At 56.6% G+C, this 57,671-nt stretch carries 48 protein-coding genes and 1 riboswitch (2 of these 49 only partly in view); of the genes, 17 read left to right on the top strand and 31 right to left on the bottom strand.

Annotation, left to right across the window (positions count from 1 at the left end; genetic code table 11):
* From ACNT1W_RS20340 to ACNT1W_RS20325, 4 genes are all read left to right on the top strand, one after another.
* Nucleotides 1-674, top strand: the 3' portion of a protein-coding gene (locus ACNT1W_RS20340; RefSeq protein WP_126501805.1) for an MFS transporter. Its footprint begins 562 nt before the window's first position; the window shows 674 of its 1,236 coding nt (coding positions 563-1,236); its start codon lies off the left edge, out of view; its stop codon occupies nt 672-674.
* Between the two features lie 115 nt (nt 675-789).
* Nucleotides 790-1,497 (top strand): GntR family transcriptional regulator, encoded by a 708-nt coding sequence (locus ACNT1W_RS20335; RefSeq protein ID WP_419246071.1) that lies wholly within the window; start codon nt 790-792, stop codon nt 1,495-1,497.
* 9 nt (nt 1,498-1,506) lie between these two features.
* Nucleotides 1,507-2,484 carry a sugar phosphate isomerase/epimerase family protein gene (locus ACNT1W_RS20330; protein ID WP_419246070.1) on the top strand — a complete coding sequence of 326 codons (978 nt, stop codon included), beginning with the start codon at nt 1,507-1,509 and terminating at the stop codon, nt 2,482-2,484.
* A 107-nt stretch (nt 2,485-2,591) separates the two neighbouring features.
* Complete coding sequence (locus tag ACNT1W_RS20325) at nt 2,592-3,857, top strand: MFS transporter (RefSeq protein ID WP_419246069.1); 1,266 nt, start codon at nt 2,592-2,594, stop codon at nt 3,855-3,857.
* A gap of 41 nt (nt 3,858-3,898) precedes the next feature.
* On the opposite strand, the gene ACNT1W_RS20320 is transcribed toward ACNT1W_RS20325, so the two are convergent.
* Complete coding sequence (locus ACNT1W_RS20320; protein WP_419246068.1) at nt 3,899-4,324, bottom strand: GNAT family N-acetyltransferase; 426 nt, start codon at nt 4,322-4,324, stop codon at nt 3,899-3,901.
* A gap of 67 nt (nt 4,325-4,391) precedes the next feature.
* Nucleotides 4,392-4,483, top strand: a riboswitch (TPP riboswitch).
* 36 nt (nt 4,484-4,519) lie between these two features.
* Between ACNT1W_RS20320 and thiM the strand changes: the two genes are divergently transcribed.
* The 3 genes from thiM to ACNT1W_RS20305 all read left to right on the top strand — a co-directional run bounded on the left by thiM (nt 4,520) and on the right by ACNT1W_RS20305 (nt 6,656).
* Nucleotides 4,520-5,314: a hydroxyethylthiazole kinase gene (thiM, locus tag ACNT1W_RS20315; protein ID WP_419246067.1), complete on the top strand. Its 795-nt coding sequence runs from the start codon at nt 4,520-4,522 to the stop codon at nt 5,312-5,314.
* Nucleotides 5,311-6,111, top strand: a complete 801-nt coding sequence (gene thiD / locus ACNT1W_RS20310) for a bifunctional hydroxymethylpyrimidine kinase/phosphomethylpyrimidine kinase (RefSeq protein ID WP_112364030.1) — start codon at nt 5,311-5,313, stop codon at nt 6,109-6,111. The genes thiM and thiD overlap by 4 nt, the downstream gene beginning before the upstream one ends.
* A gap of 86 nt (nt 6,112-6,197) precedes the next feature.
* Nucleotides 6,198-6,656 (top strand): inhibitor of vertebrate lysozyme family protein, encoded by a 459-nt coding sequence (locus ACNT1W_RS20305; RefSeq protein ID WP_012146284.1) that lies wholly within the window; start codon nt 6,198-6,200, stop codon nt 6,654-6,656.
* 60 nt (nt 6,657-6,716) lie between these two features.
* On the opposite strand, the gene gutQ is transcribed toward ACNT1W_RS20305, so the two are convergent.
* The 16 genes from gutQ to ACNT1W_RS20225 all read right to left on the bottom strand — a co-directional run bounded on the left by gutQ (nt 6,717) and on the right by ACNT1W_RS20225 (nt 22,619).
* On the bottom strand, nt 6,717-7,688 hold the full coding sequence (gutQ, locus tag ACNT1W_RS20300; protein WP_017893658.1) for an arabinose-5-phosphate isomerase GutQ: 972 nt from the start codon (nt 7,686-7,688) through the stop codon (nt 6,717-6,719).
* On the bottom strand, nt 7,681-8,454 hold the full coding sequence (srlR, locus tag ACNT1W_RS20295; RefSeq protein WP_012146282.1) for a glucitol operon DNA-binding transcriptional repressor SrlR: 774 nt from the start codon (nt 8,452-8,454) through the stop codon (nt 7,681-7,683). Before srlR ends, gutQ begins: the two co-directional genes overlap by 8 nt.
* 83 nt (nt 8,455-8,537) lie before the next feature.
* Nucleotides 8,538-8,894: a transcriptional regulator GutM gene (gutM, locus tag ACNT1W_RS20290; protein WP_071593037.1), complete on the bottom strand. Its 357-nt coding sequence runs from the start codon at nt 8,892-8,894 to the stop codon at nt 8,538-8,540.
* Between the two features lie 51 nt (nt 8,895-8,945).
* Entirely contained in the window at nt 8,946-9,725 is a 780-nt protein-coding gene (gene srlD, locus ACNT1W_RS20285; protein ID WP_017893656.1) for a sorbitol-6-phosphate dehydrogenase, read from the bottom strand.
* 10 nt (nt 9,726-9,735) lie between these two features.
* Nucleotides 9,736-10,098: a PTS glucitol/sorbitol transporter subunit IIA gene (gene srlB, locus ACNT1W_RS20280; protein WP_012146279.1), complete on the bottom strand. Its 363-nt coding sequence runs from the start codon at nt 10,096-10,098 to the stop codon at nt 9,736-9,738.
* Between the two features lie 22 nt (nt 10,099-10,120).
* Nucleotides 10,121-11,101 carry a PTS glucitol/sorbitol transporter subunit IIB gene (locus ACNT1W_RS20275; protein WP_419246066.1) on the bottom strand — a complete coding sequence of 327 codons (981 nt, stop codon included), beginning with the start codon at nt 11,099-11,101 and terminating at the stop codon, nt 10,121-10,123.
* A gap of 15 nt (nt 11,102-11,116) precedes the next feature.
* A complete protein-coding gene (locus ACNT1W_RS20270; RefSeq protein WP_004941528.1) occupies nt 11,117-11,665 on the bottom strand; it encodes a PTS glucitol/sorbitol transporter subunit IIC in 549 nt (182 codons plus the stop codon).
* A gap of 266 nt (nt 11,666-11,931) precedes the next feature.
* Nucleotides 11,932-12,981 carry a class I fructose-bisphosphate aldolase gene (gene fbaB / locus ACNT1W_RS20265; protein ID WP_012146277.1) on the bottom strand — a complete coding sequence of 350 codons (1,050 nt, stop codon included), beginning with the start codon at nt 12,979-12,981 and terminating at the stop codon, nt 11,932-11,934.
* A gap of 214 nt (nt 12,982-13,195) precedes the next feature.
* Nucleotides 13,196-13,882, bottom strand: coding sequence for a GntR family transcriptional regulator (locus ACNT1W_RS20260; RefSeq protein ID WP_012146276.1), 687 nt, complete (start codon nt 13,880-13,882; stop codon nt 13,196-13,198).
* A 127-nt stretch (nt 13,883-14,009) separates the two neighbouring features.
* A complete protein-coding gene (locus ACNT1W_RS20255; protein ID WP_419246065.1) occupies nt 14,010-15,482 on the bottom strand; it encodes a mannitol dehydrogenase family protein in 1,473 nt (490 codons plus the stop codon).
* A 58-nt stretch (nt 15,483-15,540) separates the two neighbouring features.
* Nucleotides 15,541-16,830 carry an MFS transporter gene (locus tag ACNT1W_RS20250; protein ID WP_012146274.1) on the bottom strand — a complete coding sequence of 430 codons (1,290 nt, stop codon included), beginning with the start codon at nt 16,828-16,830 and terminating at the stop codon, nt 15,541-15,543.
* A gap of 88 nt (nt 16,831-16,918) precedes the next feature.
* The gene (locus ACNT1W_RS20245; RefSeq protein ID WP_218217470.1) at nt 16,919-17,935 is read right to left on the bottom strand and encodes a Zn-dependent oxidoreductase; all 1,017 of its coding nucleotides are present in this window, start codon (nt 17,933-17,935) and stop codon (nt 16,919-16,921) included.
* Between the two features lie 14 nt (nt 17,936-17,949).
* Entirely contained in the window at nt 17,950-19,164 is a 1,215-nt protein-coding gene (manD, locus tag ACNT1W_RS20240; protein WP_419246064.1) for a D-mannonate dehydratase ManD, read from the bottom strand.
* A gap of 181 nt (nt 19,165-19,345) precedes the next feature.
* A complete protein-coding gene (yegS, locus tag ACNT1W_RS20235; RefSeq protein WP_115184043.1) occupies nt 19,346-20,263 on the bottom strand; it encodes a lipid kinase YegS in 918 nt (305 codons plus the stop codon).
* 486 nt (nt 20,264-20,749) lie between these two features.
* Nucleotides 20,750-22,102: a tRNA 5-hydroxyuridine modification protein YegQ gene (gene yegQ, locus ACNT1W_RS20230; protein WP_112364037.1), complete on the bottom strand. Its 1,353-nt coding sequence runs from the start codon at nt 22,100-22,102 to the stop codon at nt 20,750-20,752.
* A gap of 178 nt (nt 22,103-22,280) precedes the next feature.
* Nucleotides 22,281-22,619: a YegP family protein gene (locus tag ACNT1W_RS20225; protein WP_012146269.1), complete on the bottom strand. Its 339-nt coding sequence runs from the start codon at nt 22,617-22,619 to the stop codon at nt 22,281-22,283.
* A 352-nt stretch (nt 22,620-22,971) separates the two neighbouring features.
* Between ACNT1W_RS20225 and ACNT1W_RS20220 the strand changes: the two genes are divergently transcribed.
* On the top strand, nt 22,972-23,235 hold the full coding sequence (locus ACNT1W_RS20220) for an antitoxin (RefSeq protein WP_012146268.1): 264 nt from the start codon (nt 22,972-22,974) through the stop codon (nt 23,233-23,235).
* Nucleotides 23,236-23,237: 2 nt separating this feature from the next.
* Nucleotides 23,238-23,624, top strand: coding sequence for a type II toxin-antitoxin system VapC family toxin (locus ACNT1W_RS20215; protein WP_012146267.1), 387 nt, complete (start codon nt 23,238-23,240; stop codon nt 23,622-23,624).
* Here the strand turns inward: ACNT1W_RS20215 and baeR are convergent.
* From baeR to ACNT1W_RS20185, 6 genes are read right to left on the bottom strand one after another with little or no spacing between them, the layout of a single operon-like run.
* Nucleotides 23,621-24,337 carry a two-component system response regulator BaeR gene (baeR, locus tag ACNT1W_RS20210; RefSeq protein WP_041418654.1) on the bottom strand — a complete coding sequence of 239 codons (717 nt, stop codon included), beginning with the start codon at nt 24,335-24,337 and terminating at the stop codon, nt 23,621-23,623. The two genes, ACNT1W_RS20215 and baeR, sit on opposite strands and share 4 nt — an antisense overlap.
* Entirely contained in the window at nt 24,337-25,719 is a 1,383-nt protein-coding gene (gene baeS, locus ACNT1W_RS20205; protein WP_419246063.1) for a two-component system sensor histidine kinase BaeS, read from the bottom strand. Before baeS ends, baeR begins: the two co-directional genes overlap by 1 nt.
* Complete coding sequence (locus ACNT1W_RS20200; RefSeq protein ID WP_368453783.1) at nt 25,716-27,149, bottom strand: MFS transporter; 1,434 nt, start codon at nt 27,147-27,149, stop codon at nt 25,716-25,718. Before ACNT1W_RS20200 ends, baeS begins: the two co-directional genes overlap by 4 nt.
* Nucleotides 27,150-27,159: 10 nt before the next feature.
* Nucleotides 27,160-30,240, bottom strand: coding sequence for a multidrug efflux RND transporter permease subunit MdtC (gene mdtC, locus ACNT1W_RS20195; RefSeq protein ID WP_419246062.1), 3,081 nt, complete (start codon nt 30,238-30,240; stop codon nt 27,160-27,162).
* Nucleotides 30,237-33,356, bottom strand: coding sequence for an MdtB/MuxB family multidrug efflux RND transporter permease subunit (locus ACNT1W_RS20190; RefSeq protein ID WP_012146262.1), 3,120 nt, complete (start codon nt 33,354-33,356; stop codon nt 30,237-30,239). The genes mdtC and ACNT1W_RS20190 overlap by 4 nt, the downstream gene beginning before the upstream one ends.
* A complete protein-coding gene (locus ACNT1W_RS20185) occupies nt 33,356-34,597 on the bottom strand; it encodes an MdtA/MuxA family multidrug efflux RND transporter periplasmic adaptor subunit (RefSeq protein ID WP_261131470.1) in 1,242 nt (413 codons plus the stop codon). Before ACNT1W_RS20185 ends, ACNT1W_RS20190 begins: the two co-directional genes overlap by 1 nt.
* A 382-nt stretch (nt 34,598-34,979) precedes the next feature.
* Between ACNT1W_RS20185 and ACNT1W_RS20180 the strand changes: the two genes are divergently transcribed.
* Nucleotides 34,980-35,933, top strand: a complete 954-nt coding sequence (locus ACNT1W_RS20180; protein ID WP_012146260.1) for an aldo/keto reductase — start codon at nt 34,980-34,982, stop codon at nt 35,931-35,933.
* 5 nt (nt 35,934-35,938) lie between these two features.
* On the opposite strand, the gene ACNT1W_RS20175 is transcribed toward ACNT1W_RS20180, so the two are convergent.
* Genes ACNT1W_RS20175 through yegD form a run of 3 tightly spaced genes read right to left on the bottom strand, consistent with a single transcriptional unit; the run spans nt 35,939 to nt 38,406 of the window.
* Nucleotides 35,939-36,448 carry an AAA family ATPase gene (locus tag ACNT1W_RS20175; protein ID WP_017893640.1) on the bottom strand — a complete coding sequence of 170 codons (510 nt, stop codon included), beginning with the start codon at nt 36,446-36,448 and terminating at the stop codon, nt 35,939-35,941.
* A complete protein-coding gene (locus tag ACNT1W_RS20170; protein WP_419246061.1) occupies nt 36,442-37,005 on the bottom strand; it encodes a GNAT family N-acetyltransferase in 564 nt (187 codons plus the stop codon). The genes ACNT1W_RS20175 and ACNT1W_RS20170 overlap by 7 nt, the downstream gene beginning before the upstream one ends.
* Before the next feature lie 48 nt (nt 37,006-37,053).
* A complete protein-coding gene (gene yegD, locus ACNT1W_RS20165; protein WP_012146257.1) occupies nt 37,054-38,406 on the bottom strand; it encodes a molecular chaperone in 1,353 nt (450 codons plus the stop codon).
* 166 nt (nt 38,407-38,572) lie between these two features.
* On the opposite strand from yegD, the gene alkA reads away from it, so the two are divergent.
* A complete protein-coding gene (gene alkA, locus ACNT1W_RS20160; RefSeq protein ID WP_419246060.1) occupies nt 38,573-40,069 on the top strand; it encodes a DNA-3-methyladenine glycosylase 2 in 1,497 nt (498 codons plus the stop codon).
* Nucleotides 40,070-40,074: 5 nt separating this feature from the next.
* Here alkA and ACNT1W_RS20155 read toward each other — a convergent pair whose 3' ends face one another.
* The 3 genes from ACNT1W_RS20155 to ACNT1W_RS20145 all read right to left on the bottom strand — a co-directional run bounded on the left by ACNT1W_RS20155 (nt 40,075) and on the right by ACNT1W_RS20145 (nt 42,494).
* A complete protein-coding gene (locus ACNT1W_RS20155; protein ID WP_261422367.1) occupies nt 40,075-40,425 on the bottom strand; it encodes a DNA-binding protein in 351 nt (116 codons plus the stop codon).
* 265 nt (nt 40,426-40,690) lie between these two features.
* On the bottom strand, nt 40,691-42,124 hold the full coding sequence (gene mgtE, locus ACNT1W_RS20150; protein ID WP_012146254.1) for a magnesium transporter: 1,434 nt from the start codon (nt 42,122-42,124) through the stop codon (nt 40,691-40,693).
* A 190-nt stretch (nt 42,125-42,314) separates the two neighbouring features.
* The gene (locus tag ACNT1W_RS20145) at nt 42,315-42,494 is read right to left on the bottom strand and encodes a YfgG family protein (protein WP_012146253.1); all 180 of its coding nucleotides are present in this window, start codon (nt 42,492-42,494) and stop codon (nt 42,315-42,317) included.
* A 398-nt stretch (nt 42,495-42,892) separates the two neighbouring features.
* Here ACNT1W_RS20145 and ACNT1W_RS20140 point away from each other — a divergent pair, with 398 nt between their 5' ends.
* On the top strand, nt 42,893-45,112 hold the full coding sequence (locus ACNT1W_RS20140) for a GGDEF domain-containing phosphodiesterase (protein ID WP_232020732.1): 2,220 nt from the start codon (nt 42,893-42,895) through the stop codon (nt 45,110-45,112).
* 32 nt (nt 45,113-45,144) lie between these two features.
* Here the strand turns inward: ACNT1W_RS20140 and ppx are convergent, their stop codons facing one another.
* Nucleotides 45,145-46,695, bottom strand: coding sequence for an exopolyphosphatase (ppx, locus tag ACNT1W_RS20135; RefSeq protein ID WP_012146251.1), 1,551 nt, complete (start codon nt 46,693-46,695; stop codon nt 45,145-45,147).
* A 10-nt stretch (nt 46,696-46,705) separates the two neighbouring features.
* Entirely contained in the window at nt 46,706-48,769 is a 2,064-nt protein-coding gene (ppk1, locus tag ACNT1W_RS20130; protein ID WP_012146250.1) for a polyphosphate kinase 1, read from the bottom strand.
* A gap of 394 nt (nt 48,770-49,163) precedes the next feature.
* On the opposite strand from ppk1, the gene ACNT1W_RS20125 reads away from it, so the two are divergent.
* The 5 genes from ACNT1W_RS20125 to ACNT1W_RS20105 all read left to right on the top strand — a co-directional run.
* The gene (locus ACNT1W_RS20125) at nt 49,164-51,338 is read left to right on the top strand and encodes an ABC transporter permease subunit (protein ID WP_419246059.1); all 2,175 of its coding nucleotides are present in this window, start codon (nt 49,164-49,166) and stop codon (nt 51,336-51,338) included.
* Nucleotides 51,335-52,987 (top strand): phosphate ABC transporter permease PstA, encoded by a 1,653-nt coding sequence (pstA, locus tag ACNT1W_RS20120; protein WP_419246058.1) that lies wholly within the window; start codon nt 51,335-51,337, stop codon nt 52,985-52,987. The genes ACNT1W_RS20125 and pstA overlap by 4 nt, the downstream gene beginning before the upstream one ends.
* A 28-nt stretch (nt 52,988-53,015) precedes the next feature.
* Complete coding sequence (gene pstB, locus ACNT1W_RS20115) at nt 53,016-53,828, top strand: phosphate ABC transporter ATP-binding protein PstB (protein ID WP_419246057.1); 813 nt, start codon at nt 53,016-53,018, stop codon at nt 53,826-53,828.
* A gap of 229 nt (nt 53,829-54,057) precedes the next feature.
* A complete protein-coding gene (locus tag ACNT1W_RS20110) occupies nt 54,058-55,707 on the top strand; it encodes a ShlB/FhaC/HecB family hemolysin secretion/activation protein (protein ID WP_261408584.1) in 1,650 nt (549 codons plus the stop codon).
* A 65-nt stretch (nt 55,708-55,772) separates the two neighbouring features.
* Nucleotides 55,773-57,671: the beginning of a DUF637 domain-containing protein gene (locus ACNT1W_RS20105; protein WP_419246056.1), read on the top strand. It continues 3,438 nt past the right edge of the window; only the first 1,899 of its 5,337 coding nucleotides appear in the window; its start codon is at nt 55,773-55,775; the stop codon falls past the right edge of the window.

Raw genomic sequence — 57,671 nt, 5'->3', positions numbered from 1 at the left:
TGCTCCTGTTGCCGGTGCTCGCGCGTCTGTTGCCCGTCCCGCACACAGCGCCTTCAACACTCAGTTATCCGGCGCTGTTGCGATCAATGCTGACGTTGCTGTGGCGCGATCGCACGCTGCAGATCCGCGGCATGCTGGCACTGCTGATGTTTGCGGCATTCAGCATTTTCTGGAGTGCCCTGGTTCTGCCACTCAGTCAGGCGCCGTTTAATTTTTCACATTCGGTGATTGGTGCCTTTGGTCTGGTGGGGGCGGTGGGTGCGCTGGCGGCGGTTCGTGCCGGACATCTGGCCGATCGCGGTCTGGGGCAGTTGGCAACCGGTATCTGTCTGTTGCTGTTGGTGCTGGCCTGGTTGCCGCTCGGCCTGCTGAGTTACGGGCTGGGATGGTTGATTATGGGCATTGTGCTGCTCGATCTGGCCGGACAGGCCATTCACGTGTTGAATCAGAGTCTGATTTTCAGCGCCCATCCGCAGGCTCATAGCCGGTTAGTCGGCTGCTACATGCTGTTCTACGCGGTGGGTAGCGGGCTGGGTGCCTTTGCCAGTACCCACGTATTCGCTCTGGCGGGCTGGTACGGCGTGTGTTGGCTGGGGGCGAGCGTCAGCCTGGCGGCCTTGTTGTTCTGGGGGCTGACGCTGCGTGCCATGCCAGCCTCAGATGCGGCGCATTAGCGGCATCCTTTCGGTTCTGGGACAGGAGTCACATATAAAATTCAGTACCCCCATTGTTTGTCATAATTCACCGCGATACTGTTATGCAATCTGGTTTAAACCAATAAAGTGAGCTATGGAAAACAACTCTACCGTTGAACTGGCCAAGCAAAGGCTTAATGACTGGCTGAGTCAGGGCGCAATAGCCCCCGGCGACAAGCTTCCTTCGGAGCGAGAGCTGGGGGAATTGCTGAACATTAAACGCATGACGCTGCGTCAGGCACTGCTGTTCCTGGAAAGTGAGTCGAGGATATTCCGTAAGGATCGTCGGGGTTGGTTTGCAGCATTGCCACGCTTTAACTACAACCCCAATTCGTCTACCAGCTTCAAACAGGCGGCCATTGAGCAGGGCCGTTCTCCCTCTTGGGGTTATATGACCAAGGAGCGGGTTTTGACGGCACCGGCGGCCATTTGCGATTTACTGCAGCTTAGTGAAGGGGCAGCGATCTACAAAATCTGTGGCTGGGGAGCGCTGGACAATCACATCGTGTTTTATCACGAAACCTTTATCAGTCCGCTGGTGGCACCCGACTTCATCGAACGCCTGGGTGAGAACTCGTTTGCCGATGTATGGGAAAACGCCTACGGAACCGCGACTCGCACCCATCATTTGGCTTTTAAACCGACCCGATTGTCCGGTGATGCCTGCAAGGTGATGGGCGGCAACGCCAGCACGCCGTCGATACTGGTAGAGAAGCATCGTGCCGATGCCCAGCGCCGTATCGTGCAGGTGGATATCGAATACTGGCGTTTCGAGTCGGTGGATTTTTTCATTAACTTATAGGTGAACACCATGGATCGCTTAACGGCGGAGAAAGTTCTTCTGCGGGCGCAGAATTTGCCGCTTTATCTGCATGCCTACGCCTTTCATCTCAATATGCGCATGGAGAAAATCCTGCCTGAGGATCTGCTGACCATTGCTCATCAGCAGCAACTGCGCGGCGTGAAAGTGCATGTATTGGATGGGGAAAGTCAGGCGCTTTGCTACGCCGATGATGCCCGCCTTCGCAACTTTGGTGAGCAGGCACAGCGCTATGGGTTGGATATCCATATCGAAACCAGCGCTTCCGACTCGCAGACCATCGATCAGGCGGTGAACATTGCCCTTAAATCCGGTGCCAGTTCGGTGCGCTTCTATCCGCGCTATCAGGGGGTATTGCAGCAAGTGTTGGCGCGCATTGCCGAAGATATTCAGTACATCAAGCAGCGTTATCAGCACAGCGGTCTGAGCTTTACTTTGGAGCAGCACGAGGATCTTAAAAGTCATGAACTGGTTAGCCTGGTTCGGGCGGCAGATTTCCCGCAGCTTTCCCTGTTATTTGATTTCGCCAACATGATCAACGCCAATGAAGAGCCGCTGACGGCATTGGCGGTAATGGCTGAAGATATTACCCAGGTACATATCAAGGACGCACTGATCGTGCGTGAAGATCAGGGAATGGGGCACCGGGCCTGTATTTCCGGGCAGGGGGATTTGCCCTTCCGGGAATTGTTGCTGGGGCTAATTTGCCTGGGCGAAGAGCGGCCGCAGGTTACTGCTTATGGGCTGGAAGAAGAGGTGGATTATTACGCGCCGCCATTTCGTTTTAACGGAGAGGGTGATAACCCGCATATTCCATGGCGGGAGATGAGTGAAACCGCGTTACCGGAACATGGGCTGGAGGAACGGCTTAAAAAAGAGGTTCAGGATGCATTAAATCAAATTCACCATGTTCGCACCATTACTGACAGTTTGATAAAGCAAGCCCGGGAGCTGCTAACCCCGGCATAATATAATAAATAAATTTATAAATAACACATTCTCAATGATGTGGAGAAACACTCGTCCCGTCACTGAGGTAACAACACCGCTTATTATCTAATGGCTGTGAGGGGATTATGCTGACTAAAAAAAGATGGGCACTATTTAGCTTGTTGGTCTTATGTGGCGGGACAATATATAAATTACCCTCCCTTAAGGATGCGTTTTATGTGCCGATGCAAGAATACTTTCACCTGAGTAACGGGGAAATTGGTAACGCCATGTCGGTCAACTCGATTGTGACCACCATTGGCTTCTTCTTGTCGATTTATTTCTCCGACCGTCTGCCGCGCCGCTTTACCATGTCGTTTTCACTGATCGCCACCGGCTTGCTCGGTATTTATCTGTCCAGCATGCCGGGCTACTGGGGCATTCTGTTTGTCTGGGCGTTGTTTGGGGTCACCTGTGACATGCTGAACTGGCCGGTGCTGCTCAAATCGGTGAGTATGCTGGGGAACAGCACTCAACAGGGGCGGCTGTTCGGCTTTTTCGAAACCGGACGCGGCGTGGTGGATACCGTTGTGGCGTTTTCTGCGTTAGCACTGTTTACCGCGTTTGGCAGCGGTTATCTTGGCTTCAAGGTTGGGATACTGTTTTATTCGGCGATCGCGATTATCGTAGGGATTATTATTCTGTTGGTAATGAAAGAAAGCCCGGAGGAAAAAACAGCCTCTAAGAGCGAAGCGCCGGCCGATAAAAAACCGGGGATGAGCAGCGTATTAAAAAATAAAACGGTTTGGCTGATTGCCTTCAGCGTTTTCTGTGTATATGCCGTCTATTGCGGGCTGACGTTCTTTATTCCTTTCCTGAGCCATGTCTATGCATTGCCGATTGCGCTGGTGGGTGCCTATGGGATTATTAATCAGTATTGCCTAAAGATGGTGGGTGGGCCGATTGGCGGTTTGATCGCGGATAAAGTATTAAAATCCCCGAGCAAGTATTTATTCTACACCTTTATTATCAGCGCCATTGCGCTGGCATTATTGATTCTGTTGCCACATGAGCAAATGCCGGTGTATTTGGGCATGGCCTGTACGCTGGGATTTGGGGCGGTGGTCTTTACCCAACGCGCGGTGTTCTTCGCCCCGATCGGTGAGGCGGGGATTGATGAGGAACATACCGGTGCGGCGATGGCGTTGGGTAGTTTTATCGGCTATGCCCCGGCGATGTTTTGCTTCAGCCTGTACGGCCACATTCTCGATGCCTTCCCAGGGTTAACCGGCTACAAGATTGTCTTTGGCCTGATGGGCATGTTTGCCTGTGCCGGGATCATCGTGTCGGGGCTACTGGTTAGAAATATCCGCGCACGCGGCAAATTGACCCCGGCGGTTTCTGCCGTCTGACCAGGGGTTCATGAAAGGGGGCGCCACAGCACGGCGCCCCTTTACTTTGTCGGCGAGTGCATCAGGTAATAGTCTTCCGCGCCGTCATTGCCGGTAGCGATCGTCCGCCAACCGTGTTTGTGGTAAAAGGCCAGCGCCTTCTCATTCTTCACCAGGCATTTCAGCGAGCCGGTGGCAGTGAAGGTTTGCTCCGCCGCCTGCAGCAGGGCGCTACCGACGCCAAGAGGCGGTAGCTGAGGGTCGACATACAGATTGTGAATAAAGTTATCCTGACGATAAATCGAGACGAACCCCAGCCGCTTGCCCTTTTCTTCCGCCACCCAAATGTCCTCACCCAGCGTTGAGCGATCGAAATCTTCCAGTCGGTAATCTTCGGTATCACGCCAGGGAAACGCCGCCTTGCGCGATGCCAGATACAGGGTGCGCAGGAAGGGACGATCGGCCTCTTGGTATTTTCTTATTCGCATGGCGGCTCCTTTTTATTTTTTGTCACTATAGCGCGATTGACCTCACCGACGGCAACCCCAATAATGGCCGTCTGACTCGGGGTGCCTCTAGGGGCTGAGATTTTACCCGTATTACCTGATCTGGATTATGCCAGCGTAGGGAAGTCTCGGTGCCCCAACCGGTACCCGCCTTCTTGAACGCCGGTTGGGAGGAATATGCTCGCTCGACCTGATGTTTTACCCGGCGCCCGCGCCGCGGCCTGTTTAACCCAATTTAAACGCCAATCCCCATTGATTCACTGCCTGACCAACGAAGTGGTGCAGGAGCTGACGGCTAACGTGTTGCTGGCGCTCGGTGCTTCCCCGGCGATGGTGGTTGAGCCGACCGAAGCGGCACAGTTCAGCCGGCTGGCGGATGCCTTGCTGGTCAATATCGGCACTCTCAATGCATCACGCGCCGAATCCATGCTGGCGGCGATAGAAGTTGCCAATGCGGCAGGCACACCCTGGACGCTGGATCCGGTCGCCGTCGGTGGGCTGGCGTATCGCACCGCCTTTGCCCAACGTTTACTGGGCGAAAAGCCGGCGGCAATCCGCGGCAATGCTTCTGAAATCATGGCGCTGAGTGGCCTGCAGGCGAGTGGGCGCGGCGTCGACAGCGCTGACGATTCACTGGCGGCGTTACCGGCGGCGCGCGAATTGGCACGAAACAGTGGGGCCGTGGTGGCGGTGACCGGCGTGGTGGATTACATCACCGACGGCCAGTGTGACTGGGCGGTCGCCGGGGGCGACGTGCTGATGACGCGAGTGGTGGGTACCGGTTGCGCACTTTCGGCCGTGGTGGCGGCATTTTGCAGCCTGCCGGGCGATCGGTTGGACAACGTGGCGACTGCCTGCCGGGTGATGTCACTTTGCGGTGAGATGGCCACGCGCCGCGCCGCCGGGCCGGGCAGTTTTACCCCGGCATTCCTCGACGCTCTGTACCAACTGCGTCCGGAGGATCTGCAATGAAACGGATTAACGCGTTGACCATCGCCGGCACCGATCCGAGCGGGGGGGCCGGCATCCAGGCCGACCTGAAAGCCTTCTCCGCGCTGGGGGCCTACGGTGCCTCGGTAATCACCGCGCTGGTGGCGCAAAATACCCGCGGCGTGCAGTCGGTGTATAACATCGAACCGGCTTTTGTCGCTGCCCAGCTTGATTCCGTGTTCAGCGACCTGCGTATCGACAGCACCAAAATTGGCATGTTGGCCAACGCCGATATTGTGCAGGCGGTCGCGGAGCGTTTACGTCACTATCAGCCGTCGTTTGTGGTACTGGATACGGTGATGCTGGCGAAAAGCGGCGATCCTCTGCTGGCGCCGGAGGCGGTGGAATCGATTCGCTGCGAGCTGTTGCCGCTGGTGTCGATCATCACGCCGAACCTGCCGGAAGCGGCGGCTCTGCTGGAATGCGCCCCGGCGGAAAATGAACGCCAGATGCGTGAGCAGGGGCGAGCACTGTTGGCGATGGGTTGCCAGGCGGTATTGATGAAGGGCGGCCATCTTAGCGAAAGTGAAAGCCCGGACTGGCTGTTCAGTGCGGGACTGGAGCAACGCTTTACTGCACCGCGCGTAGCGACCCGCCATACGCATGGCACCGGCTGCACGCTGTCTGCCGCATTGGCCGCCCTGCGTCCGCGTCACGACGACTGGGCAGGCACGGTGGCTGCCGCCAAGGATTATCTGCAAAAAGCCTTGCAGCAGGCCGATACGCTGGAAGTGGGGCACGGTATCGGGCCGGTGCATCATTTTCACGCCTGGTGGTGAGCCAACTTTTTGCTACCCTTGTGGTCTGACTAGATCCAGGCCCGGTATTGGCCGGGTGCGATTAAATTTTATCAAGGGAGAAGGCCATGACAGGACAAAACGCACTTCGCGGCGCCATCTTCGGCGCGTTGCTCAGCTTCAGCGTGGGGGGCTTTGCCCAGCAGATCGTCACGACTTCTGATGTGATCCAGCAGCCTGGCTATCAGAGCAGTTGGCAGAATATGGTGAAGGGGCAGGCCCGCTTGCCTGGTTGGGCACGCAAAGGGGTGGGGACTTCGACCCCGGCGCAAAGCCTGAGCTGGAAGGGGCAAAACTATCTGGTGGGTAATATCTGTAAACCCCACGACTGCGCCAACAACTTTATGATGGTGGCGTTTAAAGAAGACAAGTCGCAGGCCTGGGCGGTACGCGTCGAGGTGGCGAATAAGCCGGAAGCGATTGATCATCCGAAGAAATACGCTAAATATCAGTGGTTGGGTAAACCGAACGACGATATGAAGGCGCTGTTGAAGCAACAGTTCGAGAATAATCCGGACTGGAAATAAGCGGATTAGAAGCCCCTCTCCCAAAGGAGAGGGGACAAACGGGCAGCATTAGTTAATGGGTCAGCCGATACCGGCCTGATGCAGGTCGTGCAGGTTGATGGCACCCACCAACACCCCCTCAAGATTGACCACCGGCGCAGCGCTGATGTGTTGTTCGTGCAACGCTTCCAGTGCTTCTCCGGCGCGCCATTGTTCCGGTAAACGGTAGCCGGGGCGGGTGATCGCCGGGCTTAACGCATCCTGCAGGCTATTGCCTTTCACCAACCAGCGACGCAGGTCGCCGTCGGTAAACACCCCCACCACTTTTTGCTGTGCGTCGCACACTGGCACCAGCCCCAACCCGGTACGGCTCAGTTCCAGCATCGCTTCCATTACGTTGGCGCTTTCGCTGACCTGCGGCAGGCGATCGCCGGTGCGCATCAGGTGATGTACCCGGTTCAGCAGGCGTGCGCCCAGGCTGCCGCCCGGATGCGAACGAGCAAAGTCTTCGGCGTTGAAACCGCGTTGACGCATCAGCGCCATTGCCAGTGCGTCACCCATCATCAGCGTATTGACCGCGCTGGAGGTTGGCGCCAGCCCCATCGGGCAAGCCTCACGCTCTACGCTGATGTCCAGCATGCAGGCCGCCGCCTGGGCCAGCGGTGACTCTTTGCCGCCGGTAATGGCGATCACCGGGATGTTATTTTCCGCCAGCAGCGGCAGGATCAGATCCAGCTCTTTGGCACGGCCAGAGTAGGAGATGAACACCACCACGTCGTCGGCACCGATCATGCCGAGATCGCCGTGCAGCGCTTCCGCCGGGTGCACGAAGAATGACGGGGTGCCGGTACTGGCCAGCGAGGCGGCAATTTTTTTACCGATATGGCCGGATTTACCGATGCCGGAAATCACCGCCTTGCCGCGGCAGTTCAGCAGCAGTTCGCAGGCACAGACGAAATTGTCGTCCAGTCGTGCCAGCAGGCGTTGTGCTTCGGCCAGCTCAATTTCCAGCGTTTCGCGGGCAAAGGCCAGCAGGGCGGCACTATTACTCATCAGAATCTCCTACCAGAAGGATATTGATGCCTTTCGCTTGCAGCGCGGCGAGATAATCCGGGTTGATGTTTTTATCGGTGATCAGCGTATCGACGGCGCTCAGATCGCAAACCACATTGGGGCTTTTGCGGCCGAATTTTGACGAGTCCACCAGCAGGATAATGCGGCTGGCGGCTTCGCACATCGCCTTGCTGACGTTATGCACTTCGTTAAAGGTGGTGACACCGGCATTGAGATCCACGCCGTCTGCGCCGATAAACAGCTTATCAAAGCTGAACTGCTGGAAAGCCGACTCCGCCAGACTGCCGTGGAAGGACGCCGATTTTTTGCGATAAGTGCCGCCGGGCATCAGGATGGTCTGGTCGTTATCCAGCTCCACCAGCGCATTGACGATGTGCAGGCTGTTGGTCATTACCGTGATGTTATTGAACTGCGCCAGATGCGGGACCATTTGCAGTACCGTACTGCCGGCATCGAATATCAGTGAATCACCGTCGTTGATCAACTTGATGGCGGCGTAGGCGATCTGGCGTTTCTTTTCGGTATTGATATGCGTTTTCCGGTCGATGGGCTGGTCGCCATCGTCGCGGCTGAGCACTACGCCGCCGTAGGTGCGGATCACCTCACCTTCGTCTTCCAAGAGGGTGAGATCTTTACGAATGGTGGTGCCGGTGGTGGCGAAATGTACCGCCAGGGCATCCACTGCCGTTTTGCCATGTCGCTGCAGATATTCAAGGATAGCGGCCTGTCGCTGCTTTGGTTTCATAGCCCGTCCTGTTCACAAGAGTTGAGCATTTCCCTTTAATGAATAATTCAATATGAAAGGTAATGTCTTTTAATGTGAAAATATCATGATTTAGGGGCAATCGCTAACGATAGTGCTGTCTGGCATGCGCGATCCTCGGGAAAGATCACATCCGGGCTCAGGTCTCTCTGGTGCAGACCATGCAACCGGGCGATTGGCCGCGGTTGGGCAAAAATGGTCAGGCCACGCATCAACATGCTGCCGCAAACTCGTTGTTCCGTATCGAAGGCCAGTGCCAGCACCACCCGTGGCCGAAAGCGCCCACCGGAACGTCCGACACCGACGCTGCCCAATTGGCACAGGCCGTCGAAGGCTCGGTTGAAACGCTGGAGCTGCCACCAACCGAGCGCGATTTGCAGCAGCCAGGCCAGTACGGCGAAGATGATTAATGCCTGGGTCATAGTGTCTCCTGTTTATCTTCCCTCCCCGGACGGAGAGGGAAGTATCGCTAATCAGAACATTACCTGACCGCCGGTAATGTTGATCGACTGCCCCGTGCAATAAGACGCCTTGTCGCTGGCGTAAAACAGCAGGGTATTCAGCACGTCCTGGTAGTCGCAACCGCGTTTTAGCGGCACCTTGTCGGTGTAGTATTTTTCAACTTCATCCGGCGCGATCCCCAGTTTTTGTGCGTATTGCGGCAGTAGCGACTGGAACATTGGCGACTTCAGCAGGTTGCCGAGCATCAGCGAATGCACGGTAATACCGTATTCCGCCAGATCGAGCGCCAGTGACTGGGTCAGCCCGACCCCGCCGAACTTGGCGGCGCTGTAGCCCGAGTTGTGTTTGCTGCCGACCTTGCCGGACTTGGAGTTGATCTGAATGATGCGTCCGGCAAGGCCGTCACGGATCATCAGGCGGGAAAATTCGCGGGCACAGAGAAAATATCCCACCAGATTGACCTGCAGCGAGCGATCAAAATCCCCTAATGGAAAATCGGTGATCGGTGCGGCCTTGGCGATACCTGCGCTGTACACCAACAGATTGGCCTGGCCAAATTTGCTATCCACCGCAGCCGCCAGGGCAATGACGCTTTGTTCATCGGTGGCATCGGCCTGGAAACCCTGCGCGATGCCGGCGCCGTATTGGTGGTTAATCTGCTGCGCCACCTGGTGGGCGTTATCCGCGTTTAAATCGGCTACCGCCACGCGGTAACCCGCCTGCGCCAGTCCCAGGCACAAAAATGCACCTAATGTTTGGCCTCCGCCAATCACTACAGCTACTTCAGACATGGTCTACTCCTTATGCGATAAATTTCAGCGTACTGCCTAACGGGATATCAACCGGCGTGGTACCGGCCACGTGGATAGAACCGGGAAATTCGGCCTGACTTTCTCCGTCGAAACGCACGGTAAGGTGGCCCAGTTCACGCAGGTTTTGGCTGGCGACGTCGCCAACGGCGGTAATGGGATAACGCTGCTCCGCCAACTCCATCCAGCCGCCTGCCTGCAGTTCGCCGAGGGTATTGCCGTGCCGATGGATGAAGCAAAACTCTTCGATGTCTGCCGGTGCGCCTTCACGGAAGGTGATCAGCATGTCGTCCAGCAGCGCCTCGCGAGCACTGTCGCCAATCTGGGTGATGGTGGTTTGGAAAATGGTGTTCATAGCTAGCCCCTGGCAGTAAAAGTTATTGGTAGATGAAGGCCGAGGCGGCCCAGGCGATCAGCACCGTAGGTGCGCCGGTCAGGAAACGTCCGACCAGAACCGAAGGCACGCCGACCCGCACCGTGTCCTGTTTGGCTTCCGCCAGAGATAGGCCCACCGGGATAAAGTCGCAGGCGGCCTGCGCGTTAATCGCGAATAGCGCGGGCAGCGCCAACTGGGGTGGAATATGACCCAGGCCAATCTGAACCCCGACCAGTACGCCGATCACCTGAGCGATCACCGCGCCAGGGCCGAGGAACGGCGACAGCAGCGGGAAGGAACAAATCAGCGCCAGCGTTACCAGGCCAATCGGGCTGCTGGCCAATGGCGTCAGGCCGTGGGCAATAAAATCCCCCAGGCCGGAGGCCATGATGATGCCGATCAGCGCCGAGACGAACGCCATAAACGGCAGAATGGTTTTCAGTACCGTGTCGATGGTGTCGCGGCCAGACTGGAAGAACACCGCCACCACCGAACCCATGCCCATGCCGACTTTCGCCAACAGGCCGTCGCTCTGTTCAGTGATTTTTTTGCTGGTGTCATAATCCCGTCCCTTGGGTTGCGGGGCGGGGGCCGCTTGCGCCGTCTCTGTTGCCGATTCAACCCGGCTGATGTTGCTGTCGCGTACCCCGGAGACGTAAATATCCTCGAGGATAAATTTCGCCAGCGGGCCGGATTGACCGGTAGCGTGGATATTGACCGTCGGAATACGGCGTTTGGGGTACAGACCGCAGCGCAGGGTGCCGCCACAGTCAATGACCATCACGCCAATCTCTTCCGCCGGTGGTTCGCCTTCCTTAAAGCCATCGACGGCCAGCCAGCCGGTCAGTTCGCTAAGCCGGTCGACGATCGACGGGCGAGTACCGGCAGTGATGTACACCACTTTTTTCCCCGGCTCGATCGGTAACTGCAACGGGCCACCCCAGCCGCTATCGCCTTTCTCAATACGGATAAAAGCACTCATGCTGAACTCCACGGATTAAAGTTGTACCTGACGGTCCAGGCGGATGCCCATCTTGCGTTCGAACAGGCTGGTGGTGAGATCGGTTACCCAACCGCGGAAAAAGTTGGTAAACAGGCCAACCAGAAAATAACTCACCGCCAGCGGCCCCAGCGGCAGGCCGAGGGTAGTCAGCCCGCTGGCGATACCGAGGTAAACGAACAGTTCGCCGGGGTTGATATGCGGGAACAGGCCATTCATCGAGTGACAGCTATAGGACGCCGCCGCGTAGTAGCTGGGTTTGTATTTCTCTGGCATAAAACGGCCGAGGCTGAGAGTCATCGGGTTGCAAAACACAAAGGTGCCGATCAGCGGCAGCAGCAGATAGCGTGAAACCGGGTTCCCCGCGCAGCGCTGCGCCAAGCGTTCGATACGTTCCTGGCCAACAAATTTGATCAGCGCGTTCATAATGACCAACAGGCTGATTAACAAAGGTAAAATGCCGGTCACCATGCCGACAAACACTTCACCACCTTTCTGAAACAGGCCGATAAACCATTCGGCGCCGTGGGTGATTAGCTCAATCATTATTGTTCTCCTGAGATGGAAGGTATGGCCTGGAGCGAACGGTGGCTCTGTCGCCATGGGCCTTACACTAATCACTTTATGGATTTATTTGTTTTAAATAGATCACAGTTTGAAAGATAAATATTTTATTGTGAAAGTTAATTATGAAAGAAAAATAAGGTAAAAGCGAGGTGGCCATCAGGCTAAGCGGAGGGGAGGAGCAGATTAAGGGCATAAAAAAGCCCGGCGAACCGGGCTGGGGGTAACAGGTTTTGCTAGTGACGGGATCAGGCGATGGTAACTTTCTTATCCAGATAGGTGTCTTGAACGGCGTTGATCAGCGCGACACCTTCTTTCATTGATTTCTTGAACGCTTTACGCCCCAGAATCAGCCCCATACCGCCTGCACGCTTGTTGATGACCGCGGTGCGCACCGATTCCTGCAGATCGTTTTCACCGGCGGCTCCGCCAGAGTTGATCAACCCGGCGCGGCCCATATAGCAGTTGGCCAGCTGGTAACGAACCAGATCGATCGGGTGGTCGGTGGTCAGTTTGCTGTAGACGCGATCGTCGGTGTAGCCGAATTTCACCGCGCGGTAACCGCCGTTGTTTTCCGCCATTTTCTGCTTAACGATATCGGCACCGATGGTGGCGGCAATATGGTTGGCCTGGCCGGTGAGATCGGCACTGGAATGGTAATCGACCCCGTCTTTGTTAAATGCCGGGTTACGCAGATAGGCCCACAGCACGGTAACCATGCCCAGTTCGTGGGCGCGCTCGAAGGCGCTTGAGATTTCCTCAATTTGGCGGCGTGACTGCTCGGAACCAAAGTAAATGGTAGCGCCGACCGCGACCGCGCCCATATTGAAGGCCTGCTCGACGCTGGCATACAGGGTTTGGTCATATTGGGTCGGATAGCTCAGGGTTTCGTTATGGTTCAGTTTGACCAGAAACGGGATTTTGTGAGCATAGCGGCGTGATACCGAAGCCAGCACGCCGTAAGTGGAGGCGACGCAGTTACAGCCGGCTTCAATGGCCAGTTCGACGATATTTTTCGGATCAAAGTACAGCGGGTTAGCGGCGAAAGATGCGCCGGCGGAGTGCTCAATCCCCTGGTCAACCGGCAGAATCGACAGGTAACCGGTGCCGGCCAGACGGCCGTGGTTAAGCAGGCTTTGCATCGAACGCAGGACAGTGTTGGGTCGGTTGTTATCGATCATGATCCGGTCGACAAAGTCGGCGCCCGGCAGGTACAGATTTTCAGCAGGGATGGTGGTACAGCGGTGTTGCAACAGGTCTTCCGCTTCCTTTCCTAACAACTGCGCAATATCAGTCATGATTAACTCCTGATTAGCTTCCTAATACACCGGCAGCAAAAAACAGTAGGGTATGAATGGTTGCCCGCGTAGTAAAAAGCAGTGATTGAAGCTGTAAAAACGATAGTAATGAAATCCTGATGGCAAGGAGAAACAATAGATGCGATTGAGAGGAAATGCCATTTGCAAAGCCAAATAGCGGGGGACGATCGCCCCCTGGAAGGTCGGTGCTTGACTATTCGGCGTCGAACCACTCGGTATTTTGCAAAGATATGGGGGTAATGGAGTAGATCATCTCTTGCAGGTGCTCATGGATGGCACGCTCGGCGGCATCGGCATCCTGCGCTTTCAGCGCGGCAAAAATGCGGTAATGCTGCTGCAGCAGGCTTTCCGGCGGTGATACTTCGCTCAGGCTGAGAAAACGCACCCGGTCCATGGTGGCCTTGATGGTTTCTATGGTTTCCCAGGCTAACGGGCATTCGGCAAACTGGGTGAGCAACTGATGAAATTCATCGTCCAACACCAGGAATTCACGCGTCTGCTTGTTCTGCGCCGCCAGCTCCTGACGGTGCAAATTATGCTCCAGCGTCATCAGCTGTTCCTGGGTGATGCGTTCTGCCGCACGGCGCACAATTGCGCATTCTACCGCCTGACGGATAAAGCGTCCGTCGGCCACCCGTTTGGCGGAAATCTTCATCACGAAAGTCCCGCGCTGCGGCAAGATCTGCACCAATCCGGCCTCCGCCAGCTTGATAAAGGCTTCGCGCACCGGTTGGCGAGAAACGCTAAAGCGGGTGGAGATCTCTTTCTCTGACAACAGCGTGCCGGGGGGAATGGTGCAGTCGACGATATCCTTACGCAGGAAACGGTAGATCTGCTGATTAACCGGGAGGCTATTAGTGAGATTGTAGGATTCAGACATGGTGACGATCGGTCATTTGGCTTGGATTTGGATGCCACCATACTAGCAGATTATCTTGCTGCCGCGGCGGATAATTCCTAATGCAGCAACCTAACGCTGAGTGGATTCACCCAGCGTTTTATACAGATCAAACTGGCAGTAATCTGGCCACACTCTCTTTGGCACCCTGCGCCAGCAGCGCCAGATAGGCATCAGTTACGGCACTGACGAATCGTGGGTTATCAGGAAGATCGTGGCCAAACACCGTATCAAGCTGCAGCAGCGCCAGCACCCGCTGCGGGCCTTCGTGGCTGTTGCCGACCAAATCGGCGAGGCGTTCACTTAAGGGATCGCTGATCTCAATCGTCCGGCCCTGTTCATCCTTGCCACCGACGTAGCGCATCCAACCGGCGACGCCTAAAGCCAGACAGCTGAAATCGCTGCCGTGCGCCAGATGCCAGCGAATGGCGTCCAGCATGCGCTGCGGCAGTTTCTGCGTGCCGTCCATGGCGATCTGCCAGGTTCGGTGCTTTAGCGCGGCATTGCGGTAACGGGCCAGGAGTGAGTCTGCGTATTGCGACAAATCCAGGTCGTGGACCTGCAGCGTCGGTGCCTGCTCTGCCAGCATCAGGTGCCGTGCGGCATTAACGAAACCTTCGTCCTGCATGCAGTCGCTGATATGCGTATAGCCGGCCAGATAACCCAGATAAGCGAGAAACGAATGGCTGCCGTTGAGCATCCGCAGCTTCATTTCTTCGTAGGGCAGCACGTCGCTGACCAGTTCGGCACCGGTCTTTTCCCATGCCGGACGTCCCTGCGGAAAGTTATCTTCGATCACCCATTGGCGGAAGGGCTCACAGGCGACGGCAACCGGATCGGCGATGCCACCGAGTAAAGCCTCGATGTGTTGCCGTGTTTCCGCCGTGACAGCCGGGACAATGCGGTCAACCATGGTTGATGGAAACGCGACCTGTTGTTCGACCCAGGTGGCCAGTTCCGCATCCTGCCGCTGAGCCAACTGGCTGAGCACGTTGCGGGTCACCTGACCGTTGGCCGGCATGTTGTCGCAGGACATCACGGCAAACGCCGGCAGCCCTCGTTGCCTACGCCTCCGCAGTGCGGCCAGGATCAGACCAGGGGCAGATTGCGGGTGCAGCGGGTGGGCGATGTCATGCTGGATATCAGGATGTTCCGCCAGTAACTGGCCGCTGGCAGGCTGGTAACAGTAGCCTTTTTCACTGATGGTCAGCGAAACGATGGCAACCTCCGGCTGCGCCATGGCCTCGAGCACGGCTTCCAGTCCATCAACCTGCAGGTGTAACGCCTGCCTGACAACGCCGATCACCTGGCCGTGCCAGCCGTCGTTGTCCATTTCGGCGACCGTATACAACAAATTCTGCTGCTGCAGGTCGGCGATTTTTTGCCGGCCGTTGTGCATGCTGATTACGCAGTAACCCCAGTCGCTGGCGTGCTCGTTAGCCAGTTTTTCGGCGTAAACCGCCTGATGCGCACGAAAAAACGCGCCAAAGCCAAGGTGCACGATGCGCGGTTTAATCCTTTCGCGTGAGTAACCCGGTTGCGCAACTGCCGTCGGCAGCAGGCTGTTGCTGGAAAGTGTCATGCTGGAGTTCCTGAAAGTGGGGGCAGAAAACGGGGCGACATTTGCCACCCCGGATGCGTTAGGGTTTTGAGATTTGCGGTTGCACGCTATTGCGTGGCGCTTTGATCACCAGCAGTACCAGCACCGCCCCGAGCGCGGCCACGCCACCCGCCAGCATAAAGGCGCTGTCGAACTTGCCGGTGTTTTGCACAATGTAGCCGGTCACCACCGGGCCAATGATGCCGGAAACGCTGCCGACCAGGTGGATAAAGCCGCTGGCGCCACCGACCCGGGATTTATGCACCACGTCCTGGATTATCGCCCAGTAAATCGCGCCGGTGATGTACAGGAAGAAGATCGACACCGACATCAGCATCACCGCCGGTACCACGCTGCTGACGGTACCTGCCAGCGCCACGCAGACAGCCGCCGCCAGCAGGCTGGTGACCAGCACAATCTTGCGTGACAGCAACAGCTTGCCGGTGATATTGAAAATCTTGTCGGAGATATAGCCACCGAGCGCCAACCCGACAAAGCCGACAATCCACGGGATCATGGTGGTGAGGCTCATTTCCTTGATGTTCAGGTTATGCGCCTGCACCAGGTAAGACGGGAACCAGCTCAGGAAGAAGAACAGAATATAGTTGTAGCAGAAGAAGGCGAACGCGGTGACCAGGATGATGGGTTGTTTCAGGTAGTAGCCCAGGCCGTGTGCGGCGTTGCTCAGCTCTTCTTCGGCGCTGTGGGTCTCTTCCTTCATCTGGTTAATCAGCGCCAGTTCCTTATCGCTGACGCGTTTGCTTTTCGCCGGGTTATCCGCCACCACGAAGAACCACACCAGCATCCAGACGATGCCGATCGAGCAGATGATCATAAACGCCGGCCGCCAGCCGAACGCCAACGCCAGGTAGCCGACGATCGGCCCGGCCACGGCACCACCCAAAGGGGAACCGGCACTGAGCAGGCCCATCGCGGTCGCCGCCTGTTTCTTCGGGAACCAGCCGTTGATCATTTTATTGGCGGAGGCGCAGATCGGCCCTTCGGCCATGCCGAACAGCACGCGCAGGATCAGCATGGAATAGAAGCCGGTGGCTAATGCCGTCATGCCACAGAAGATAGACCACAGACCGACGGCGATGCCGAGTACCAACGTCGGGCCGAACTTGTCTACCGCCAGCCCGCCGATAAAGTTAAAGATGGCGTAACCGAAGAAGAAGCTGCCAAAGATGATGCCGAACTGCTCGGCATTCAACATCAGATCCTTTTCGATCATAGGTACGGTGATCGACAGCGCGACGCGGTCGAGGTAGTTGATCATGTAAACCATAAACAGCAGGAATACGATGGTCCAACGCAGGTTTTTAAACATAAATGCACTCCACTTAATGTTGTTTTAATCGCGAAGTTTCATGGTTGTAGAGGGCGCTTTCCTGCCGCCCTCAGCCCTGGTAAATCAATCAGTCAAATTGCAGCAACACCTTGCAGCAGGTGCGCTGATCTTTTTCGAACATCAGCATCGCCTGTTCAACCTCGTTGGCTGGCACGCAGTGAGTAATGAGTTTCTGCGGGTCGATTTTCCCGCTGGCCATCCAATCGATAACCTGCGGGAAGCGTGCACTGTTAAGACGTGAGGAGAAAATCGACAGCTCTTTACTGGTGATGCTTTGTTGGGTAATGGTGCAGGCATCGCCGGAGAACCCCATGATGCCGATGCGCGCTGCTGGAGAGGCAAGATTGATCGCCTCTTGCAAAATGGCCGGATGGCAGGCGGCGTCGACGATCAACGTCGGGCGAATACCGCGCCGTTCCAGCTCGGCAGGCAATGACGCTTCGGCATTATTGAATGTCCAGTCGGCGCCGTTTTCCTGTGCCATCACCAGTCGTTCATGGATGCGATCGGTGACGATCACCTGTTTCACGCCGTAGACGCCTTTCAGCGTTTGGATCACCGTTAATCCCATCGGCCCGGCCCCGTAGATCAACGCGATATCATCGGCGTTGGGCTGCAGATGGGCGGTGATATTGGCGGCAATGGTGAAGGGTTCGACCATGGCGGCGTGGCGATCGCTGATGCTGTCCGGAATAGGGTAGGCATTGCGCGCTGGGGCACAGGCGTAGTCACTGAAGCCGCCGTCGCGATGCACACCGATCACCTGCAGCTCCGTGCAGACGTTGGGACGACCGATAGAGCAAGGATAGCAATGGCCGCAACTGACAACCGGATCGACCGAGACGCGTTCACCGAGCCGCTGTGGGCTGACATCGCTGCCGACCTGATCAATCACGCCAAAAAACTCGTGGCCGATCACTCGTGGGTAGCGGGCGAACGGGTTATGCCCATGGTAAATATGCACATCAGAACCACAGATACCGGCAAATTTAACCTTTACCCGCACTTCGTTGGCCGCCGGTTGCGGCAGGGGGCGCTGCTGGATAGCCAGCAGGCCGGGCTGTTCAATGACCACGCTTTGCATGGCGCTTTCTCCTGTTACCAGTTCCATAGGGTGCCATCCTCCAGGCGCGCGACCGGCAGATAAGCCGGTTCGTACGGATAACGGGCGGCCAGTTTTTCGTCGAACTCAATGCCCAGCCCCGGTTTGTTGCCAGGGTGCATATAGCCGTCGTTAAAGCTCCAGCTATGTGGGAACACTTCAAGCATTTGTTCGGAGTAACCCATGTATTCCTGGACACCGAAGTTCGGCACCCACAGATCAAAGTGCAGCGCCGCAGCCATGCAGATTGGCGACAGATCGGATGGCCCATGTGACCCGGTGCGCACCTGATACAGCGAAGCAAAATCGGCGATACGGCGCATGCCGGTAATGCCGCCGGCATGGGTGAGGGTGGTACGGATATAGTCGATCAGTTGTTCTTCAATCAGCTGTTTGCAGTCCCAGATGCTGTTGAACACTTCGCCGACGGCGATCGGCGTGACGGTGTGCTGGCGGATCAGGCGGAAACATTCCTGATTCTCCGCAGGCGTTGGGTCTTCCATCCAGAACAGGCGGTACTGCTCAATGCTTTTACCGAAGCGCGCCGCCTCGATGGGCGTCAGGCGGTGGTGCATGTCGTGCAGCAAGTGCTCATCAAAACCAAAGCGGTTGCGCACCGCTTCGAACAGTTTGGGGGTGAAATCGAGGTATTTCTCCGTTGACCACAGCTGTTCTTCCGGCCAGTTGCCCTTGGTGGCAGGCTCGTAAGCCAGCCCTGTACCTTTGGCCATGCCGTAGGTGGTTTTCATGCCCGGCACGCCGCACTGGGCGCGAATGGCTTTAAAACCCAACTCTTTATGCTTGGCGTAGTCGTCGAGCACTTCGTCGATGGAATGGCCGGTGGTGTGGCAGTAAACCATTACACCGGTGCGCGATGCGCCGCCGAGTAACTGATACAGCGGCATGTTGGCGGCCTTGCCCTTGATGTCCCATAGCGCCATGTCTACGGCGGAGATGGCAGACATGGTGACCGGCCCGCGCCGCCAGTAAGCGCCTTTATAGAAGAACTGCCAGATGTCTTCGATCTGATGGGCATCACGGCCAATCAACTGCGGGCAGACGTGATCTTTCAGATAGGACGCCACCGGCAGCTCGCGGCCGTTCAGGGTGGCGTCGCCGATGCCGGTAATTCCTTCGTCAGTGGTAATCTTCAGCGTGACAAAATTCCTGCCAGGGCAGGTCACAAAAACCTCTGCGTTGATAATCTTCATACGTCTAATCCTGTTCCCATGGGGCATCATAATGGACGAAAAATACGCCATGAACTAACTACCATACAAGTATGATTTAGTGAATTTGCCGGAGAAGATCACATTTTGTCGCGGAAAAAGAGGGGCAGAACAGAAGACCAACAGGGGGCTCAGCGCACAGGCTGAGCCCTATATTCAGCGGTTATTGGGAAGACTGGGTTTGCCCAAGCAGCTCGCAGTTGGGGGGCAGACGGCATTCGATGGCGTTCGGCAGCACTTCAATGCGGAAATGCCTGCCTTTGAGCGGTTCGCCGTCGAGATTAAAGGTCATTTCATGGGGCGCATCGATTTCCAGCCACGGCAGGGCAGCACCGATCACGTTTTTGTTTTCTTCATCGTTAAACAGGCTGGCGATCAGTGTCGGTAACAGTTCGTCAGCAGTCAGCAGCCGCAGTTGCAGCAGGCCATCGTTGATCAGGGCATCCGGGCATAATTGCTGCCCGCCACCGGCCTGCTTACCATTACCGATACCAATCACCAAAGCGTCACCGGACCAATGGAAATCCGGACCGCGGATCTCGCAGCGATCGGCTTTGAGCGTGTCCATGCGGAGCAAGCCGTGGATAAAGTAGGACACGCCGCCCAACGCGGCCTTCAGTTTTTCCGGCGTTTCGGTCGTGATTCGGGTACCAAAACCGCCGGTCGCCATATTGATGAAATAGCGTTGATCGTTAACTTTTGCCAGATCTATCGGGACGGCGCGGCCTTTGACCGCCAACCGCAGCGCCTGTTCCGGCATCAGCGGGATATTGCAGGCCATGGCGAAGTCGTTGGCAGTGCCCAACGGCAGAATGCCCAATACCGGCCGTCCTTTAGCCGGTAACGCGGCCAATGCTGCAGCCACCTCATTGATGGTGCCATCGCCACCACCGGCAATCAGTGTGGCCACCCCAAGTTGACAGGCCTCCTGCACATAGCGCGCGGCGTCACCCTGTTCCCAGGTGACGCGAACGTGCAGGGTTTGGTTCTCATCCCGCAATTTCTGTACCGCCAGGCGAACTTCTTCGTTGCCGGCGCCTTTGCCGTTGATGATAAGCAGCGCTGGTGCTGGTGGATGCATTCCCAATATCTCCCGGCTGTAAACAGATAGTGGGCAACGATAAACTACCCATCAGTGGCAATCCATCAGAATATTCAGTTAATTCTGGCTGGTTGCCGTCTGGCAGAGATTATTCCTGCATAATTGACTTAATTTGAGATATGCGAGCTAGATAAGTTAGCGATTATTGTTAATGAAATAAGTAATCGCTGTAGCATTATATTTATATCGCTACGGGGGAAGGTTTTATAAAAATAGATAAAATAACGCTTTGAAAATAGGTGGGTTATATTGGCGGCGCTATAGCGGATATTGGGTTGAAACCAAAGAAAAAGCCAGTCCAAGGGAGATTGGACCGGCTAAGGAGGTGGTTCCTAGTATTGCTATGCAAATATTTTTCGTTCTTAGTTTTAAGCAGCCTGATGTTAACCAAGCTGCGCACTAATTGATGTGATCTAATTCTAATATTTGCCAAAAACCAGCATTAAAAGATAGCGGGCGGAATTTTTACACCGCAGGACTATTGGTCTCCGGCAAATTTCGGATCAGCAATGCGTAATTGAGATCGATATCTGACGGAATGGGTAAATAAACGATATGCCCGTTGCCCGGTGCCACGTCGATCGCTTCACCTTTCTTATTTTGCATGCTCTCCAGGGTAAACAATACGTTACCGCCGGGAGTCATCATCTCGACACTATCGCCGACCATGAACTTGTTTTTCACATCCACTTCTGCCCAACCGTCACGGCGGACGCCGGTGAATTCACCGACAAACTGCTGGCGTTCAGACAGTGAGGAACCGTAATCGTAGTTTTGCTGGGCTTCGTGCACATGGCGACGCAGGAAACCTTCGGTGTAACCCCGGTGGGCCAGACCTTCCAGCGTGGTGAGCAGGGTGGGATCGAATGGTTTGCCCGCGACGGCGTCGTCGATGGCGCGGCGATAGACTTGTGCGGTGCGTGCGCAGTAGTAGAAGGATTTGGTGCGGCCTTCGATTTTCAGCGAATGCACGCCGAGCTGAGTCAGGCGTTCCACATGCTGGATGGCACGTAAATCCTTCGAGTTCATGATGTAGGTGCCGTGTTCATCCTCAAAGGCGCTCATGTACTCATCCGGTTTTTGCGCTTCGGACAGCATAAACACTTTATCGGTCGGCGCACCGATGCCCAACGTCGGCTCTACGGTTTGTACCGGGATCGGCTCATGCATATGAACTATGTTACCGGTCTCGTCCTCTTTGCCTTCTTCCGCTTTGTACTGCCAGCGGCAGGCGTTGGTGCAGGTGCCCTGATTGGGGTCGCGTTTGTTGATATAACCGGACAACAGGCAGCGGCCGGAGTAGGCCATGCACAGGGCACCGTGGACGAAGATTTCCAGCTCCATTTCCGGTACCTGAGTGCGGATCTCGGCGATCTCCTCCAGCGACAGCTCACGCGACAGGATCACTCGCGTCAGCCCCATTTGCTGCCAGAATTTCACCGTCGCCCAGTTAACCGCGTTCGCCTGTACCGACAAATGAATGTCCATCTGCGGGAAGGCTTCGCGCACCATCATGATCAGGCCTGGATCGGACATGATCAGCGCGTCCGGGCCCATGTCGATCACCGGTTTAAGATCGCGCAGGAAGGTTTTCAGCTTGGCGTTGTGCGGGGCGATATTCACCACCACGTAGAATCTTTTGCCCAGCGCGTGGGCTTCGTTAATCCCCTGTGCCAGATTCTCGTGATTGAATTCGTTATTGCGCACCCGCAGGCTGTAACGCGGTTGGCCGGCATAAACGGCGTCCGCACCATAGGCAAAGGCGTAACGCATGTTTTTCAGCGTCCCCGCCGGGGAGAGGAGTTCCGGTGTAAACATAATGAGTCTCGGTCTGATTTCAGGTCAGTACCGCACCACCAAATGGCGCAGTAAAAGCGGGGGATTGTAGCGACAGAGCGGCAAGAAATCAGCAGGTAACCGGATTTATTACAGGGAGATTGATCCTGGTCATAAGAAAAACGCGCGATGGCGACCATCGCGCGTCGCTCAGATGATGTTATGCGCTCAAATCGCGCACGTCGGTGTTCGGGCCGTTTTTGATTACCGACTGAATGCCGTTTTTTGCAGCAGTTTCAGAGCTGTACATTTCGCTGACGCCGATCACCTGATGGTTTTTGGCTTTCAGCACAAAGTAAGGCTGATTGCTGGTGCTGTGCTTGATTTCATATTGCGCTTCGTGGGGAGAATTGGTTTGCACCGAGGCAATGCCATTCTCCGCCGAGGCCTTGCTGGCGTACATCTCACTGGCCAGAATGATTTCGCCATTACTGGCTTTCAGGTTGAAGTGGTACTGTCCATTCTTTGCTTTTTTCAGCTCATAGTGACCGATTGCCATGGTTCCTCTCCTGTGGGTTCCGATAAGTGATGTAAGTGTAGCCAATAGCTTGAAATTGGGCGGCTAATAAACCTGACTTGCGCACCATAGCGCAAAAAACAGGCGATTTTTTTGCGCTGGCGTTGAGTTTCAGCCAGCGAAAAGTGCTGTAGCACGAGAAGCTAATGGCGGATTGTGATGCTGAAAGTTTGCGCAGCTGGCCGCATTATTGCCAAGGCAGTATTTCGCCGGCGGCGATGACGCGCTAAGGTTGGCCCGCTGTGCAAGTGGTGGTTAAAAAATGATCGCAGCATCTTGGCATCGAAGCTCAACAGGCATATGCTTAGGCCTATGCCTGTCAGAGGAGATGAAAATGGAAAGAGTCGCGAAGCTGTTTAAAAACGGCAGAAATCAGGCGGTGAGATTACCCGTGGAATTCGAATTCGATACAGATCGCGTGTATATCCGCCGCGATCGGGAGGGAAACGTGATTTTATCGAAATATCCGGCGAAACCTGATAGTTGGGCTCCGCTGCTGCAAATGATCGCACAAACGCAGGTACCGCAGGACTTCCTGACCGCGGAGGATCGTCAGCAGGGGATGGCCACCCGCGATCCCTTTGCCGGGGAAGAATAAGCATGTATATGTTTGATACCAATACGGTCAGCCAGCTCTTTCGCAGGCACCCTCGTCTGCTCGGTTTAATGGAAAAGATCCCGCCTTCTGCGGTCTGCATTTCCAGTATTACCGAGGCTGAATTGCTCTATGGTGTCGCCAAACGGCAGAGTCTGACGCTGAAAGCGACGGTTGCGGCATTCCTTGATTCTGTGACGGTCTATGCCTGGGACAGTGAAGCCGCGCATTGCTATGGCGCTATGCGGGCGGAGATGACAAAAAACGGGCGGGTGATGGGGGCTTTGGATCAGCTTATTGCCGCACACGCCCAGAGCCGCGGTGCGACGATTGTGACTAACGATAAGGCGTTCGCCATGGTGCCAGGCCTGGCAGTGGAAGACTGGACTTAAAGCCCATTCACCAGCCGGCAAGGCTCGGCTTCCCAGCGATAGCCCACGCCGTACACCGAACGGATAAAGGACTTCTCGCCGTCGATCAGTTCCAGCTTGCGCCGCAGGTTTTTGATATGGCTGTCGATGGTACGGTCGGTGACGACCCGGTAGTCGTCATACAGATTATTCAGCAGTTGCTCACGTGAGAACACGTTGCCCGGCTGGCTGGCCAGCGTTTTCAGCAGGCGAAACTCTGCCGGGGTGAGATCCAGCATTTGGCCCTGATAGCTGGCCTGAAAGCGCGGTTCATCAATGTGAAGCTGGGTTTCTTCCTGCGTATTATCTAACGGGCGGTAACAACGGCGCAGAATGGTTTTCACCCTGGCGACCACTTCACGCGGGCTGTAAGGTTTACAGATGTAATCATCTGCGCCGATCTCCAGCCCCAGCAGGCGATCGATCTCCTCGATTTTCGCCGTCACCATCACCACCGGAATATCGGTAAAGCGGCGCAACTCGCGGCAAACCGTTAACCCGTCGCTGCCCGGCAGCATCAAATCCAGCAGGATCAAGGCAGGGGAATGGGCATGTACCGCCGGCACCACCTCACTGCCATTGGTCAGCCAGTGCGTGGCGTATCCCGCAGCCTGCAGGTAGTCCACCAGCAGTTGGCCGAGCTTGGGTTCATCTTCAACAATCATAATTTGCAACGGCTGGTTCTGGGTTTCCATCATGACGCCTTATTCATTACCGGGGTGGCGAATTCTACAGTAATCCGCACGCCGCCCAAAGGCGAGTGCTGTGCGTAGATCTTCCCGTTGTGTGCTTCCACTATGTTTTGACAGATCGATAGCCCCAGTCCGGAACCGCCGCTGGCGCGATTACGCGAACCTTCGGTACGGTAGAAGCGTTCAAAAATGAGTGCCAGCTGCTCGTCATTGACGCCCGGTGCGCTGTCCTGCCAATAGATTAGCAGGCGGCCCGGCAACGATTCTGCACCGATCTCCAGCTTACCCTCGGCGTCGGTATAACGCAGGCTGTTTTCCAGCAGGTTATTAAACAGTTGGTTAAGCCTGTCGGGATCGCCAAACAGCGGTGCCTGCTCTGGTAGCAGTGTCACGATCTCCAGCCCTTTAGCGTGGAACCGGTCGCGGAAGCTGGCGACCGCAACTTGCAGCAGGTGCACACAGTCGAGCGGTGATTTACGGTAGGCGAGCGCGCCGAGATCGGATAACGACAGTTGATGCAGGTCATCGACCAGCTTGGTCAGGGTGGCGACTTCCGCCAGCAGTGAGCTGAGTGAGGCCGGGGTGGGCTGACGCACGCCATCTTGCAAGGCTTCGAGTTCGCCGCGCAACACCGCCAGCGGGGTGCGTAATTCGTGCGAGACGTCGGCCATCACGGCGCGTCGCATCTGCTCATTTTTTTCCAGTGAGGTGGCAAGCTGGTTAAAGTCCAGCGCCAGTCGCCCCAGTTCATCCTGGCTGCTGACCGCCACGCGGGTGCTGAAATCTCCCGCCGCCAGCCGATGGGTACCCGCTACCAGGCGTTTGACCGGCGCCAGTAATCCGCGCGACATCAGCCAGGTCACCGCCGCAGCCAACAGGGTGGAGAGGGCGACAATCATCCAACTGGTGCGTCTTTGCTGTAGGTCGAAGTTGATGTCGGTATTGCGCGTCAGCCTCTCTACCGGGGTGGTGAGCACCCAGCCGACAATTTCATTGTTGTAGCGGATGGGATGACGCGGGCCTTCCTTTGGCAGCGGGCCGGAATGCCCCACCAGCCGGTTAAACTGGCTGTCCACCACCCAGAACTGGGTACGCCAGCCCTTGGGCGGCAGATTGTGGCTGCTGTCGCTGTTTTGTTCGAACGAACGCATGATCTGGTAAACCACCTGATCGTTATTGCGCAGAAAGACCCAGTTACCGTGGTGACTGTATTGTTCTTCCAGCGCTTCACTCAGCATGTTGATGCGCTGCTCGTTACTGTTCTTGATGTAGTCGATAAACCCGCGTTCGAAGCTGACACGCACACCCCAGTGCATGGTGATTAACACCAGCATGCAGGTGGCGAAAATCGCCATGAACAGTTTACCGGTAATGCCTATTTTCATTGTTGCAACCTCGTGGAGCCTGTGCCCGGCTCTTTGGTCAGCGTACGGTTAGTGGTGGTATCAGCCGGGACGCGGGCGAAGGCCAACGCGGGCAGGGCGATGATTAATGCCATGCAGCAGTAGCTGTAAATAAACGCGCTGTGGATAGCCGGGCTGTCGGTGACCACCTGATGATGGGCGAAGCTGCCGATCAGAATACCGGCGATACTGACGCCAAGGCTCATCGACAGTTGCATCACCATCGACAGCAGGCTGTTGCCGCTGCTGGCCAACCGGTCCGGTAAATCTTTCAGCGTCAGGGTATTCATCGCCGAGAAACGCAGTGAGTTAACCATGCCCTGGAAGAACAGCACCACCGGCAGCAGCCAGATCCAGCCGAGCATGGCCACCAGCGGGAAACTCAGGCTGATCAGCGCCAGCATCAGCGTCGCGGCTACCAGCACGTTGCGGTACCCAAAACGGTTAACCACTCGTACCACTATGCGTTTCATCCCCATGCTGCCGATGATCATCGGGATCATCATCAGCCCTGCGTGGAACGGGGAAAAGCCCATCCCGACCTGCATAAACAGCGGCGTCATAAACGGCAGCATGCCGCTGCCGATACGGCCCAGCAGGCTGGCTGTCAGCCCGACCTTATAGGTCCGGGTTTTGAACAGCCGCAGCGAGAACAGGGCCCGGCTGTTGCCGTGTGCATGCCACCAGTATCCCGCTAGCGCCGCTATGCCAGCCACCACCAGCCCGGCGATGGCGGTAGCGGACAGCCCCATGCCTTTGTGGCCGTCAAGCGCCAGCGTCAGCGTCGCCATCCCGACTGCCAGCAGTATAAAGCCGCTGATGTCGAAGCGCCGGGTCTGCATGCGGTAGTTGGGCATCAGCAGCAGCGTGGCGATGGCCCCGGCGATCCCCACCGGAATATTGATCAGGAAAATCCAGTGCCAGCTGGCGTACTGCACCAAAAAACCACCCAGCGCCGGCCCCATCAGCGGGCCGATTTGGCCGGGCAGGGTGACGAAGGTCATCGCCGCCATATACTGTTCGCGCGGGACGATTTTCATCACTGTCAACCGACCGACCGGCACCATCATTGCTCCCCCGATGCCCTGAACCACGCGTGAGGCGATCAATTCGTTCAGCGTTTCTGAACGGGCACACAGAATCGACCCCAGCGTGAACAGCACGATGGCGCTGAAGAACACTCGCTGGACGCCAACCCGATCCGCCAGCCAGCCGCTGGCAGGCAACATTACTGCCACCGTCAGCACATAGGAGACGATCACCGACTGCATGCGCAGCGGGTTCTCTCCCAGGCTGACGGCCATCGACGGCAGGGCGGTGTTGACGATGGTGGTGTCCAGCGTCTGCATAAAAAAGCCGAATGCCACAATCCAGAGTTGCCACTGTACCGAGGCGGTGTGTTTTATAAGCATCAATCAGCCATTATTGGGGCAAAGGATCCAGTTTCTTGCCGCGACGGAACTTCATCTGCAGCCGGTCAAAATACAGGTAAACCACCGGGGTGGTGTAGAGCGTCAGCAATTGGCTGACGATCAGGCCACCCACGATGGTGATACCGAGCGGTTGACGTAACTCTGCGCCGTCGCCGTGGGTCAACACCAATGGCAGTGCGCCAAAAAGCGCCGCCAGTGTGGTCATCATGATCGGCCTGAAACGCAGCAGGCAAGCCTGGAAAATCGCGTCATGTGCGCTGATACCGCCGTTGCGTTGTGCATCCAGGGCAAAGTCGACCATCATGATGGCATTTTTCTTCACAATGCCGATCAGCAGCATAATGCCAATCAATGCGATCAGGCTGAACGGCGCGCCGAACAACTCCAGCGCCAGCAGTGCGCCGACCCCGGCAGAAGGCAGGGTGGACAGAATGGTCAGCGGGTGAATATAGCTTTCGTAGAGGATGCCGAGCACGATATACACCGTGGCGATGGCGGCGGCGATCAGCAGCAACTGGGATTTCAACGTTTCCTGGAATACCTGCGCGGTACCGGCAAAGGCCCCTCGCACGGTTGCGGGCACGCCGAGTGCGGTCATGGTGCGTTCTATACCGGCGGTGGCGTCCGACAGGCTACTGCCATCCGGCAGGTTAAACGAGATGGTCGAGGCGGCGGACAGCCCCTGATGGTTGACCGACAGCGGTGCATTGGCCGGTCGCCAACTGGCGAAGTAGGACAGTGGGATCGCCTTGCCGTCGCTGTTGATCACGAACATCTTGTCCAGCGAACTGACGTCCTGGGTATAGGGCGGTGCGACTTCCATCACCACCTTGTACTGATTGAGCGGCTGATAGATGGTCGAAATCTGGCGCTGGCCGAAGGCGTTATTCAGCAGGTTATTGGCATCGGAGACCGAAATCCCCAAACGGGCCATGGTTTCGCGATCGTAAACCAGGTCCATTTCCGAGCCTTTGTCCTGCTGATCGGAGTTGACGTCCGCCAGCTCCGGCAGCGCGGCCAGCGCGGTGCGGATCTTCGGTTCCCATTCGCGCAGCGCAGCGAGGTCATCCGCCATCAAAGTGTACTGATAGCTGGCGTTAGCCTGTCGGCCGCCGACGCGAATATCCTGCACTGCCATCAGGAACAGGCTGGCACCCGGCTCTTTGGCCAATTTGGCGCGCAGGCGGGCGATCACTTTCTGTGCATCATCGCTGCGCACCGACAGGGGTTTCAACGAGATAAACATCGAGCCGCTATTGGTGCGTGAGCCACCGGTGAAACCGGTGACGTTTTCCACATCCGGATCTTCACGCACGATTTTCATGAAATCTTCCAGCTTAACGCGCATAGCCTGGAAGGAAATGCTCTGATCGGCCTGGATAAAGCCCATCAGCCGGCCGGTATCCTGTTCCGGGAAAAAGGTTTTTGGAATACTGACGTACAGCCACACGTTGAGCGCGATGGTGGCCAGAAACACCGCCAGCACCCAGCGCGAGTGGCCAAGCACCCAACTCAGCGAACGGCCATAACCCTTTTGCAACGCCAACAGCATTTTACCGAAGCCGCGAATGCGCCGCTGCGAGCGCGGCGGCTGGTGGCGCAGCAGGTAGGCGCACATCATCGGCGTCAGCGTCAGCGAGATAATCAGCGACAGCCCGATCGACACCGACAGGGTGACGGCGAACTCGCGGAACAGGCGGCCAGGCAGGCCTTCCATCAGCAGCAGCGGAATAAACACTGCCACCAGCGACACGCTCATCGACAGCACGGTGAAGCCCACTTCACGCACCCCGACCAGCGCCGCATTAATGGGTTTCATGCCGGCCTCGATGTGGCGGGAAATATTCTCCAGCACCACGATAGCGTCGTCGACCACGAAGCCGGTAGCGATGGTCAGTGCCATCAGCGACAGGTTATTCAGACTGAAGCCGCACAGATACATGGCGGTGAAGGAGCCGATCAGCGAGACCGGCACTGCTACCGCCGGGATCAGCGTAGCGCGGCCGGAACGCAGGAAGATGAACACCACCAGGATCACCAGCCCAATGGCGATCACCAGCGACTGTTCGACCTCGGCCAGTGAGGCGCGGATGGTCGGTGAGCGATCCTGGGCGATATTCAATTGGATCGACGCCGGAATATTGTTTTGCAGCGTGGGCAGTTCGGCGCGAATGCGATCGACGGTTTCAATGATATTGGCGTCCGGCGCCCGGCTGATGGCCAGAATAATCGCCGGTTTGGCGTTGGTCATCCCGGCGTTGCGGACATCCTGCACCGAATCGTTAACCTTGGCCACGTCGCTCAGGCGCACCGCCGAACCGTTGTTGTAGTGGATAATCAGCGGCCGATAGGCCTCGGCGGTTTTCAGCTCGTCATTGGCCTGGAGCTGCCAGCGCTGCTGTTGATTTTCCACCGACCCTTGTGGCCTGCGTACGTTGGCATTGCTGATGGTCTGGCGCACCGCATCGAGCGATATGCCCTGATTGAACAGGGCGCTTGGGTTGAGTTCGACCCGCACCGCAGGCAGCGAGCTGCCGCCGACCGAAACGTCACCCACCCCTTCGGTCTGGGCGATTTTTTGCGCCAATTGGGTAGAGGCAAAATCGTAGAGTTGGCCCTGGTTGTAGGTATCCGAGGTTAGCGTGAGGATCATGATCGGCGCGTCGGACGGGTTGACCTTACGGTAGCTGGGGCGGCTTGGCATGCCGGTGGGCAACAGGCTTTGTGCGGCGTTAATCGCTGCCTGCACGTCACGCGCGGCGCCGTTGATATCACGATCGAGATCGAACTGCAGAATCACCCGGGTGCTGCCCAGGGAACTCATCGAGGTCATCTCATTGACCCCGGCAATGCGGCCCAGCGCCCGTTCCAGCGGCGTCGCCACCGACGAGGCCATGGTCTCTGGATCGGCACCCGGCAGCGAAGCGCTGATCGAAATCACCGGGTAGTCGACCTGCGGCAGCGGCGAGACTGGCAGCAGGCTGAAGCTGATCACGCCGCTGATGGCGATAGCCAATGTCAGCAGAGTGGTGGCGACCGGCCGATAGATAAACAGGGCGAAGAATTTCACGGCAGCTCCTGCGCATCCGGCTGACGGCGGGTATTGCGCGCCAGCTTGTCAAACAGCAGGTAGATCACCGGCGTGGTGAACAACGTCAGGATCTGGCTCATCACCAGCCCGCCGACCATACAGACTCCGAGTGGGTGGCGCAGCTCCGCGCCGACGCCGGTGCTGAGCATCAGCGGCAGTGCGCCCAGTAACGCGGCCAGCGTGGTCATCAGGATTGGCCTAAAACGCAGCAGGCAGGCCTGATAAATTGCGTCATACGGCGTCATTCCCTGTTCCCGCTCGGCGGCCAGGGCAAAGTCGATCATCATAATGGCGTTTTTCTTCACGATGCCGATCAGCAGGATGATGCCGATAATGGCAATCACGTCCAGTTCGCTGCCGGCCATCATCAACGCCAGTAAGGCACCGACCCCGGCGGTGGGCAGGGTGGACAAAATGGTCACCGGGTGAATAAAGCTCTCATACAGCACGCCCAGCACGATATACATCGCGACTACTGCCGCGAGGATCAGCCATAAGGTGCCGCCCAGCGCTGCCTGGAACGCCAGCGTCGCGCCCTGGAATTGGGTGGTGATGTCTTTCGGCAGGTTGAGGTTTTTTTCTGCCAGAGTGATGGCGTCAACCGCTTCACCGAGGGAATAATTTCCTGCGACGTTAAAGGAGATGGTGGCCGCCGGGAATTGATCCAGATGGTTAACCGACAGCGGCCCGAAGCGCTGTTCAATTTTGGCGATGGTGCTCAGTGGCACTATGGTGCCGTTGCTGCTGGTCAGACGGATATCGTTCAGCGCCGCCAGCCCTGGCGTAGTGCTGACGTCATGTTCCAGCACCACGCGGTACTGGTTGGCCTGGGTGTAAATGGTGGAGATCAACCGCTGACCGAAGGCGTTGTACAGCGCATTATCCACGTCGCTCATGCTGATGCCGAGGCGAGAGGCCGAATCGCGATCGACATTGACATAGGCCACCAGGCCCTGATCCTGCCAGTTACTGGTCACGTCCGCCAACTGCGGCGTTTGTTGCAGTTCCGCCATCAGTTTCGGTACCCACAGACTGAGATCGTCCAGCGACATCGCCTGCAGGGTGAACTGGTATTGGGTGCGGCTGACTTGAGTATCGATGGTCAGATCCTGTACCGGCTGCAGATACAGCTTCACACCGGGGAACTGGGTACTCATCTGTTGCAGTCGGGTGATGATGGCCGGAATACGCTCGCTGCGTTCGCTTAAGGGCTTGAGGTTGATCTGCAAACGGCCGCTGTTGAGCGTGGCGTTGGTGCCGTCGACGCCGACAAACGACGTCAGGCTTTCCACCGCCGGATCCTTGAGAATTTCTGCTGCCACCTGCTGTTGGCGCTCGGCCATATTGCTGAACGACACCGACTGCGGTGCTTCCAGCGTGCCCTGAATGATGCCGTTGTCCTGCACCGGGAAGAAACCTTTCGGGATCAGCAGGTACAGCAAGACGGTGAGCAGCAGCGTGCTGAACGCCACGCCGAGCGTCAGCCACGGGTGGTTGAGCACCGTTTTCAGCCATTTGCCGTAGCGGGCGATAACCCGATCAAAGAAACGCTCGGAAGCCGCGGAAAAACGGTTCTGCTTACGCAGCGATTCGTGGCTCAGCATGCGTGCGCACATCATTGGCGTCAGCGTCAGCGAAACCACGGCGGAAATCAAAATCGCCACCGCCAGCGTCACGGCAAACTCGCGGAACAGTCGGCCGACGATATCCCCCATAAACAGCAGCGGGATCAGCACTGCCACCAACGAGAAGGTCAGTGAAATGATGGTGAAGCCGATTTCACCGGCCCCTTTCAACGCCGCATCGAGCGGTTTTTCCCCCTTTTCGATATAGCGCGAAATGTTCTCAATCACCACGATGGCGTCATCGACCACAAACCCGGTGGCGATGGTCAATGCCATCAGCGTCAGGTTGTTAATGGAGAAGCCGAGGAAGTACATGGCGGCAAAGGTACCGATCAACGACAGCGGTACCGCGACGCTCGGAATAATGGTGGCCGGTACGTTGCGCAGGAATACATAAATCACCATCACCACCAGTGCCACCGCCAACAGCAGTTCGAACTGCACGTCGCTGACCGAGGCGCGAATGGTGGTGGTGCGATCGGTCAGTACCTTGACGTCGACCGATTTTGGCAGGCTTTTGATCAACTGGGGCAGCATCTCGCGGATGCTGTCGGCGGTGGTGATCACGTTCACCCCCGGCTGACGCTGGATGTTCAGCACAATGGCCGGTTGTTTGTTGGCCCAGGCCGCCAGCCGGGTATTTTCTGCGCCTTGTTCGATGGTGGCGATATCCTGCAGGCGGATCGCCGCGCCGTTTTGGTAGGCGACAATCAGTTGGCGGTAATCGTCGGCGGACTTCATCTGATCGTTGGCGGACAGCGTGACCGAGCGCGTCGGGCCATCCAGGCTACCTTTGGCGGAGTTGACGTTGGCATTGCTGATGGCGGTGCGGATGGTTTCGCTGTCCAGGCCGTAGGCGGCAACGGCCGCGGCATTAAGTTTTACGCGCACCGCCGGCCGCTGACCGCCGGAGATTGTGACCAGCCCGACGCCGGTGACCTGCGATATTTTCTGCGCTACGCGGGTTTCCACCATGTCTTCCACCTGAGTCATCGGCATGGCGGATGAAGTCACGGCCAGCGTCAGGATCGGTGGATCGGCAGGGTTAACCTTGCTGTAGATCGGCGGGTAGGGCAGATCGCTGGGTAACAGGTTGGTGGCGGAGTTGATCGCCGCCTGTACTTCCTGTTCGGCGACGTCGAGCGGCAGTTCAAGCTGGAATTGCAGCGTCACTACCGAGGCGCCGCCGGAGCTTTGCGATGCCATCTGTTTCAGGCCGGACATCTGGCCAAACTGGCGCTCCAGCGGGGCGGTAATGGCCGAAGTGACTACGTCCGGGCTGGCACCGGGGTACAGCGTGACCACCTGAATGGTCGGATAGTCAACTTCCGGCAGGGCGGAAACCGGCAGTGCGCGATAACCGATAATCCCCGCCAGCAGGATCGCCACCATCAACAGCGTGGTCGCGACCGGGCGCAGAATAAACAGGCGGGATGGGCCGCCGCCGGGGTTAGGTGGCATCACCTGCATCAGGATTTCCCCTGAGCGCGAGTTGGTTGGCTCGGTTTAGTCGCTGCCGAAGCCGCCTGCGGCGTCACCACTTCTACCTGCATGCCTTCGGTCAGACGATCAATACCGTCGGTCACCACCCGATCGCCGACGTTCAGGCCGGCGGTGATCACCACCTGTTGGCTATCCTGCATGCCGGTGGTGACCAGGTGTTTGTTGACTTTGTTCTCTTCACTCAGGGTCCAGACGAAGTTGCCTTCGTTGCCCATCTGTAGCGCTGCGGTCGGGATGACCATGGCATCGTGCAGCGTCGCCACCTTCAAACGTGCATTCACAAACTGGTTGGGAAACAGCGCATCGTCCTCGTTGGTGAAACGCGCCTTGAGTTTGATGGTGCCGGTGGTGGTGTCGATTTGGTTATCCAGGCTCAGTAATGAACCGGTGGCCAGTTGATTTTGGTTGGTGCGATCCCAGGCTTCGACGCTAACCGGGCCGGCTTTTTGCGCTTTGATCAAGTCGCTGATATTGGCTTCCGGCAGGGTAAACACCACGTCGATAGGATGAGTTTGGGTGATCACCACAATGCCGGTGGTGCTGCCGCTGGTGATGTAATTGCCGACATCCACCAGTTTCAGGCCGACGCGACCGTCGATCGGCGCGGTGATGCGACTGTAGGTGATTTGTAGTCTGGCGCTGTCCACCGTGCCCTGATCGGCCTTGATCGCGCCCTCAGTCTGTTGCACCAATGACAGTTGGGTATCCAGATCCTGCCGCGAAACCAGATTGGTTTTCGCCAGTTGCTGGTAACGCGCCAAATCGCGCCGGGCATTAGCGAGCGTGGCCTGGTCTTTTGCCAGTTGCCCCAACGCCTGAGTCAGTTGCACTTCAAACGGGCGCGGGTCGATTTCCACCAGCAGATCGCCGGCCTTGACCTGTTGGCCTTCGGTAAAGTGGATCGCCATCAGTTGGCCATCAACCCGGCTGGTTACGGTCACGGTGTTGGCGGCGGTGGCGGTGCCCAGTCCGGACAGATAGCGCGGTACCGTCTGCTGCGTGACGGTCGCGGCCTGTACCGGTGACATCGGTGCCCCACGTCGGCCAGCGGCCGCCTGGCCTTTACCTGCGTGGCGCGCATGCGGTGCAGCATCCGTGGCAGGTTGCGCAGCGCGGAAGTGACGCCAAATCAGCACGGCGGCAATAGCCACAATGACCACCACCAGCAGGCGCAGTATCAGTGAACGACGTGGGTTTTTTGCAATCATGGTGGTGAAAATATCTCCAAAAGGCAGGCGTGCGGGCACTCATTGCCAAAAAAGTTACACTCCTTACAGGATACTAGTTTAGCCAGTCAAGACGGCATAAAAATGAAGGAAATATGGAGTAACCGTCAGCATTGTCCAAATATATCCGTCATCTTTCAAACCGCAGCGTTGTTAGCTGCATGCACTCACCCCAATCACTTACCTAAGTAAGCTCATGGGGACTCCTGCCTTTGCCGCCTAGCTGCAATTTGAAAGCTATAGGATACAAATTGACTATGTTTATAAGTGAATGGGTTCGGCTTATAGCCAATACGTTTTGGCCTATTTCTCGGTTTGGCGCTAATAATTACCCTGCGAATCATTAATTCCCTTGGAGCATACAATGAGCAACAGAGAACTGGGCCGTTCGGGCATTAAAGTACCGGCATTGACCTTCGGCGGTAACGTGTTTGGTTGGACTGCCGATCGCGAAACCTCATTTAGCCTGCTGGATGCGCTGGTGGAGAACCAGCTCAATTTCATCGATACCGCCGACGTGTATTCCAGTTGGGCGCCGGGCAATCAGGGCGGAGAGTCGGAGACCACCATTGGACAATGGCTGAAAAAAACCGGTAAGCGCGACCAGGTCATCATTGCCACCAAAGTGGGCAAGCCGATGGGCGAAGGCAAACAGGGGCTGTCGCCGCGCTATATCCAGCAGGCGGTTGAGGATTCACTGCGCCGTTTGCAGACCGATTATATCGACCTTTATCAATCGCATGATGACGACCGGGACACGCCACTGGCAGAAACTCTGGCGGCGTTTGATGCGCTGATCAAGGCCGGCAAGGTGCGAGCGATAGGCGCTTCCAACTATCAGGCCGATCGTCTGGAAGAAGCACTGAACGTCAGCGAGCGGGAAGGGTTGGCGCGTTACGAAACCCTGCAGCCGGAATATAACCTGTATGCGCGAGAAGGCTATGAGCAGGGGCTGGAGGCGGTGGCGCAGCGCCATGGACTGGGCGTGATTAACTTCTTCTCGCTGGCCAGCGGTTTCCTGACCGGCAAATATCGTAGCGAGCAAGATATCGGCAAGAGCCAGCGTGGCGACAGAGTGATTGGGCAATATCTTAATCCGCGCGGTTTAAAAATTCTGACGGCGTTGGATAGCGTTGCGGCGAAGCACCAGACTTCACCCGCGCAGGTTTCATTGGCCTGGCTGATAGCGCGGCCGAGCATTACTGCACCGATCGTCAGCGCAACCTCGTTAACGCAGTTGGATGAGTTGGTTAGCGCTACCCGTCTGCGGTTGGATGCTGAGGATATCAGCACCCTGAACCAGGCCAGCGCCTGGTAATCGGGTTAGCTGCGCACGGCGTTAATCAATGACAGCAACTGCGTCAGGCAGGCTTCAACGGTGCGCCCAGCGGTATCAATCGTCACCACCGGTGTGCTCCAGGGCGTGTAATCATGGGCGGTGACACTTTCCCAATTGGGCAACCGTAACCCGGCAATATCACCGTCGCGGGTTTCGACTCGTCGGCGGTGTTCCGTGCGGTTGGAACAGACCACTTCAATATCCAGGCAGGCAGTGCCAGCCCGTAGTGCAACGCTATGCCAGTCCTCACGCGTGACCGGCAGCGGATTGACTGAGTCGGCAATCACGGTGTGACCCAGGCGCAGGTTATCTTCGGCGACGCCATAAGCGGCAAAATATCCCGCCGGGCCAATGTCATTGGCCAGAGATCCGCTGTTGCGGATCGCTTGTTCAAGGGTATCGATTCGCAGATGCATTGCGGGTAATGCGCTAGCCAGCGCTCGCGCCAGTGTAGTTTTACCGCTGCCCGGCAGACCGGAAAAAACGATCAGCATTGTTGCTCCCGCCAGTTTTGTTGTGCCAGCCGATACAGGACATGTTTTTGCAGCGGATGGCCCTGCGGCAACCGTGGATGCAGGAAGTTTTCACCGTTGGAGCTCATGCCAATACGTTCCATAACCCGGCGTGATGGCCCGTTGTTTTCGGCGGTAAAAGACACTACTTCAGCTAAATCCAGCCGTTCGAAAGCGTAGCACAGTGCGGTACGGGCGGCCTCAGTGGCGTAGCCTTTTCCCCAGTGCGCTGCCGCTAACCGCCAGCCGATTTCTACGCAGGGAGAGCAGGGCAGATCGTCCGCCGGGATCGCCAGCCCGACAAAACCGATAAAAGGCGCGCCGTCTTTTTCTTCCACCGCCCACAAACCCCAACCGTTTTGCTGCATGAATTGACGAATTTTTTCAGCCTGCGCGTAGCTTTGTTCGGCTGTCAGCGGGGCAGGGAAATAACGCATCACCTGGGGATCGGCGTTGAGGGCGGCGAATGCCGGCAGATCTTGGTCGCGCCAGGCGCGCAACAGCAACCGGTCGCTTTCCAGGGGGAGTATTTCATACATCACTGACCTCCAATGACCAGGGGCGCGGCAGGCCGCGCCCTCGGACGATTAACGGAACAGCGTTTGCGCCCAGCGTGCCAGCCCGGCGGTGACCGAGCCAAAATCGTTGCCCCCGACGATAGGAATGCCCGGCAACTGCTGTTGCAGCGCGGCGCGCAGCAGCGGTGAACGTGCGCTGCCGCCGGTGAGATAAATCACCTGTGGCGCGGTCTGGCTGCTGGCCAGTGCGGCGCTGACCTGTTCCTGAATGCGCAGTAGCGGCTGCGAAATAGCTTCGGCAAGCTGATCCTGGCTGATGGTTTCCGTCAAATCAGCCTGGACGAAAGCCAGCGGTGCGCTGATGTTTTGCTGTGCGGACAGGGCGATTTTACTCTCCTCCGCCGCGCGCACCAAACGGTAGCTCAGACGTTGCTGGTGAACTTTCAGCAGGCGTTTGACCTTTTCCGGCTCGGCGGCATCGCGGATCAGATCGCGCAGCATGCGGCCGTTGGCGACGCTGTAAAAGTCGTTCTGCGCCGGCACGTCGTTGGTGGCGACGGCGTTCCAGTAAGGCAGCGCAGGCAGGGCGATACCCTTGCCGGTTTCGCCGCCCATGCCGAACAGTGGCATCAGCTGTTTGAATGCCAGCATGATATCCAGGTCGTTACCGCCCACGCGGCAACCGCTGTGCCCCAGCAGGCTTTGCTGGCGTTCGGCACGGTCACGCCATTGTGGCCCCATCAGCAGTACCGAGCAGTCGGTGGTACCGCCGCCGATGTCTACCACCAGCACGGTTTTCTCTTCGGTCAGCGTGGCTTCGAAGTCCAGCCCTGCCGCGACCGGCTCGAACTGGAATTCAATGTCTTTGAACCCGGCACGCTCGGCAGCGCGTTGCAAAATGCCCTGCGCCTGCTGGTTGGCATCTTCACCGCCCATGCCCTGGAAGTTGATCGGGCGACCGATGACCGCCTGACTGATGCTGTCCTGCAGGACGTTTTCCGCCTGGCGCTTGATGTGGAACATCATGGCACACACCAGATCTTCAAACAGCGCGATCTGCTGTGGCTTCAGGCCGTTGGCGCCGAGGAAGGATTTCGGTGAACGAACAAAATACACCTCTTCCGGATCTTCAACGTAGTGTGCCAGCGCTTGCAGGCCGAAGAGCACGCTGTTGCTGGCGACCGGGATGTCTTCTTCACGGTTGTAGTTGATTGCCCGGCGCAGCAGTTGCTGGTTCTCTTCGCTGCCGGTGGGCACTTGCCAGTGACGGTGCAAGCACTCGCTCACGGCTTCACGCGTCGGTGCGCACAGCATCGACGGCAGATAGGGTTCGTTGTTTTCCAACGTCAGCAGCTCGGGGCCGTTATCACGCATCACTGCAACGGAACAGTTGGCCGTTCCGTAATCGAATCCAATAAACATGTCTTTTCTCACTCCCCATGCCGATGAAGGGGGGCGACTTTACCCGAGACTTGTCCCTCGGGCAACGTGCCAGCGCATAACTGACGAAAATTTTAGCGACTAACGGGAGCGCGTGCTTAACTTAATGTCCGAATCCCGCACGTCAGCGCACCAGCCGAGTCGCATAATGAACAAAAAACTGACCCCGAGCCTAGCCATGAAAAACCAACAACAGGCGCTGTATCAGGCACTGAGTGCGCGCGATCGTAAATTCGACGGCCGCTTTTTTGTCGGCGTTTCTTCGACCGGTATTTATTGCCGCCCGGTGTGCAGTGCCCGCACGCCGAAAATCGAGAACTGTACCTTTTACCCTAGCGCGGCGGCGGCGGAGCTGGCCGGGTTTCGCCCCTGCCTGAAGTGCCGGCCGGAGTTGGCGCCGGGGCTGGCGTTGATTGATCTGGGCAATCGCTATGCCCAGGTGGCGGTACAGTTGATTGAACAGGGCTATCTGTCGGAGCATAGCTGTGAGCAACTGGCCGCGCGGTTGGGCATTTCCGACCGCCACCTGCGGCGTATCTTTGCCGATCAGTTTGGCGCGTCACCGATTGATTATGCCCAGTCGCACCGCCTGTTACAGGCCAAAAGGCTGCTGGCGGATACCGATATGCCGCTAAGTGAGGTGGCGTTTGCCGCCGGTTTCGGCAGCCTGCGGCGTTTCAACGAGTTGTTTAAGGCACGCTACCGGCTGATCCCCTCGGCGCTGCGCAGCAGCAGCGGCCGTAATGAACGCACCGTCGCCAGCGGGCTGGTCTTTCATCTGGGTTACCGTCCGCCCTATGACTGGCCACGTATGCTGAGTTTTTTGCAAACCCGTGCGGTGAGCGGAGTCGAAAAGGTGGAAGGGCAACAGTATCTGCGGGCGATCGCCATCACCCAGGGCGGCATTGATTATCACGGCTGGGTCAGCGTGCAGCCGGAAGAGAGCCGCAATCGAGTGCGGGTGGAGATTGCCCCCGCCCTCAGCCGGGTGACCACGGAAGTGCTGCGTCGCATCCGGCAGCTGTTTGATCTGGACGCGGCGCCAGATCTGATCGTCCAGGCCTTGGGGCGGCTTGCCGCCGATGCGCCGGGCCTGCGTTTGCCCGGCTGCGTCAACGGCTTTGAACAGGCGACCCGGGCGGTGCTTGGGCAGTTGGTCAGCGTCAAGATGGCGGCGACCTTTGCCGGACGCATGGCTGAACGCTGGGGAACGCCGCTGGAACAGCCTTACGCCGGCATTACTCATGTGTTCCCCAATGCCGAACAGGTGGCGCGGTTGCAACCCGAGGAACTGCGCCCGCTGGGGGTGCAGCTGAAACGCGCAGCGGCGCTGATCGCCATCGCACGGGCGGTCACCGAAGGGCGGCTGCAGTTGGAAAACGTGCTGGATATTGAGCAAGGGATCAAGGCGCTGACCGCGTTGCCGGGGATTGGCAGTTGGACGGCCTGTTACATCGCGATGCGCGCCTGGTCATGGCCGGACGTGTTTCTGACAGGGGATTATCTGATCAAGCAGCGCTTTCCTGGGATGACGCCACGCCAGATTGAAAACTATGCCGAACGCTGGCGGCCCTGGCGCTCTTACGCCACTCTGCATCTGTGGCATAACCAGGGTTGGGTGCCGTCAACGGACACTGACGAGTAGCCGCGTTATTCTTCGGCAGCAATCAGCGCCAGCAGGCTGTCGATCCCTTCACGCATCAGGAAGGTGAGTACTTTCTCGCGCTCGCTTTCGCTCATGTGATAGTAATACTCAACCCAGACTGCCAGCGGATCCTGGCGTTCAAGCTGATATTCAGCGGGATCTTCTTGCAGTACCAACAGGCTGCGCGCGCCGATCGGCAGGCTATTGATGTGGTATTCCACCGCTTTGCCCTGCACGCCTTTTCGGCGGCGACTGATCCAGCCTTCGCGGCGGGCCATCAAATTGATTCCCTGCGGCGAGGAGGGCAGTCCTGCAATGCCGGTAAGCTCTCTGGCGGCAAACCACTCGTTTTTCATAGCCATTATCCCTGAGCAATCACGTTTAAAGATGGTGGTGGAAATTAACGCGCGTGCTGATTTCCGTATCGAGGTTTTGTTCAAACGATTAACTTTAACTCGTTAGTTATACCACTAACCTTAGGTTGGCTAAGCAAAAAAAACGTGATCGGGGGCATGTGGCCAATGACGCCACGGCCCGACAGGCAGGAGAATGAGGCTGAATGGAGGGGGACGGTGTTAGTGAGCGGCAGCAAAAGCCGGCGTTGCCGCCGGCCATCAGAGATTACAGCAGGAAGAGGGTGGCCAGACCGAGGAAGATAAAGAAGCCGCCGGTGTCGGTCAGCGCGGTAATCAAGACGCTGGAACCGACCGCCGGATCTCGTCCCATTTTTAGCATCGCCATCGGGATAACCACCCCCATCAGCGCCGCTACCAGCAGGTTGAGGATCATCGCCAGCGTCATTACCCCGCCCATCGCCCAATCGCCATACAACAGCCAGGTGACGATGCCCATGATACCGCCCCAGACCACGCCGTTGATGATGGCGACCCCCAGTTCCCTGAACATCAGGCGGGAGATATTGCCGACTTCGATTTGATGCAGGGCCAGTGCGCGGACGATCATGGTGATGGTCTGGTTACCGGTGTTGCCGCCGATACCGGCGACAATCGGCATCAATGCTGCCAGCGCCACCAGTTGTGAAATGGTGTGTTCAAACAGGCCGATAACGCGCGAAGCGATAAATGCGGTACACAGGTTGATCGCCAGCCATGCCCAGCGGGTTTTCACCGCTTTGCTGACCGGGGCAAACACGTCTTCTTCCGGGCTTAAGCCCCCCATACGGCGCAGGTTGCTGTCGCTTTCCTCGTTGACCACGTCGACGATCTCTTCAATGGTCAAGCGGCCCATCAGCTTGCCTTTGGCATCGACCACCGGGGCGCTGATCAGGTCATAACGTTCGAACGCGCTGGCCGCAGCCTCGGCTTTCTCTTCCGGCAGAAAACGGGTGGGATCGCTGTCCATCACCGCCTGTACCAGAGTTTCCGGGTCATTGAGCAGCACCGCGGTGAGCGGCAACTCACCCAATAGCGTATTTTTACGGTCGGTGACAAAGAGCTTATCGGTGGCCGCCGGTATGGTTTTGCGCAGGCGCAGGAAGCGATGCACCGCACCGAGGGTGACGTCCGGGCGCACCGTGACCAGTTCAAAATCCATCATCCAGCCGACGGTATCCTTGCCGTAGTGGATCATCTCGCGCACCTGAGCGCGCTGCTCCGGCTCCATCGAGGTCAGCAGGCGGCCCATCAGGTTACGCGGCAGGTATTGCGCCAGATAGGCCTGTTCATCAACGTCCAGCGTTTTGATGGCTTTGAGCAGGTCTTTATCGCTCATTTCTTCGATCAGGCTGTCCCACACCGGCTCGGCGACTTCCACCAGTGCCTGGCCGCGCTTGGCGTTACCCACCAGCCGCCACAACGCCAGACGTTCGTCCTGCGGCAGCGCTTCGAGCAAGTCAGCCAAATCGGCGGCATGCATATCGTCGAGCAGGCCGGTAATTTCAGCGGTCTGGTTGAGCAGCTCACTTTTGCTAAGGGCGTTTTCGTCACCCGGTCGGCCGAGAATGCCGTCGACCAGGTCTTTGTTATTTAACAGCAGAGAAATAATGCGCTGGCGGTGCTCAGCGACTTTTTTAACATTATGCGTTGCGGCTGACATGATATTCCTTACTGGCACTCAGGGGTCCTTACAGACAAGCTCTGAACAACAGAGAGCTTAGTGAATGCAGACGTCATTTTTATGAAATGGCAGCAGAAGCTGAGGAATAAGTAAGGGGCCTGGCATGCCGAAACGCCGGCAGGCTGCTTAACTATTCGCAAGCCCTGCAAAGTAGCCTGGGTCTTTGAAGTCAGGGAGCGGTGCCCTGGTTTTCGCCGCCTGTTTCGGTGGTTGTTTGATAAGGGGCGAGCTTTTTTTCCTGATGATGGGGTACTGCGACCACCGCAGCATACAGCAGACGGCCAACCAAAATGATAAAGCTGACAAACAGTACTATTTTTGTCATCTGTCCGGTGGTTTTTTTACGCATATATCACCCGGCATGCCGGTTTCCTGTGTCATTCAACGACGGTGAAAGCCGATAAATTGTAAACGGAATTTTAGCTATCGATGACAAATATTGTCCATTTATTTCCAGTTGGTACCGTCGGATATTTCACTTATGTTTAGCAAGAGTTTTAGTTTGTCTATTGGATCATAGACTTAAGAAAATACCAAAAATAGGCTTACACATATTTACCCAACTTTTCCTCCATGATTGATCGCAGTCAAACCCTTGCTGACCCTGCCGCATAAAATTCCACTCCATTCTCCTGTCGCATATGTTACTTTCACTTTGCCTCATGAATGGATAGAGGTACGTAAAGGAACCTGCCTTATTACCTGAACGCGCGAATGGAATTGCGCCCTGACGGACTCGTTATTTTTATGGTTAAGCCAATATTCTGGAAGCATTTACGCGAGCGCTGGTGGGGTTATCCCCTCATCTGGGGCTTGTTGTTGATCCCGTTCGCCGGTTGGTTGTCGCCGCGCATTATGTTGCCAGAGGGCAAAGTCTATCTGCTCTATCTGCCACTGGCAGCCTGCATTGCGTTGTTGATGGTCTACGACTGGCGGGCGCTGCCGGGCATTACCCTTGCCATCATGGTGCGATACGCGAGCCGACTGGGGCTGGAGAGCGGCATATTGGTCACCTCGTTGTACCTGCTTTGTCTGATCCTGTGCTGGTTGGGCTATCGCAGCCAGACTCAGCGTCGTTGGTGTGCGGCCCCCGGCGTACCGACATTGGTCAAAGCGAGGTTGATCTGGTTGGTGGTGCTGCCGGCGTTGCTGTTTGTCTTCGGCCTGAAACTGCTGGTCGCTCTGGCCCAATTGCCTGACGAACTGGGGATGATGCCCGGTAATAGTGATTATTTGTTGGCCCTGGTCAATTTTCAGGCGCTGCTGCTGGGTTGCCTGTCCGCTATGCCGCTGTTCTACTTTATGTTGCGTCTATTGAACAAGCCCAGGTTCGCACTGACGCTGTGGCGACGTTTTGGCCGTGAAATGGCTCCCCAGGCCGATAAAAAAGAGTTGTCTCTGTGGTTGCTGGTGCTGGTCAGCATGGTGGCCTTGCTGTCTTACTACGCCAAAAATTCCAATCCTCTGCTGCTGGGGGGCTATGGCCTGATCCTGTTGCTGCCGGTGATGCTGTATGGCGCGATGCGCTTTGGCTACCAATTCAACTGCATTATCTGGTCTTCTTCGCTGCTGGTGCTGTTTTTCCATTATCCCGGTTATGCGCAGCGCGACAATTTATTGCATAACCTGGCAGTCATCTCCTCGATGATGGTGGTGTTTACCCTGTGTATTTACCTGATGTCGGCGCTCAATACCCGCCAGCGATTAAGTCATGCCAGGGCGCAAAGCGCTGCGCTGCAAGATCCGGTGATTGGCTTGCCTAACCTGCGCGCCCTCAAGCGCGATCTGACCTTGTCATTACCTTCAACGCTGTGTTTCCTGCGCGTTAGCGAGCTGGATTTGCTGAGCCGCAACTACGGTATGCAATTGCGCATTCGTTTCAAACAGCAGTTGGCGGCGCTGCTGCATCAGGTATTGGCACCCGGTGAGGGCGTATATCATCTGCCGGGTTATGATCTGTTGCTGCGGGTGGATGGCGAAGACAGCGAAGAAAAGGTTTTGCAGATCTACCACGCGCTGGAGAAATTCCGTCTGATATGGAACGGGTTGCCGCTCCATCCGCCGCTGGGGTTAGGCTATTGCAGCGTGAATGCGGATTTCGAACATCTCTACCTTCTGCTGGGGGAGCTTAGCTCGTTGGCCGAAGTATCGTTGACCAGCGGCAAACCGGAGAGCGTGCAAAACGGTGGGCAATGGGTACAGGAAGAAATTAAGCGCAAAGTCGAGTTACTGCATGGTGTACAGCATGCGTTGGATAACGATGGGTTCATTCTGATGGCGCAGCCGATCGTGGGCCTGCGCGGTGACCGATATCATGAAATTCTACTGCGCATGCGCGATACGTGCGGAGAGATCATATCGCCTAATGATTTTCTGCCGGTGGCACATGAGTTCGGCCTGGCGTATCGGCTGGACCTGTGGGTGTTGCGCAATACGCTGAAATTTATGGATCTGTACCGTGCCGAACTGCCCAGTGCGCGTTTCGCGGTTAATCTGTCACCTTCTTCGCTGTGCCGGCCTATGCTGCGCCACGATGTCAACAGCCTGCTGGAGCAGTACCAGATTGAGCCCTATCAATTGACGCTGGAAGTGACCGAATCGCATCTGTTGCAGGATACGGCCTATGCCGGGGCCAATTTGCAGGCATTGCGTGAGATGGGGTGTCGCATTGCGCTGGATGACTTCGGCACCGGCTATGCCAGCTACGATCGGCTGAAGATGCTGCCGGTCGACATGTTGAAAATCGACGGCAGTTTCGTGCGTGACATGCTGACCAATCCGGTGGATTTCCAGGTCATTACGTCTATCTGCAAGGTTGCGCGCATGAAGCGGCTGGCGATAGTGGCTGAATATGTGGAAAGCATGGAGCAGTTGGTCGCGCTGAAAGGGGTTGGCGTGGACTATATGCAGGGCTACTTCATTGGCGAGCCACAACCCTTGCTGGCGCTGTTACCGACACCGCGTTGAGTTTGCCCCCCGGCAGGCAGGGGGCGAAAGACTCAGGCAGTACGTTGCTCGTTTTGGGTCTCTTCTTCTTCGCAAATCAGCTTCCAGCCGACGACGTCATTCCAGTAGGCCTGCTCACGTTCAAGATCCAGTTGTACCAGGTTGTTTAACGCCAGATAACCGGCCGGGAAACGCAGCGTCCAGTGATTATCGTCAGTACTCAGGCGCAGCGTCTCGGGGGTGGTGGTCGACTGACGCTGGTTATTGAGCAGGGTGCTCAAACGCAGCAGTTGGATCAGCGGCAGGTAATGCTTTTTCTTGAACAGGTTCAGCCGCGGCAGTTCTTCCAGCTTGATACCCTTGCGGTGGAAACGCACCAGCGCTGCCAACAGCAACTGCTGCTCCTGATTAAAGCCGGGCAGGTTGGTGTTTTGTAGAATATAGGCCGAGTGGCGATGCATGCCGCTGTGGTTGATGCTCAGCCCCACCTCATGCAACATGGCGGCCCATTTCAACAGCGCTTCCAACTGCGGATTTGCCAGCTTGGTGTTTTGCGCCATCCACTGTGCGTACAGCAGTTCGGTGGTGTCCAGCACCCGCTTGGCCTGCTCACGGTCGATATTGTAGTGATCGGCCAGGCTTTTTGCGGTACGGCTGCGGATATCCTGATGGCGGAAACGGCCCTCCATTTCGTACAGTACGCCTTCGCGCAGTGCGCCGTCAGAAAGACGCAGGTCGCGGATTGCCAGCGCGTCGAACACGCCGCACAGGATAGCCAGACCCGGTACAAACACCGACTGACGGTCTTCCGACAGCCCCGGCAGGCTCAGGGAGCTGAAGCTTTTAAACTGCAACACCTGCTCCGTCAGCATCTCCAGCCGTTCCAGGGTGATCAGGCCGTCTTTTTCGCCCATCGCCACCAGCACTTCGTGTGCGGCCTTGATGGTACCGGACGCGCCCAGAGCATACTGCCAACCCTGAATACGGTACTGCCAGGCCAGGGTTTCCAGCTTCTGTGCCGCTGCCAGGCGCGCACGCTTGAAATTGTTTTTACTGATTTCACCGCCTGGGAAAAACTGCTGGGCGAAACTGACGCAGCCCATACGGCGGCTTTCCGCCAGCAGCGGCTCAAAGTCTTCACCGATCACCAGCTCAGTAGAACCACCGCCGATATCGATCACCAGCTTGCGGCCTTTTTCCGGCTGGGTGTGCTCCACGCCCATAAAGATCAGACGCGCTTCTTCCTGTCCGGCGATGATTTCAATCGGGTAGGGGATCACTTTAGCTGCACGTTTGAGAAACACTTCCGCGTTAACGGCCTGACGCAGGGTGTGAGTACCGACGATGGTGACGTTATCCGCCGGGAAGCCCTGCAGCCGTTCGGCAAACAGCGCCAGGCAGGCCAGTCCACGTTCTATTGCCTCTTCACTGAGCACATTGTTGCTGTCCAATCCATCGGCGAGGTGGACCCGTTGTTTTAAACGGCCCAATACCTGTAAAGCGCCGTTGACGACGCGGGCAATCACCATATGGAAACTGTTCGACCCGAGGTCGATGGCAGCAATTTCCTGCGGTTTATTTGTTGCAGTGCTTTTTAGCGGCATAGTTGCTGGCCTACTGTCCTGGTTGTTCCAGAGCTTTTAAATACTCGTAAATGGCAACCTGAGAACGGACTTTACGGCGGTTGCCGCGCGGTACGTACTGGTTGCTCAGTTCTTTATCGAGGTAACGTGCCTTGACCGTGTCGCTGAACAGAATTTCCAGAATATCCAGAACTCGTTGTTTCAGCGTTGGATCCAGCAGCGAGACCGCGACTTCGATGCGGTAATCTATGTTACGGGTCATCCAGTCGGCAGAGGACAGATAAACCAGTTTGTCACCTTTGTTTTCGAAAACGTAAACCCGGTCGTGTTCCAGATAGCGGTCGACGATGCTGATTACTTGAATATTGTCACTGATCCCCGGCAGGTTGGGAATCAAAGAACACATACCTCGCACCAACAGGCGGATTTTTACACCGGCGCCGGATGCGGTATATAACCGATCTACCAGCCCTTTATCCACCAGATTGTTGATTTTCAGCATAATGCCGGCGGGAAGGCCGGCCTCGGCATTGGCAATTTCCCGGTCGATTAACTCATACAGCTTCAGGCGCGAGTTCTGCGGCGATACCATCAGGTTGTCGAAGGTGACCGGCCGGTACGGGTTTTCGATAAAGTTAAACACCCGACGCACTTCGTTGGTGATGCGTGAGTCGGCGGTCAGCAATGAATAGTCGGTATAAATACGCGCGGTTTTCTCGTTAAAGTTGCCGGTACCGATATGAGCATAGCGCACAATCTCGTCGCCTTCACGGCGTGAGATCAGGAACAGTTTTGCGTGGATTTTCAGGCCTGGAGCTGAGAAGATTACGTGCACGCCGGCTTCCGTCAGGCGCTTGGCCCAGTGGATGTTGGCCTCTTCATCAAAACGTGCCTGCAGCTCTACCACCACTGTGACTTTCTTGCCGTTGTGGGCGGCGTGGATCATCGATTCGATAATACGTGAGTCTTTCGCCACGCGGTAAATATTGATTTTTATCGCCAGCACGCTAGGGTCAAATGACGCCTGACGCACCAGTTCCAGCACGTGTTCAAAGGTGTGGTATGGGTAGTAAAGCAGCACGTCCTGTTCGCGGATGGCGTCAAAACCGTTGCGGAACTTTTCGAACCAGGTATGGCGCAGGCGTGGCAGCGGTTTGTTGACCAGATTGGCCTTGCCGACGTTCGGGAAGCCGATAAAGTCTTTAAAGTTATGATAGCGGCCGCCGGCGATCACCGAGTCATAGTTGGAGATACCCAGCTTGCCGCGCAGCAATTCCACCATTTCATTCGGCATGTCGCGCTGATAAACAAAACGTACCGGCTCGGCGGTCAGGCGCTGTTTCAGGCTGGAGGACATCAGTTCCAGCAGGCTCGATTCCATCTCAGTGACCAGATCGTATTCCGCGTCGCGGGTCATTTTCATCGAATAGGCATTGAGCGCGTCGTAGTCGAAGAAACCCTTGAAAATATCGTCCAGGCAGTAGCGCAGAATGTTGTCCAGCAGGATCATCGGTTTGCGACGGCGCGGGGCTTCCGGCGGCAGGTTGACGAAGCGCGGCACCTTATCGGACGGGATCTCCAGCAGCGCATAATCGATGCGTATGCCGCGAATAATCTCCACCGCCAGATAGGTGTAATCGTCTTTCAGGAACTGCACCAGGTTGGTTTCGTGATTGATCAGGATGGGCGTGATGTGCTGACGCAGATGCTGTTTGAAGTATTGTCGCAGCCAAATTTGCTGGTTCTCCGACACCTGACGTTCGTTGATCAGGAAGATCTGATTACGCGCCATTTCCAGCAGCAAATCGTTATACAGGCTGTCGAATTCTTGATCGGTTTTTAATACCTTGGCCTGGATCTTTTTCAGCAGATGGCGTGAAGCGCCGCCAGAGCCTTGTTCTTCGCTGATCAGAATGCGTCGTTTGAGATCGGCAAAGCGGACCTTATAGAACTCGTCAAGGTTATTGGAGTAAATGCCCAGAAAACGCATGCGCTCAATCAGGGGATTGCTCTTATCTGCGGCTTCCTGCAATACGCGTTCATTAAAGGATAACCAGCTTAGTTCTTTTTCGATGTAGAGCTTTTCCTGACCCATTGCCACTCCAGTTCAATTTTAGAAAAGGATCCGGGACGCAGCCCGGATGCCGCTTCAGTGTCCTTCATCATTATTGCGAGAGATTGACAGGAAAGTCCAACATATCCATTACCCTGGCGCGAGGCATTTTAAGGCGTAAAAATATTTTCTGCGGCGTTGGGACTGCGTGACATTACCAACTGGCATAAAATGCCGCATTTCATGCTTTGTGTTTATAGATGTGATCGGGTTTATCATCATTTTTCAGCAATATATGTGATTAATAATGCTTATGTGTAGCCTAAAGTTCGACGCACTCGGCGGGCAACTTTGTCATGCAAACGTCATAAAACTGACATAAGATGCCCGGTTATTCTATGGCGCAAGCCTGCTTACATCAGCGACAGCGAGAGACATGGCACAGACTACGGTAAACCAACATCCCCGGGATCGGCTGCGTGCGCGCATCGACCGTAGCGTGCAGGCGGCCGTGACCGTCAGTGGGCTGCTGGTACTGATGACGCTAATGCTGATCTTCGTTTACCTGCTGTTTGCGGTGCTGCCGCTGTTTAAACCGGCGGCGATGGGGCAGGCAAAGCCGTTACCGATTAGCGCCACCGCGCCTGCGCTGGCGCTGGGTATGGATGTGCAGCAGCGTATCGGCTATCGCATTGATACGCAGGGAGCAGGGCAGTTTTACTCCCTGACGCAGCAGGATCCCGCCGGCACCGGCAAGCCATTAACGCAGCAGCCATTGCTGACCAAACCGGCGTTGCTGACCCAGGCGGCCGGGGAACGTGACCTGTTTGCTCTGGCGCAGGCCGATGGTCGTTTTATCATCGCCAGTGCGGATTTTGCCGCTGCGAGCACCTCTGCACCACAGTGGCTATTCCCACTGGGGCAACGACCATTGGCGCTGGATAAACAGGGGCGGCCCCTGGCATTGTTGGCACTGTCCGAAGCGCGGCACGGGCAGTATCTGCTGGCCGGGGTTACCGAAGACCGGCGTTTGGTGTTTGGCCGTTTTGGCAGCGACCAGGCGCCGCAGCTCAGCGAAAGCCCGCTCGAGAGCGCGGTGCAACAGTTGGTGCTGACGCCGGACGGCCGTCAGTTGTACCTGTTGTCGGGTAACCGACTGGCGCGCTATCAAATTAACGACACTCAGTTACAGCTTAAGGAAACGCGTATTCTCGGCGATCGCATTCCTTATCAACTGACGGCCTTGCCCGGTGGCAGCGCCTTATTGATTGAAGCGGCTGACGGCAGCCTGCGTGAGTGGTTTGATGTTGAAAAAGGGCAGCGCTGGCAACTGACGCCGGTGCAGCATTTCGACCATCAGTCCGAACCACGGGATTTGCTGGTGGCTGAACCTTATCGTCGGGTGTTCGCCACACTGAGGCCCGACGGGGGCTTCTCGCTGTTTTCCAGCATTCAGCCACAGCCGTTGTTGAATGGCCGGTTGAGCACCGGGGTGCAACAGATGGCGTTTGCTCCACGTGGTGACGGCCTGCTGCTGGAAACGGCGCAGGGTTGGCAGCATTATCCGATCGATAACCCTTATCCCGATGTCACCTGGCGCTCGCTATGGCACAAGGTGTGGTATGAAAATTACCCCGAGCCCGCCTATGTTTGGCAATCCACCTCCGGTGAGGACAGCTATCAGGCCAAGTTCAGCCTGATGCCGGTCATTTTTGGCACCTTTAAGGCAGCGGCTTACGCCATGCTGTTTGCCATTCCGCTGGCATTGGCCGGGGCTATTTATACCGCCTATTTCATGTCGGCCGGGCTACGGCGGGTGATCAAGCCGGCGATTGAGGTGATGGGTGCACTGCCAACGGTGGTGATTGGGCTGGTGGCCGGTATCTGGCTGGCGCCGGTGATTGAACACTATCTGCTGACGGTGCTGTCACTGCCGCTGTTGTTGGCGGCAGTGGTGCTGGCCTGCGGCGCTCTGGTGAACAAGCTGGCACCGCGCCGCTTGCCGCCGGGCATAGATCTGCTGATCCTGCTGCCGTTGATGATACTGACCGTCTGGTTGGCGTTCAGCGTGGGGCCGTGGCTGGAGGTAAAACTGTTTGGCGAGCCGCTGCATTTTTGGCTGGGCGATGATTACGACCAGCGCAATGCGCTGGTGGTGGGGGTGGCAATGGGGTTTGCACTGGTGCCGATCATCTTCTCACTGGCGGAAGACGCCTTGTTCAGCGTGCCGGCTACCCTGAGCCAGGGATCGCTGGCGTTGGGTGCGACCCAGTGGCAAACCGTGATGCGGGTGGTTCTGCCATCGGCCAGCGCCGGTATTTTTTCGGCACTGATGATCGGTTTTGGTCGAGCGGTGGGGGAAACCATGATTGTGCTGATGGCGACCGGCAACACGCCGGTGATCGACGGTAGCCTGTTCCAGGGCTTGCGTGCCCTGGCGGCCAATATCGCCATCGAAATGCCGGAGGCGGTGGCCGACAGCAGCCATTATCGGGTGCTGTTCCTGACCGCACTGGTGCTGTTTATTTTCACCTTTGTCTTCAACACGCTGGCGGAGGCGATCCGTCTGCGCCTGCGTGAGCGCTATACCCTGAATCAGGAGGCGCCATGAGGCTTTGGGCCAAGAGCGGCTCGCCGTGGATCTGGCTGACAGCCGGATCGGTGGCCGTCAGCCTGCTGGCGTTGATCGGCATTATGCTGTTGCTGGCCGGGCAGGGGATGCGCTATTTCTGGCCCAGCCCGGTCTACCAGTTTGAACTCAATCAGAGCGCTGCAGGATCGGTGACCATGATTGGCGAACTGTACCAACAGCAGAGCATTCCGCGCCGTCAATTGCAGGAGTCCGGGATTGCCTTGCCGCCAGGAGATGCGCAGAGTTTTGAGCGCTATCTGATCAAAGTGGGTAATCGTGACAGCGAAGGGCAGGACTTCCGCACGCTGCTGGCCGGTGACATTCTGAGCCAAAGCACGCCGCGCAATTTGCTGGTACTGGAACGCAACAGTAATGGCACCGCCTATGGTTATCTGGCGGGCATGCTGGAGGACGGCCAGCCGTTGACCGGGCGTAATCTCAGCCAGGCGCTGTTGCAGCGTTTGCCGCAAATTGCCGCGCTTTCCCGTCAGGCGCATGATATTCAGTTCCGCGATATGGCGCGTATCAACCAACGGTTTGATGCGCTGCGCCTGCGGGAGAAAAGCCTGCAGCATGACGACAAGCTCGACGCCCGTGCGCAGGCGTCCATCAACGCTGAGAGACTGGAACTGCAACGTCAGTATCGGTTGTTGTCTGACCGACTGGAAGGCTTGAACCGCGATCGTCACCGTGATGCGCTGCTGCTGCGGGATATGCACGGCCAGGTTCATACTATTGCGCTCAGCCAGGTGCGCGATGCCTGGTATCCCAATGCGATGAATACCACCCAGAAGCTGGTGCACTGGGGCGAGCAGATCAAGAAATTCCTTACTGACAGCCCACGTGAGGCCAATACCGAAGGCGGCGTATTCCCGGCCATTTTTGGCACGGTGTTGATGGTGATCCTGATGTCGATTGTGGTGATGCCGTTCGGCGTCATTGCCGCGGTTTATCTGCACGAGTACGCCGGTAATAATTTGCTGACACGGCTGATCCGTATTGCGGTGGTGAATCTGGCCGGCGTACCCTCGATTGTCTATGGGGTATTTGGTCTGGGCTTCTTTGTTTATATGATTGGCGGCACGCTCGATCAACTGTTCTTCCCGGAGTCGCTGCCCAACCCGACCTTTGGCACGCCGGGCGTGCTGTGGGCGGCGTTGACGCTGGCGCTGCTGACCTTGCCGGTGGTGATTGTCGCTACCGAAGAAGGGTTGTCGCGCATTCCTGCCTCATTGCGTCAGGGATCGCTGGCATTAGGTGCCAGCCGGGCGGAAACGCTGTGGCGCATTGTTCTGCCAATGGCAGCACCTGCCATGATGACGGGGTTGATCCTGGCGGTCGCGCGCGCCGCTGGAGAGACCGCACCGCTGATGCTGGTGGGCGTGGTGAAATCCGTGCCGGTGTTGCCGGTGGATGATATTTTCCCGTATCTGCATCTGGAGCGGAAGTTTATGCACCTGAGCTTCCAGATTTACGATATGGCCTTCCAGAGCCCGAGCGTAGAAGCCGCCCGGCCGCTGGTGTTCGCCACCGCCTTCCTGTTGGTGGCGATTGTGGTGGGGTTGAATCTGGCGGCGATGGGCATCCGACATTCGCTAAGGGAGCGGTATAAAGCATGGTCGCAGTAACAATGAAGCTATTGCTGGAGAGTGCCCAATGGGTTTGATGACGCCAGGCAGTTTGCCCCGGCTGGATGTCCAGCATCTTGAGGATGAAGATACCGCGTTGGCGGTAAAGGATCTCAAGTTGTTTTATGGTGAGAAGCAGGTACTGCACGATATTTCACTGCGTATCCCGAAACACCGGGTGACGGCGCTGATCGGCCCCTCCGGCTGCGGTAAATCGACGCTGCTGCGTTGTTTCAACCGTATGAATGATTTGGTGGACAACTGCCGGATTGAAGGCGAACTACAACTTAACGGCCAGGGCATCTCGGGAACGCAGATCGACGTTGCGGCGCTGAGACGGCGGGTCGGCATGGTGTTCCAGCGTCCGAATCCCTTCCCGAAGTCGATTTATGAAAACGTGGTTTACGGCCTGCGGCTGCAGGGCGTGCGCGATCGGCGCATCCTTGATGAAGCGGTGGAACGTTCGCTGCGTGCCGCAGCGCTGTGGCACGAGGTAAAAGACCGGCTGCGCGAGAACGCGTTTCGCCTTTCCAGCGGTCAGCAACAGCGGCTGGTGATTGCGCGGGCAATCGCCATCGAACCGGAAGTGCTGCTGCTCGATGAACCGACCTCGGCACTGGATCCGATCTCTACGCTAACCATTGAAGAGCTGATTTCTGCGCTAAAACAGCACTACAGCGTGGTGCTGGTGACCCACAACATGCAGCAGGCGGCGCGAGTATCCGATTACACGGCGTTTATTCATCAGGGCCGATTGGTGGAATATAACGACACCGACGACATCTTCACCTCACCGCGCCAGCGCCGTACCGAGGATTATATTACCGGGCGCTATGGTTGATTTACCCCTGCGGTGCTGCGCCGCAGGGAAACCACCGCAAAATGATTCAATTTTCACCCATCCTTCTGCAACCCCTCTCTGCGCATTGCATGCTTTTTTAATTTTTTAATAAAAATGATTCTCATTCGTATGGAAATGTTGCCCTGAAATGTTTAGACTTCGATAATGTATGTAAATTATCGTAAATGGATGTTTTAAAGTGTGTGCATGGAAGCCCCGTTTCAGGATTTTGGCGCTCATTGTCTGTGGATGTTTTTTCAGCGTTACTCAGGCGGCTGAACCCTCCAGCCCGGCTGACCGGGACAGCATCAACCAACAGCAAAAGATGTTATTGGAACAGGCGCAGCAACAGCGTGAGGCGTTGCAAAACAACGTTTCTCTGCCGGCCTTACCCTTGCCGGCGCCTTCCGCCGCTGGTGAAGCCTGTCAGCATGTGCGGCAGATTAGGTTTCAGGGGGCCGAACACCTTTCCTGGTCGGTAAAAGCCAGGCTGGCCAAACCCTACCAAGGGCGCTGCCTAACGCTGAGCGCTATCAATCGCCTGGTGCGTGAAACCACCAATGCCTATTTGCAACGTGGCTATGTCACCTCTCAGGCCTATCTGCAAGAACAAGATATTTCTACCGGCATGCTGACCATCAGCGCCAGCGAAGGGCGGGTCGAATCCATTACTCTCGACGGCGAAAGCAGGTTGGCATTGGGCATGGCGTTCCCCGGCATGGCCGGCGAGGTATTAAACCTGCGGGATATCGAGCAGGGCATGGAACAGCTCAACCGGCTGCCCTCACTGCAGGTGAGCATAGACATTCAGCCCGGCACCCATTCAGGTTATTCAAAGGTGGTATTGCGGCGTGGCTCCGCACGTTTGCCCGTTGCGATTTCTTTTAGTGCAGACAACAGTGGACAGAAAAGCACCGGTACAGGACAGATAAATGTCGGTGTGACACTGGACAACCCGCTGTATTTTGCCGATCAGTGGTCGCTTTCTGCGACGCGTAACGACGACTTTAGCCGTAACCATCGCAGCCGCAGCCTAAACGGAGGTGTGACCTTACCCTACGGTTACTGGCTGTTCAGTTATCAATATGCCTGGAACGATTTCTTTCAAAGCATTCCGTTCAATGCAGACACCTATCGTTATCAGGGAAGCAGCCAGACCCAACGGCTAGGCATCAACCGTACGTTGTTGCGCGATGGTACGCGCAAGCTATCTGTGGACATGGGACTGACACGAAGGCGCACCAACAATCAGTTGGCGGGGGAGCGGTTAGCGGTCAGTAGCCCCACGCTCAGCGTATTCAGCCTGGGTGCAAATTACAGTGCCGTAGTAGGGCGCGGTTATTTGACGCTCAATCCGATGATCAGTCACGGCCTGCACATGTTGGGTGCAACACCTGATAATCCGCAGTATGACGATGCGCCACGCAGCGAGTTTCGCAAGTTAAGCCTCAGTGGCAGCTACTTCTATCCCCTGACTTCCTCACTGTACTACCTCACCTCAGCCCATGGGCAAACGACAGCGGATAACCTGTATTCCAGCGAGCGTATTTCTGTGGGCGGGCAATACTCGGTGCGCGGATTCAAGGAACAGTACCTGACCGGCAATCGCGGCGCTTATTGGCGCAATGAGCTCAATTGGCAATGGATGACGCAGCCGGGGCTGGGAGAACTTGCTTTGATCGGCGCGCTGGACTCCGGCTGGGTGCAGGGGCGCGCCGGAAAAATTGACGGCGGCAACGTTACCGGCGTAGCGCTCGGCGCTGCGCTGAATAGCCGATGGTTCAACCAGTCGCTCACCGTCGGCAAGCCGCTGGCGCACCCGGACAGCCTGAAACCCGATCTTTGGGTGGTCTACTGGCAAGCCACCGTCACATTATAACGCCAGCGCACAGCACCGGCGCCGGTAGGCGCCTGAAAACCAATGTCCTTTCAAAGGAGTGAAGAGTGGATAAACTTAATCACCCGCTGGCGCGCGGCGCCAGCTATTTGCTGATCTATCTGACGGCACTGCAGCCGTTGCACCCGGCCTTCGCCGCCGGCATCAACGCCGCCAACGGCAATACCCAGGTTCAACAGGGCAACGTGCCGGTAGTTAATATCGCCACGCCAAACGGTGCCGGCATCTCGCACAACAGCTATCAGGATTTCAATGTCGCCGCGCCCGGCGCGGTGTTGAACAACGCCACCGCCGCCGGTCAGTCGCAGTTGGCCGGGCAGTTGAGTGCCAACGGCAATCTCAAAGGCAAGGCCGCGGAGCTGATCATCAACGAAGTCACCGGGGGCAGCCGTTCCGAGCTGCAGGGCAAGCTCGAGGTGTTCGGCAATAAGGCCAACGTGATGATAGCCAACCCCAACGGCATCAGCTGCGACGGCTGCGGATTTATCAATGCGCCGGGCGTTACGTTGACCACCGGCAAACCGCAATTCGACAAGCAGGGTGCGCTGGAAGCGCTGGAGGTCAAAAAAGGTGCAGTCACCATCGGTGGAAAAGGCCTGGACGGTTATAGCGCCGACTATGTTGACATCATCAGCCGCGCCACCGAAGTGAATGGACAAATCAACGCCAACAGCCTGTCTTTGACCCAAGGTGCCAACCGCATTAGTTTTAAAGACGGCACCATCAAGCCGATCGCCGGCGAAGGCGCAAAACCAGTGCTGGCGGTGGACACCAAGGCGCTGGGTGGCATGTACGCCAACAAGATCCGCCTGGTGGCCAATGAGGATGGGGTCGGGGTTAACCTGAAAGACCTTATCACCAATCAGCGTGACATTACGCTGAACGTGAACGGTAAAATCACCCTTAACGGCACCACGCGCAGTAAGACCGACCTTAACGTCAGCGCGAAAGAGCTGCTTGTGGCGCCATGGAGCGTGGTACAGGCGGATCAGGACGCTACGCTGGCCAGCCAAACGCTGACAAACGCCTGGCAAATTACCGCCAGCCGCGATATTCGCGTTTTCAGCGATACGGTGCGTAACGTGGGCGCCGACGCCAAAATCCATGCCAATCGCAATCTGTGGATCCAGAAGGATGCGCAGGGCAACAAGGCTAACCTGGTTGAAAACCGCTCCGCGACCATCAAGACTAATAGCGGTGATTTGGTGATACGAACTGAACGCTTGAATAACGTTGTTGATAAGTTTGTCATGGGGGAGCATCCGGATAAAATCGATGAAGAGGGCATGCGGCTTTTTGGTGAGATATATAATGCACGAAAAACGGGGAATATTCGTGACCGGAATGATGTTTATAATAATGACCTGAAGGTTACAAACGATTATTTCAAGATTGAATGCAGTGACGGGTGGGAGTGTATTGCGGGTATATACACTCCTCGGGATGTTTGGATAAATAATGAAACAAAGAAAAAATTTGTTCAAGGGGTGTCAGCCGCAGGTCGCATTGATGCTGGCGCTAATTTGTATGCGAACGCATCCTCGCTCTATAATCATTTAAGTGAAATTCGTGCTAATAAAGATATTATTCTGACAGGGGATGATTTAACTCTGAATAGCCAGGCTATTGGCTCACTCAGAACTTATACTCGCTTTACTCCAGATACGGATGCATATAGAGAATATAAAGAGATTGGTTGGATCTTTCCTCCTTTGAGTTTTATTCGTGCCGACGGAACAACCCAAGCTTGGAATAATGAAGGACACATCAATTCAGTCATTGCCGCCGGGGGGAATCTGGTTGCTGATTTTAAAAGCACCATTAACTTTGATACTGCACTCCCTTATGATCCTACCCGAACTCAAGATGTCGGTATTGTTCCACGTGCAAAGACCGTCAACGCGAATAACATCGTGATGCATGCCAATAATATTTATATTACAGAT

Origin of the sequence: Serratia sp. NFX21 (assembly GCF_048517035.1) — a bacterium.
GTDB lineage: Bacteria > Pseudomonadota > Gammaproteobacteria > Enterobacterales > Enterobacteriaceae > Serratia > Serratia quinivorans.
Note: the sequence above shows the minus strand (reverse complement) of the source record. Positions and strands in the feature narration are given on the sequence as shown.

What these genes read in the sequence shown, in the direction of transcription:
- ACNT1W_RS20155 (WP_261422367.1), bottom strand. Translation starts at nt 40,425, where the DNA reads ATGAAAAACGAGTGGTTTGCCGCCAGAGAGCTTACCGGCATTGCAGGA.
- yegQ (WP_112364037.1), bottom strand. Translation starts at nt 22,102, where the DNA reads ATGTTTACACCGGAACTCCTCTCCCCGGCGGGGACGCTGAAAAACATG.
- thiM (WP_419246067.1), top strand. Translation starts at nt 4,520, where the DNA reads ATGCTCGCTCGACCTGATGTTTTACCCGGCGCCCGCGCCGCGGCCTGT.
- ACNT1W_RS20270 (WP_004941528.1), bottom strand. Translation starts at nt 11,665, where the DNA reads ATGATTGAGCTAATCACCCACGGCGCCGAATGGTTTATCGGCCTGTTT.
- gutM (WP_071593037.1), bottom strand. Translation starts at nt 8,894, where the DNA reads ATGACCCAGGCATTAATCATCTTCGCCGTACTGGCCTGGCTGCTGCAA.
- mgtE (WP_012146254.1), bottom strand. Translation starts at nt 42,124, where the DNA reads ATGTCAGCCGCAACGCATAATGTTAAAAAAGTCGCTGAGCACCGCCAG.
- yegD (WP_012146257.1), bottom strand. Translation starts at nt 38,406, where the DNA reads ATGTTTATTGGATTCGATTACGGAACGGCCAACTGTTCCGTTGCAGTG.
- ACNT1W_RS20185 (WP_261131470.1), bottom strand. Translation starts at nt 34,597, where the DNA reads ATGATTGCAAAAAACCCACGTCGTTCACTGATACTGCGCCTGCTGGTG.
- ACNT1W_RS20245 (WP_218217470.1), bottom strand. Translation starts at nt 17,935, where the DNA reads ATGCAAAGCGTGGTCATTGAACAGCCCGGCCTGCTGGCTATCCAGCAG.
- ACNT1W_RS20330 (WP_419246070.1), top strand. Translation starts at nt 1,507, where the DNA reads ATGGATCGCTTAACGGCGGAGAAAGTTCTTCTGCGGGCGCAGAATTTG.
- ACNT1W_RS20125 (WP_419246059.1), top strand. Translation starts at nt 49,164, where the DNA reads ATGGCACAGACTACGGTAAACCAACATCCCCGGGATCGGCTGCGTGCG.
- manD (WP_419246064.1), bottom strand. Translation starts at nt 19,164, where the DNA reads ATGAAGATTATCAACGCAGAGGTTTTTGTGACCTGCCCTGGCAGGAAT.
- ppx (WP_012146251.1), bottom strand. Translation starts at nt 46,695, where the DNA reads ATGCCGCTAAAAAGCACTGCAACAAATAAACCGCAGGAAATTGCTGCC.
- ACNT1W_RS20250 (WP_012146274.1), bottom strand. Translation starts at nt 16,830, where the DNA reads ATGTTTAAAAACCTGCGTTGGACCATCGTATTCCTGCTGTTTATGGTT.
- baeR (WP_041418654.1), bottom strand. Translation starts at nt 24,337, where the DNA reads ATGGAAACCCAGAACCAGCCGTTGCAAATTATGATTGTTGAAGATGAA.
- ACNT1W_RS20275 (WP_419246066.1), bottom strand. Translation starts at nt 11,101, where the DNA reads ATGAGTGCTTTTATCCGTATTGAGAAAGGCGATAGCGGCTGGGGTGGC.
- ACNT1W_RS20220 (WP_012146268.1), top strand. Translation starts at nt 22,972, where the DNA reads ATGGAAAGAGTCGCGAAGCTGTTTAAAAACGGCAGAAATCAGGCGGTG.
- ACNT1W_RS20320 (WP_419246068.1), bottom strand. Translation starts at nt 4,324, where the DNA reads ATGCGAATAAGAAAATACCAAGAGGCCGATCGTCCCTTCCTGCGCACC.
- pstA (WP_419246058.1), top strand. Translation starts at nt 51,335, where the DNA reads ATGAGGCTTTGGGCCAAGAGCGGCTCGCCGTGGATCTGGCTGACAGCC.
- srlB (WP_012146279.1), bottom strand. Translation starts at nt 10,098, where the DNA reads ATGAACACCATTTTCCAAACCACCATCACCCAGATTGGCGACAGTGCT.
- ACNT1W_RS20260 (WP_012146276.1), bottom strand. Translation starts at nt 13,882, where the DNA reads ATGTCTGAATCCTACAATCTCACTAATAGCCTCCCGGTTAATCAGCAG.
- ACNT1W_RS20190 (WP_012146262.1), bottom strand. Translation starts at nt 33,356, where the DNA reads ATGCAGGTGATGCCACCTAACCCCGGCGGCGGCCCATCCCGCCTGTTT.
- pstB (WP_419246057.1), top strand. Translation starts at nt 53,016, where the DNA reads ATGGGTTTGATGACGCCAGGCAGTTTGCCCCGGCTGGATGTCCAGCAT.
- ACNT1W_RS20215 (WP_012146267.1), top strand. Translation starts at nt 23,238, where the DNA reads ATGTATATGTTTGATACCAATACGGTCAGCCAGCTCTTTCGCAGGCAC.
- srlR (WP_012146282.1), bottom strand. Translation starts at nt 8,454, where the DNA reads ATGAAACCAAAGCAGCGACAGGCCGCTATCCTTGAATATCTGCAGCGA.
- ACNT1W_RS20200 (WP_368453783.1), bottom strand. Translation starts at nt 27,149, where the DNA reads ATGCTTATAAAACACACCGCCTCGGTACAGTGGCAACTCTGGATTGTG.
- ACNT1W_RS20140 (WP_232020732.1), top strand. Translation starts at nt 42,893, where the DNA reads ATGGTTAAGCCAATATTCTGGAAGCATTTACGCGAGCGCTGGTGGGGT.
- ACNT1W_RS20175 (WP_017893640.1), bottom strand. Translation starts at nt 36,448, where the DNA reads ATGCTGATCGTTTTTTCCGGTCTGCCGGGCAGCGGTAAAACTACACTG.
- ACNT1W_RS20225 (WP_012146269.1), bottom strand. Translation starts at nt 22,619, where the DNA reads ATGGCAATCGGTCACTATGAGCTGAAAAAAGCAAAGAATGGACAGTAC.
- ACNT1W_RS20145 (WP_012146253.1), bottom strand. Translation starts at nt 42,494, where the DNA reads ATGCGTAAAAAAACCACCGGACAGATGACAAAAATAGTACTGTTTGTC.
- ACNT1W_RS20305 (WP_012146284.1), top strand. Translation starts at nt 6,198, where the DNA reads ATGACAGGACAAAACGCACTTCGCGGCGCCATCTTCGGCGCGTTGCTC.
- ACNT1W_RS20335 (WP_419246071.1), top strand. Translation starts at nt 790, where the DNA reads ATGGAAAACAACTCTACCGTTGAACTGGCCAAGCAAAGGCTTAATGAC.
- yegS (WP_115184043.1), bottom strand. Translation starts at nt 20,263, where the DNA reads ATGCATCCACCAGCACCAGCGCTGCTTATCATCAACGGCAAAGGCGCC.
- baeS (WP_419246063.1), bottom strand. Translation starts at nt 25,719, where the DNA reads ATGAAAATAGGCATTACCGGTAAACTGTTCATGGCGATTTTCGCCACC.
- ppk1 (WP_012146250.1), bottom strand. Translation starts at nt 48,769, where the DNA reads ATGGGTCAGGAAAAGCTCTACATCGAAAAAGAACTAAGCTGGTTATCC.
- alkA (WP_419246060.1), top strand. Translation starts at nt 38,573, where the DNA reads ATGAACAAAAAACTGACCCCGAGCCTAGCCATGAAAAACCAACAACAG.
- ACNT1W_RS20170 (WP_419246061.1), bottom strand. Translation starts at nt 37,005, where the DNA reads ATGTATGAAATACTCCCCCTGGAAAGCGACCGGTTGCTGTTGCGCGCC.
- fbaB (WP_012146277.1), bottom strand. Translation starts at nt 12,981, where the DNA reads ATGACTGATATTGCGCAGTTGTTAGGAAAGGAAGCGGAAGACCTGTTG.
- ACNT1W_RS20325 (WP_419246069.1), top strand. Translation starts at nt 2,592, where the DNA reads ATGCTGACTAAAAAAAGATGGGCACTATTTAGCTTGTTGGTCTTATGT.
- ACNT1W_RS20255 (WP_419246065.1), bottom strand. Translation starts at nt 15,482, where the DNA reads ATGACACTTTCCAGCAACAGCCTGCTGCCGACGGCAGTTGCGCAACCG.
- srlD (WP_017893656.1), bottom strand. Translation starts at nt 9,725, where the DNA reads ATGTCTGAAGTAGCTGTAGTGATTGGCGGAGGCCAAACATTAGGTGCA.
- ACNT1W_RS20180 (WP_012146260.1), top strand. Translation starts at nt 34,980, where the DNA reads ATGAGCAACAGAGAACTGGGCCGTTCGGGCATTAAAGTACCGGCATTG.
- thiD (WP_112364030.1), top strand. Translation starts at nt 5,311, where the DNA reads ATGAAACGGATTAACGCGTTGACCATCGCCGGCACCGATCCGAGCGGG.
- gutQ (WP_017893658.1), bottom strand. Translation starts at nt 7,688, where the DNA reads ATGAGTAATAGTGCCGCCCTGCTGGCCTTTGCCCGCGAAACGCTGGAA.